The sequence below is a fragment of the Micromonospora sp. NPDC047762 genome (genome assembly GCF_043204655.1).
GTDB lineage: Bacteria > Actinomycetota > Actinomycetes > Mycobacteriales > Micromonosporaceae > Micromonospora.
On the sequence record NZ_JBIDCQ010000012.1, the window covers coordinates 166,958 to 222,414 of the forward strand.

Genomic DNA, 55,457 nt, shown 5'->3' on the forward strand with positions numbered 1-55,457 from the left:
GGAACCACCGACCGCGAACACCACCGCGCCGGCCAGACCGACGGGGTACCCCACCTTCTCGCACCGGCGCAGCAGGTCCTGATGGGCGGGCAGGGTGGCGAGGAGCCGCCGCTTGCCGGCGGCGAGGCCGACCAGGAACGCCGCGAACGCCAGCGGCCCCTGCACGGCGAGGCCGCCGATCATCGCCGGCATCGACCGAAGATGCTCCAGGACGACATCGTCGAAGCCGCCGCCCAGAGCCAGCGTGGAACGCGCACCGGCGCTGAGCGCGACGGCCTCGTCCGGAACCAGTGTGGCACCGAGGACCGCGGCGACCCCGACCACCACGGCGATGCCGCCGATGATGGTCGCCGCCGCGATCAGCGCGGTGCGGGGCTCGATCCGCCGGACCGCGAGCAGCACGAGACCGAGCAGCGCGTACGTGGTGAGGATGTCGCCGTGGAACAGCAGCACCGCGTGCAGCACGCCGAGAGCGAACAACCCGGAGAGCCGGCGCAGGAACGCCGGGCGGAACGCCGCTCCGCGTCGAGCCGCGGAGTCGAGTTGCAGGGTGAAGCTGTAACCGAACAGGAAGGCGAACAGCAGGTAGGCCTTCATCGCGAAGAACAGCTCCACCGCGCCGGCGATCAGCACGTCCACCGCGCCGCGCGTCGGGTCGTCGACCAGGTGGAAGTCGTAGCCGGAGCTGAAGAACGCGATGTTCACCAGCAGGATGAGCAGCAGCGCGCATCCGCGCAGTGCGTCCACGACGGTGATGCGGGCGCGGGTGTCCCCGGGCGAGGGCTGTGGGTGGCCGTCGCCCGGTGGGTCGAGCCGGGTCACATTCATGGTGTCCAGCGTCCGGAGCACGGCCCGCTGCCGGGAAGTGCTTTCGTCACACGCACTGTTGTGACGAAAAGGCGCCATCCCTACGGCGGGGGAGACGAGTCCCTCCGCGCGGCGACCCGCTCGCCGCGCCGTTCGGCGACGGTGATCTCGGATGTGCCAACGCCCGCCGCTGATGGAGACGACGCCGTGACTCGAACACCGCACACGAACGCCGTGCCCGCCCCGCCACGTCGGGTGCCGCAGTGGTTGCCGCTGACGCCAACGGTGCTGGGATCCGCCCTGATGATCGGCTACTCGGCGACCCCTGCCCTGGCAGTTCGCGGCGGACCTGAGGGAGCCCGGCGCGGAGGACATCTTCACCCCGACGGGAGTCCTGATCGGTCTCCCGCTCCTGTTGGCCTGGACGACCGCGTTGCCGCTGGCGGGCTGGTCCCACTACCGCCGTACCCGTCGGCCGCGACGCGACCGGCGGCGCTGGTCGGCGGCAGTGGATGACCGACCAGCGTCGCCGTCCGGGTGGCCCAGGATCGGGTGACGGTTTCAGGCGACCAGGGAAACCCACCCGTTGTCCAGGTCGTAGCGGGCGCCCACCACCCGCAGCGCGCCCTCGTGCACCTTCTCGGAGATGATCGTGCTGCGTGCGCTGAGCGCCTCCACCTGCGCGGCGATGTTGGCGCGCACCCCGTTCTCCACGGGGTCGCCGGGGTGGTTCAGCACCGGCTCGACGATCGGGCGCAGGGCGTCCACGATGGTGCCGATGTGCCCGGGCGCCGTACCGCCGGTGTGGATGGCGTCGATGGTGGCGGTGATCGCGCCGCAGCGTTCGTGACCGAGGACGACGATCAGCAGGCTGCCGAACTCCTCCACTGCGAACTCGACGCTGCCGAGCAGCAGGTCGTCGACGATGTTGCCGGCCACCCGGTTGTCGAACAGGTCACCCAGCCCCTGGTCGAAGAGCACCTCGGGGGCCACCCGGGAGTCCGCGCAGCCGACCGTGATGGCGAACGGGTGCTGGCCGGCGGCGAGCCGGTGCAGGTCGGACAGGCCCTGGTGCGGGTGCCGGCCGCGGCCGGAGGTGAACCGCCGGTTGCCGGCCTGTAGCCGACGCAGTGCCTCCGTCGGCGTGTCGATCGGGCTTTCCGCTGGCGCGGCGGAGGCGGCGGACGGGCTGGCTGCGGCCGCGCCGAGCGCCACGGCGGCGGCGCCACCGGCGGTCAGCAGCGAACGGCGGGACAGGTGCGAACGTGCCACGATCATCTCCCTGAGGTGAGGCAACTCGCCTCTTCCTACCAGCTTCCGTCCACATTGGTGGTTACCGTTCGGTGGCCAGTGGGCGACGGTGGATCGCTCCGGTTCCTTCGGCCACCGCGAGTAACAAGACGGGTTGACCTTGACACAGTGACAAGGCCTTGACTGGGGTCGAAGAGGTGATCTGATGACCAGGCCGGAACAGGACATGTACGCGACGAGGGTCTCCCGGGGGCTGGAGAGCAGCGAAGCTTCGGTGCGACTGCGCGCGGCGCTGGCGGTCGGCACGAACCCGGACTCGCAGCTCGTCGACACGCTCATCGAGCGATGCGCGGTCGAGCCCGAGTTCTCCGTACGCGAGATGCTCACCTGGGCGCTGCTGCGCCACCCACCCGCACTGACCGTCGCGAAGCTCACCGCCGAGCTCCACTCGGAGCGCGCCCAGGCCCGAAGTCAGGCTTTGCACACGCTGTCCAAGATCGGGGACCGGCGGGCCTGGCCGGCGATCACCCGGGCGTTGCTGACCGATGCCGACGGCGAGGTGGCACGCAGCGCCTGGCGCGCGGCGGTCGCGCTCGTACCCTTCGGTGCGGAGCCCGAGTTGGCCGCTGTGTTGTCGACGCAGCTCGGGCGGGGAGGGCGTGAGATGCAGTTGAGTCTCAGCCGGGCGCTGATCGCGCTCGGCGAGGTGGTCATGCCGATCCTGCGTGCCGCGATGGCGGATCTCGACCCACGCGTACGCACGCACGCGGTCGCCACCCAACGTCTCATGCAGGATCCGGATGCCGGGTTCGAGTTCGCGATCGAGGCGGCGAAGCGCGTCGTCGCCCTCGGCCCGACAGGCACGAAGGGATGACACCAGGTGTTGATCGGTGAGGTGGCGCGACGGTCCGGGGTCAGCGCCCGCATGCTCAGGCATTACGACGCGCTCGGGCTGATCCGGCCCACCGGTCGCACCGGTTCCGGCTATCGCGAGTACACCAGCGAGGACGTCCGGCTGATCTTCCACGTCGAGAGCCTGCGGTCGCTGGGCCTGTCGCTACGTGACGTCCGCCGCGCGCTCGACGATCCCGGCTTCACCCCCGCCGAACTCGTCAAGGACCTCATCCGGCGGACGCGACTGCGCATCGCGGACGAGATGGAGTTGCTCACCCGACTCGGTCGGATCGGTGATGCGAACCCCTCCCACTGGGAGGACGTCCTGCAGGTGGTGACACTCCTGCGGGCACTGGGGTCGGACAGCGCGGGTACCCGCCAGCGCGCCGCCCTGTCCTCGGTCGTTGAGGGGCCGGCGCCGGTGGAGGCACTTGTCGAGGCGGTGCTGAATGAGTCGGACCCGAACGTCGCCGGAGCCCTGCGCTGGGCGCTGGCGCAGTCCGGCGACAGCGGGTTGGCGCTGCTGACCGACGGCCTCGGCTCACCGGAGGCCGAGGTACGCAGGCGCGCCGTCCAGTCCGTGGCCGAGATCCCGCACCCCGCGGCGACCGACGTGCTGCGGGACGCCCTCGCGCACCCCGACATCGTGGTCCGCGGGTACGCGGCTCTGGCGCTCGGCGCGCGCGGTGTGGCGGACGCGCTTCCCACGTTGATCGACATGGTTGTCGAGGAGACCAAGGATGTCGACGCTGCCGACGCGTTGAGCCTGCTGGCGGCCGACCCCGCGCTGGCAGACCAGATTGCGACCCGGCTGGTTGCCTGCCTCGGGAAGAGCGGCGTCGCACCGTCCGCACGGCGACGGCTGACCGAGGCGATGGCGGACATCCCGGGAAGCACCGCCGTACGCGCCCTCACGGACCTGTCGCATGATCAGGACCGCGCCGTCGCACTGACGGCGACCTCCATCCTCGCGCTCCGCGACGTGGCCTCATCATGACCAGACACTGTGGAGCCGCCGAGGGGGCGCAACGCCGAGCGAATTGATCATCGTTTGGGCTTCGGCTATCGTCCGCGTCCGTGAAATCTTCCCGTCTTGCCTCCGCCATGTTGATCCTCGCCGTTTCGACGACCCTCGCCGCCTGTGGCGACGCCGACAAGGCGACGACCGCAGGATCCACCACGCCCGCTGCCACCTCCGCAGCCCCGTCCGCGGTGGCCACCTCCGCTGCCGCCACGCCGGCCTCGTCGCCCGCGGCGGGCGCCGCGAGCGACAAGGAACTCTGCGAGTCGGCGAAGAAGGTCAGCGACGAGATGAAGGCCGAGCTGGTGAAGGTCGCCATGACCGGCGAGGCGTCGGCGGCGGATTACCAGAAGATCCTGAACGACCTGGACAAGAAGATCGCCGTGGTCGCCTCGACCGGCGACGGCAAGGTGGCCACGGCCCTGCGGGCGTTCGGCGCGGAGGCGGCCAAGGCCGCGGCTGCGGCGGACCCGGCTACCGCCGCCGACAACCCGGCCTTCGAGAAGGCCGGCAAGGACATCTCCGCCGCGTGCAAGGCGGCGGGTTTCACGCTGGTCATCTGACCCTCGTGACCCGGTCGCACCGGGTGCGGTGACGGACGGCCCCCACGCCTGAGCGTGGGGGCCGTCGCATCGCAGGCGGTGGTCAGCCGCCGGCGAACGTCGTGTCGACGCCGCACTTGGCGTTCTGGTTGAGGCAGGACTTCACCAGGTCGCCGAGACGCTCCGGTTCCCAGGCGTTCATGAAGTCGCCGTGCATGGATGACGGCTTGCCGGAGGAGAGGCTGAGGCCGTCACCGCCCAGCGACTCGTAGTTGACCATGAAGGAGAGATCCGGAACGGCCACCGGGTACTTGCCGGTGCAGACGCCGTTCACCGGGTCGCCCATGTGCGACTTGTGATCGGGTGAGTCGATGTTCTTGCCGTCCCAGCAGTCCTTGAACACGAGCTGGAAGATCAGGTTGCCGCCGGGGGCGCACTTCGGCCAGTTACCGTCGGCGCTGCGGCCGATCTCGGCGCTACCCGCGCACCAGAACTGGTTACTACCGGCGTTCTTCGGGGTGTCCACCTGCCGCTTGGCGTCACCTTCGACCACCCTCAGGCCCGGCGGGAAGGGCTTGACGGTCGACGGGTCCTTGACCCGCGAGCCGTAGTAGATGCGCATGCTCTTGATCGGCACCGCCTTGCCGTCCTTGCGTAGCTCCGGGGTCCAGTAGGCGCTCTTGTCCCCGGGGGCGTTACAGGTGTTCGCCGCGTCGAACAACGTGTCCGTCGTGGTGAAGGCGTCGATCTTCGGGCCGAAGAAGGTGTGCATGTGCGAGGCGCCAGCGAGACCAGGCAGGACGATCGGATCGTCCGGGGCCGAGTTCGCGACACCGCAGTCGGTGTGGAATTCCGGCACCCGGGTGGTGCCCGGCGGCACCGCCTTCGGCTTCATGGCGTTGAAGGCGGCCAGTTCCCTGCTCCACTGTGCCTGGTCGACGGGCACCCAGCCGCCGGCCGGTGCGCTCGGCGGGACGGACGTCGACGGGGACGCGGACGCGGTGGAACTCGGCGTGGCCGAAGGGGCGGCCGATGTGCTCGGCGTGGCCGACGCGCTGGGCGACGTGCCCTTCGCGGGGCCGAACGTGAACCAGTTCAGGTTCACGAAGTCCGACGTCGAGGCGCTCTTCATGACCGCGAAGACGGTCTGCGCACCGGACGGCAGAGCTGACGCCTTCGCGGTGACGGTCGTCCACTTCTGCCAACCGCCGGTCTGCGCGATCGGGAACCCGGCCAGCAGTGGACCGTCCTGCGCGCCGAGGCGCAACTCGACGGTGCCGCCGGCGGCGTTGTGCGAGGCGACCCGGGCCGTCAGGTCGACGCCCGTCACCGACACATTGTCGAAGCGCAGCCAGTCGCCGCTGGCCAGCCAGCCAACGTTACGGCCGCCGTCGGCGTCGCCGGTGCCCTCGGTCTGCGCCCCGGACTGTGCCGCGAAGGCCTCTGCCTGCACCCGGCCAGGCACCGCGACCTCCTCGGCCTGGGCGCCGGCGATGTAGATGCCGCTGCCGGCCAGCGCGGCGGCAACCGCGGAGGCGAGCGTGATGCGAGTGAGGCGACGACGCTTTCGCGCCCGATCCGGCGGTGCGACGTGCGCGGGGGGAGTCCGCATTACCAGTGGTTTCCTTCGAGTCGACGGTGAAGCTCTGTCGGAAGGAGTATGTGCACGTCAGAGGCCTGCATCAACTCGCGGGAAAAGAATTAAGGAGGCCGGTCGACAAGCGCCCTGGCAGCCGGCGCGACGGCTCCGGATGACAATTTTTCGCTCGTGCAGCCTTAAGTTTCCTTTAAGTCCTGCCGCCCGGGTTATGGTGCGATGATTACGAATTTTGAGTAACGAATTGTGGGCGAATTCTCGGTCTCAGCCGCTGACCGGTTCGACGCGGATGGCCGGCGACAGCGCGCGCAGGAAGTCGGGCGCGTCGAACATCTCGCCGGCGGAGGCGACGCCGCTGGTCCTCGTCCGACCATCGAGGACGCGCCCGACCGCTTCCACGGCCAGGGGCGCGCTGACGGCGTAGATGTCCTTGCCACTGGCCATGACACGGCGGCGCGCGTCGCCGCGACGCACTATGACGTCGACCGTGAACGTCTGCGCGGACCGGCCCCGCCCGTCGACCGCGACCGGCGCCGCCGCGGCGGTCAGGTCGCTGGCGGCGTCGACGGTCATGTAGGTGCGGACCTCGGGGATGACCAGGTGACGGGGGATGGTGACGACGTCGGCCATGCTGAACTCCCCGAGGACGCTGCGGCGACCCAACGGCGCGGGGAAGTCCCAGTCCACCCTCGGCAGGTCCCCGCCGGAGTGGTACTCCAACCGGCCGCCGGTGTAGCGGACCCGGCGGCCGGCGCGGCGCTCGCGGGAGACGACGCCCGCGGCGACCGTCCCGGCCGTCGGGTGCCAGCTACTCAGTCCGTACGCGACGTGCGCCTCGTCGGCCGACGCCCAGTCACCCATCGCCGTCGTCGCGAGCAGGTCACCGAGCCCGCCGAAGAAGGCCATCGCCGGGACCACCGCGACACCGGCGGCGCGGGCGCGCTCGGTGAAGTGGGTGAACGTGTCGAGGTTGGCCTCGATCTCGGCCGCCACGTCCACGTACGGGATCCCGGCGCGCAGCGCGGCCTCGATCACACCGGCGGCGGTCGACGCGAACGGCCCCGCGCAGTTGATGACCGCGTCCACACCGGCCAGCGCCGCGTCGAGCGAGGCCGGATCGTCGACCGACGCCACCCGGTAGCCGGGCCCGAACGCCGCCAGCCGGCGCGGGTCACGGCCCACCGGCAGTGCACCGAACCCGCGCTCCCGCAGCTCCGCCATCACGAACCGTCCGGTGTGCCCGTACGCCCCGAACACCGCCACGCTGTAACCCATCGCTGCCCCCTCGAAAGATCGACTGGGTCCAGCCTCCCGCAGCGTCCGGCAACCGGCCAGTGTCGGGAACGCCAACCCCCGTACAGTTTCGGACATGGCCCTTGTCGCGATCGCCGCCACCGACGGGATGCTGCACTTCGAGCTGGCCCTTGCCTGCGAGGTCTTCGCCCACGACCCCTCCGGCCTGGCCGATCCCTGGTACGACGTGGCGATCTGCGGTCCCGGCCCGGTCCGGGTCGGTCGCTTCCTGCTGACGCCCGACGACGGGTTGGAACGCCTCGCCCGCGCCGACACCGTGATCATCCCGTCGGTCGAGGACGTCGACGGGGACGTACCCCCCGACCTGCTCGACGCGGTCCGCGCGGCCCACCTGGCGGGCGCCCGGATGGTCTCGCTGTGCACCGGCGCGTTCGTGCTGGCCGCCGCCGGAGTGCTCGACGGGCAGCGGGCCACCACCCACTGGGCCCACACCCAGGCGCTGGCCGCCCGCTATCCCCGGGTCCGCGTCGATCCGGACGTGCTCTACGTCGACAACGGCACCGTGCTCGCCTCCGCCGGGAAGGCCGCCGCGATCGACCTGTGCCTGCACCTGATCCGCCGCGACCACGGCTCGATCGTCGCCAATGCCGTCGCCCGCCGCCTGGTCGTGCCACCGCACCGCGCCGGTGGTCAGGCCCAGTACCTCACCACCCCGGTGCCCGCCCGTGACGACCACCCATTGGCCACCCTGTTGCCCTGGGCCCTGGCCCGCCTGGACCGGCCGCTGACCGTCGAGGACCTGGCCCGGCAGGCGAACATGAGCTCACGCAACCTGGCCCGCCACTTCCGGTCGGCCACCGGCACCACCCCACTGCTGTGGCTGTCGACGCAGCGGATCCGCCGTGCCCAGGAGCTGCTGGAGAACACCGACGACAGCATCGACGCCGTCGCCGAGGCGGCCGGCATGGGCACCGCCGCGACACTGCGTCGACACTTCCACCGCACCGTCGGTGTGCCGCCGGACGCGTACCGGCGCACCTTCCGGGCCACCAGGCCCGCCGACGGCTGAATCCTGACCGGGGTGCGCGCGGACGCCGTCGCTTCTCGGCGTCGGGCAGGATGCCAAGCACCTGCTCCGCCGGCGGGCGGGGGTCCCGATGGGCTTCAGCCTCGAGTACGTCAGCTGACCGTGTCGCTGCCGCTGTCCGGGCGTTGGCGGGCGAACGCGTCGCGCTTGCCCCAACGGCCGGGGATGTCCAGCAGCGCGATCCGCCCGAACGCGGACGGCAGCGCCGGATCCACGGCCAGGTGGTCGTCGTGCGGGTTGATCCCGAGCATGGTGCGGATCAGCAGCATGCAGGCCGCACTGGACCACGCCTGCGGGCTGCCCGCGGTCGGATACCGGATCGGGAACCGGGTGGTGTCCCGGTCGAACCCGCCGAACGCCTCGGGCAGACGACCCTCGAAGTAGGTGGCGGCGGAGAGGATACCCTCGGCGATGCGGGCCGCCTCGTTGCCGAACCCGTAACGGCGCAGACCCCAGGCGATGAACGAGTTGTCGAACGGCCAGACCGTGCCGTTGTGGTAGCCGAGCGGGTTGTAGCGGCGTTGCCCCTCGGCGAACGTCCGCACACCCCAACCGGAGAAGAGCGCCGGACCCATCAGGTGCTCGACCACCCGGGCAGCCCGCTCCGGTGGCACGATGCCGCTCCACAACAGGTGCCCGATGTTGGACGACAGCCCGTCCACGGGGGTGCCGTCGTGGTCGAGCGCGAGGGCGTAGAAGCCGCGGTCCTCAAGCCAGAAGTCCCGGTTGAACCGGTCGTACAGGGCCGCCGCCTCGCTTTCCAGCCGCTCGGCGTAGGCAGTGTCACCCCAGAAGGCGCGGGCCAGTCGTGCCCCCCGGATCTTCGCGTCGTAGGCGTACCCCTGGGTCTCGCAGGTGGCCCTCGGGAAGCCCGGCAGTCGGCCGTCGGCATAGGAGATGCTGTCCCAGGAGTCCTTCCAGCACTGGTTGTCCAGGCCGGTGACGCGGTTGCGTCGCTGGTACCAGACGTAGCCGGTGGAGGTGAGGTCCGCGTACAAATCGATCCAGGCCAGGGCCGCGCGGGCTTCCTGCTCCAGCTCCATCACCAGCGCGGTGTCGCCGCTCCACCGCTCGTACTCGTCGAGCAGCACCACGAACAGCGGCGTGGCGTCCACCGTGCCGTAGTAGGGCGAGTGCGGCTGTTCCTCGAACGCGGCCGACTCCCCGTAGCGCAGCTCGTGCAGGATCCGGCCCGGGTCCTCCTCCAGGACATCGTCGGTCCGGACGCCCTGCAACGACGCGAGGATGCGCAGCGTCGGTGGGGTCAGCGACGGGGTGACGGGCAGGGTCTGCAGGCAGGTCAACAGGCTGTCGCGGCCGAACAGGGTCATGAACCAGGGCAACCCGGCCGCGGGTACGCTCGCGCCGCTGAGCGAGAGCGGGGCGAAGCGCACCGCCGCCAGGTCCAGCAGGCTGCGGTGGTAGACCTGCTGGAGGCCGACGCTCTCGGTGTCCAGGGTCGGGGCCGCCGCGACCCAGGCTCGCACGCTGGCAGGCAGGGTGGATTCGTCCGGCCGTTGGGCGCGCAGGGCGGAGCGCAGGTCGACGCCGTCCGGACGCAACGCCAGCATGACAGCCTGCAACCGGGTCGACCACTGCTGCTCGGGGCGCAGCCGGACCGTGAACCGGAGGCCGCCCGGGTCGAACTCCGCGGGCTCACTCGCCGACACGACGACCTCACGGCGGTAGGTGCCGCGCCGGTAGCCCAGGCGCAACTCGTTCGGGCCGACGTGCGTGTAGTACGCGCCGCTCTTGGCGCCGGTGTCGAACTTGATCTCGAAGATGTCGGCGAAGTCGGCGGCCACCTCCAGACGCACGTCGAGCGTCATGTCCCGCTCGCCGTAATTGAAGATCGTCAGCGACTCGGTGAGGTCCGGGCCGATGCGCCTGCGACGAATGGCCGACACGTCGGCCTCCACGTAGTCCACCGCCGCGCCCGGCACCGCGAAGAACGTGACCTCGAAGTACTGGCTGTCGTCGACCGACAGCGCTGTCATGCACTCGCCGTTGACGGTGAGCCTCCAGCGGGACAGGAAGCGTGTGTCAGCGGCGAAGAGGCCGACCGGGGTGCTCGGGGACGACTGCACGTCGCCGCTGGCGTCGGACACCATGAAGGTGTTGCCGTCGATGCACGCCACGGTGCCCGCGATGTCCCTCATCGGTCACGTCCCACTGTCGGGATCCTCGCGCTGAAGCCGCCCGGGCTCTCGCGGAAACAGTCGCCCGAGGCGCAACGCCAGGGCGAGATCGCCGTCGACCATGATCTCGCCCCGGGTGAGCGCCGCCAGCCCGTTCACCTCGCCCCGCGCCATCGCGTCCGCGAGCTGCGCCGACACCCGGATCACAGTGGTGGCGGGGGCACCGCTTCGGGTCACCCGCATCCGGCCATGATCGATGTTCAGCATCCACTGCTCCAGGTTGCCGTCGTCGCCGATGTCGAATCGCACGCTGCCAGAGACCTTGCTGAACCGTGGATCCTGGCCAGCGACCGTCAACCGCTCGAAGAAGGCGCTGGTCTCCGACATCCCACCTCCCCGGACGCTGGTCAGAGCGAATGCCGGCTACCCGCTGCCGCGCACTCCTAACGCCGGTGGCGCCCTTGTTCAGGGTGCGAGCGAGAAGCGGGTCCAGGTGGTCGCGTCGGTGGTGACGAGGACGTGGTCCGGCTCGCCCGTCGACCCGTCGTCACGCCAGAAGAGCCAGGCGTAGCCGGGCGCGACACTGACCGAACCGACGACCCGGCCGTACTCCCGGGCGACAGTGAAGTTTCGTCCATCGTCCCGGCTGACCAGCAGCAGCGCGCGGCGGTCGGGTTCGGCGCCTTCCCCGGGAGTGATGGCCAGCAGGGAGCCGTCCGACCCCACAGTGAGGTCGTAGTGCAGATGCGCCGGCAACTCGGCGCCGGTGTCCGTCCAGGTCTTCGCACCGTCGGTGGTCCGCAGCAGCCGCACCCCGCCAGCCGGCTTCGTCGACTGGGTCAGCACGTACCCTTCCCGATCGTCGAGCCCGACCGCCGTGATCACCACCGCGTCGGCGCCCACCTTCCAGGTGGTCCAGGTCGCCCCTCGGTCGGCGCTACGGGCGACTGTCGCCCCCTGGGAGCCGCCTGTCTGGTACGTGGCCCAGATGCTGCCGTCCGCTGCCGGGTAGAGGCTGAACAGCGACAGCAACGTGGGCGCCGGGGTGGTGAGGCGGTACACCGTTCCGCTCGACGGGTCCACCGCCAGCGGCTCCGACACCGCCTCACAGCCGAATCCGCAGGAGACAGGTCGGGCCGTCGCCGGGAAGGTGGGCACGGCGACGATCGCGGAATCCGCATCCCGCCAGGTGCGGCCGTAGTCGGTGGAGAGGTGGGCCAGGCCGTAGTCGGTGACCAGGTACGACCGCTCACCGAGCACGGAGAAGTCCATGCTGCTGCTCGGCGTCGCTGAGGCGGTGTCGGCCGCACATCGGGTGCCCTCGAAGCGCGCCGCGTCCCAGTCCGACCAACTGCGGCCGTCGTCGCCGGTGTACGCGAAGCGCACAACGCAGCCGTCCTGCCGCACGTCGACCCCGGAGTCGGGCCCGGTCAGCGTGAATTCGCTGAACTGCGCACCTGACGGTCTCGGCGGGTCGGCCGGCGTGCCCCGGTCCGGCTCGACCACCAGCGGTACGACCGTCAGCCCGGCCAGGACGACCAGTGCGGTGGTCACCGTCGCGACCGACCGGCGCCGACGGGATCGGGCAGTGGTGCGCAGCTCGTCGAGGGGCGGCTGCGACACGGCCTCGGTGACGGTGTCGACGTCGAACCCGGAGAACTCACGACCGGACATCGATCCTCCCGGTTTCCGTGGCGTCAGTGTCGGCGAGCAACGCCGCCAGAGCGACCCGGCCCCGCGACAGCCGGGACTTCACCGTCCCCGACGACACGCCCAGCGTCGCGGCGACCTCGTCCACCGGCAGGTCGACGAGGTAGTGCAGGGCCAGCGCATGTCGCTGCCCCTCGGGCAGCACGCGCAGCGCGGACAGCAGGGCGAGGTGCTCCGGGGAGTGGTCGGCGACGGCCGGCGGTGGACCGATGCGGCGCAGCAGCCCGTCGAGCACCCGACGGCGGCGGTACCGGCTGCGGGCCCAGTTCACCGCGACGCGACGCAACCAGGCCTCCGGGTTCTCCAGCTCGGCGAACCGCCCTGGCGCCATCAGTGCTCGCGTGAACGCCTCCTGGACCGCCTCCTGCGCCTCGGTCAGGTCACCGGTCACCGCGTACAGCTGAACGACGAGGCGTCGGAAACAGCTGGCGTAGAGCTCGGAGATCGGATCGCCGTCGGACACCGTCACCCCCCTTCTCCACCACTCCCACCCACGGGCCCGGGAGAAGGTTCCGGCGGCCGGCCAGAATCCGGGTCAGTCGAGGTTGAAGTCCACCACGACGGGCGCCCGGCGGACCCGCACGGCAGTCGCGGCGTCGAAGCCGGCTGCGTCGCGGTGCCAGACCGGCGGGGCGTACGCGCAGTCGCAGCGCAGCTTCACCCGCTGCCCGGGGAGCAGGCGCAGGGCGTAACCGCTGCCCGCGTCCGCCACGCCGGCCAGGTCCCCGGTCGCCGCGTCGAACGCGATCACCTGGGCGTAGGTGGCCAGCTCGTCGACCACTACCGCTCCACCCAGCGGTACGCCGGCGGGCAGCGCCTGGTTCAGGGTCGCCGTCTGGTGCGCGCGGACCCGCACCGGCCGTGCCTGCTGCCGACCGCCCACCCCACCGGACCACACGGTCGCCAGCCCGGCGGCGGCGAACTGCACGGGCCAGTGGTACGGGCCGAGACCGGTGATCGTGTAGCGGCCGTCCTCGTCGGTGGTCGGGCCGTGGTCGTCGTACTTGGGATGCGGCACGTACGGCACGACCATGACCAGGGCGCGGTTGACCGGTGCGCCGGTCGCCGCGTCGGTCACCACTCCGACGATGGTGCCCGGCGGGTCGAGCCGGACGGTCGGCGCGTCGGTCACCGCGCCGCCCCGGACCTGGACCACCTGTGCCCGCTCACCGTCGCCGGTGCCGCCGTGCCGGCCCACCCACTGCCAGCCGTGCGTCGTCGTGTCGTAGGGGCGCACCAGCAGCCGGTACTTCCCCGGGGCGACGTCCCCGGTCACCAGGACGCCCTGCTCGTCGGCGCACCCCCCGTACCGTCCGAGCTGGTCCTCGCCGAGCGTGACCGCCGCCAACGCCGCGGCGTCCACCGGGACGAGCGCCGCGCAGGCCCGGGGGACCGGGACGCCGGTGGCCGCGTCGCGCACCACGGTGCGGACGCCGCCGGGCGCGGACGACCCGGGGGAACGCGCGGCGGCCGGCGCGGCGGCTTCGACGACGAGCAGGGCGACGGCGATGGTGGCGGTCAGGTGGCGTAGGAGTGTGCGGCTCACTGGCGTGGTCCTTCCGGTGTCGCGGCGACGGTGAGCAGACGGTAACGTTCGGTATTTGATCCATATCGGTCAATGTCGTGATGCTGACTGAGCGAGGCGCACAACTCGCCCGTGCGCCTCGAATGCCGCGATATGCCCGAATGTGGCGCAGAGGTCACGGGTACCGCATAGCGTCACGGGGGCGGAACCCCCGCCGCTCCCGCCAGCGGACCGGCGGCGCCGCCCACCGGAAGGAACCGGACATGAGTCGTGTCGACACTGTGCTCCTGCCGGAGCTGGACGGGCCGGTGCCGGCGACGCTGCCGAGCGCGCTCGGCCTGCTGAGCCTGGCCCTGGGGGTAGGCGCCCTTGTCGCTCCCGGACCCGTCGCGCGACTGACCGGGGTGGACGACTCCCCGGCCGCGCGGTCCGTGCTCCCGGCCATCGGTCTGCGGGAGTTGGGCAGCGCCGCCGGCCTGCTCAGCGGTCGCCGACCGGCCGGCTGGGCCTGGAGCCGAGTGGCCGGCGACGCGATGGACCTCACACTGCTCGGGCGGGCCCTCGCCGACCGTGGCGGTGAACGCCGCCGCCGGGTCGCGCTGACCACCCTCGCCATCGCCGGCATCACCGCCATCGATGCGCTCGCCGCCATCCGCATCGGCCAGGCGCGACGGGCCCGCGCGCGGGTGATCCGGATGGAGATCGCGGTGACGGTGAACCGGTCGCCCGCCGAGGCGTACCGGTTCTGGCGGGACATGGAGAACCTGCCCCGGTTCATGGCACACCTGGAGTCCGTCCGCGCCGACGACCTGCGCCGTTCGCACTGGATCGCCCGTGGTCCGGCCGGGCACCGCGTCGAGTGGGACGCCGAGATCATCGACGACCAGCCGAACAAGTCGATCACCTGGCGGTCGCTGCCAGGGACCCGGGTGCCCAACGCCGGCCGGGTCCGGTTCGTGCCCGCGCCCGGTGACCGGGGGACCGAGGTGCGGGTGGAGCTGCGCTACGCGCCACCGGCCGGCGCGCTCGGCCGAGCGGTGGCGAAGCTCTTCGGCGAGGAACCCGAGCAGCAGGTCCGCGACGACCTGCGCCGGTTCAAGCAGGTGCTGGAGACCGGCGAGGTCGTCCGCTCGGAGGGCAGCCCCAACGGCATCTCCGTACGCCAACAGGCCATGCAGCGACCCGCCCAGCCCCTGCCCGCGTCCCGCCGCTGACCGCCCGAGCTCTCCGAAAGGGACCGCTGATGAAGGCCACCGCCTGGATGGGCACCGACAGCGTCAAGGTCATCGACGTACCCGACCCGAAGATCATGAACGCTCGGGACGCGATCGTCCGGATCAGCACCACCGCGATCTGCGGCTCCGACCTGCACCTCTACCACGGCTACATCCCCGCGATGCGCAAGGGCGACATCCTCGGCCACGAGTTCATGGGCGAGGTGGTGGAGGTGGGCCCCCAGGTCCGCAACCTCGCCCCCGGCGACCGGGTGGTCGTGCCCTTCCCGATCGCCTGCGGGCACTGCTCGTCCTGCCAGCGCGGCCTCTACTCGGTCTGCGAGAACTCCAACCCGAACGCCGGCATCGCCGAGAAGATCATGGGGCACTCGCCGGCCGGCATCTTCGGCTACTCGCACCTGCTCGGCGGCTACGCCGGTGGCCAGGCCGAGTACGCCAGGGTGCCGTTCGCCGACGTCGGCCCGGTCAAGGTGCCCGACGAGATCAGCGACGACCAGGCGGTCATGCTGGCCGACGTGTTCCCGACCGGCTACATGGGCGCTGAGATGTGCGACATCAAACCCGGGCAGGTCATCGCCGTCTGGGGCGCCGGGCCGGTCGGGCTGCTCGCCGCGGCCAGCGCCCGGCTGCTCGGCGCGGAGCGGGTGATCGTCATCGACCGGTTCCCGTACCGGCTGCGGCGGGCCGAGGAGCACATCGACGCCGAGACGATCAACTACGAGGAAGTCGACGTCCTGGACACCCTCAACGAGATGACCGCCGGCCGGGGCCCCGACGCGTGCATCGACGCGGTGGGCCTGGAGGGCCACCACGGCAACGCCGCCCTGTACGCGTACGACCGGGCCAAGCAGGCCGCGCGTGTCGAGACGGAACGACCGTTCGCACTCCGGCAGGCGATCCTCGCCTGCCGCTCCGGCGGGGTGGTCTCGGTCGTCGGCGCGTACGGCGGTTTCGTCGACAAGTTCCCGATGGGCGCGTTCATGAACCGCTCGCTGATCATGCGGACCGGTCAGTGCCACGTCCAGCGCTACACCCGGCCGCTCCTGGAGCGCATCCAGCGCGGCGAGATCGACCCGAGCTTCATCGTCAGCCACCGGATGCCGCTGCGTGACGCACCGAAGGGCTACAAGATCTTCCAGAAGAAGCAGGACGACTGCACGAAGGTGCTGCTCAAGGTCTGACTGGCGGCCAGGTCTGCCGGCGGGGAAGTTCTTCGCGCGCTGTCCTTCGGAGCTGATGTCGTCAACGATTCAGCTCCAAAGGAGCCGACCAGAGCCTCGGCTGTCAACGCCGGTCGCTCTGCGCGCGCACGGCGCAGAACCCGCACTCGGCTCTGCGTGAGCTAGCGTGTCGCCATGGAAAGTGGCGATATGTCGATGTCTGTCTCGGCCGATCTCACTATCCGGCTACGGCCGGTTGCCGAGCCCGACCTGACGATCTTCCGCCGGCTCCGCACCGAGCCGGGCCTGATCGGTCTGGACTGGGCCGGCTTCAGCGACGCCGGGGCGCCGGCACGGCGGTTCGCCGTCGACGGCTACCTCGGCGAGGACGACGGACGGCTCGTCGTGGAGGTCGAGCAGGAGCAGGCCGCCGCCGGCATCGTCAGCTACACCGCCAGGCGTTACGCCGGACGGGCGTCGTACTGGGATATCGGCATCGTCCTGCTGCCGCAGTGGCGGGGGAGAGGCATCGGCTGGCGCGCCCAGGCGTTGCTCTGCGACTACCTCTTCCACCACACCCCGGCCCAGCGCATCCAGGCCGGCACGCACCCGGAGAACGTCGCCGAGCAACGAGCGTTGGAGAAGGCCGGCTTCCAGCTCGAGGGCGTCGTGCGGGCCAGCGAGTTTCGGGCCGGCCAGTGGCGCGACGGCTATCTGTACAGCCGGTTGCGCGACGACCCGTCCCCCTGGGACCAGAGCCGCAGGTCTGAACTCTAGGCCTGGCGCGGACGAACCCCCGGCTCCACAGTCAGGGTCCCTGCCGCGGCGTCGATCGTGGCGTGCGAGCCCAGCGGAACGGTGAGCTGCCCGTTGCCGTGCCCCAGCCGCAGCCCGCCCAGGACCGGCACGCCAAGGTCGTACAGGCGGTCCTTGAGCACCGCTGCCGCATCCCACTCGCCCGGCTCGGCGACACTGTCGGTGATCTGGCCGATGACCACACCGGCGACCCTGCGCAGCACGCCGACCCGGCGCAGCTCGGTCAGCATGCTGTCGATGCTGTACGGAGCCTCGTCCACGTCCTCGAAGAAGAGGATCGCGCCGTCGAACTTCGGAGAGTCCTCCGCACCGAGCGAGGTGGAGATCAGCGTCAGGCAACCGCCGAGCAGCGGGCCTGACGCCCGCCCCGGCACCACGACGGAAGCGGCTGTCTCGGCCGGGTCCCGGGAGATGGTGACCGGTGCGGTGGTCATCACCGCCCTGCGGAGGGCCTCGGCCGACTCGGGGCCGGTGCGGGCGTCACTCCAGTTGACCATGGGGCCGTAGAAGGTGACCAGGCCCGTCTCCCGCCAGAGCTTGCCGTGGATGCTGGTGATGTCGCTGAAACCGACGACCACCCGAGGGTCGCGGCGCAGAACGGACACGTCGATCTGGTCGACGATCCGCTGCGTGCCGTAACCACCCCGCGCGGCGAACACGGCCCGGATGCCCGGGTCGGTGAGCGCGGCGTTCAGGTCGGCCAGCCGCTGCGCGTCGGTGCCGGCCAGATAGCCGTACTTGGTGAATACGTGCTTGCCCAGCTCGACCTCCAGGCCCCAGCTCCGCAGAATCTCGATGCCGCGCGCCATGTTCGTGGGGTCGGGCGTGCTGCCGGGCGAGACCACCCGGACCCGGTCACCGAGTGCCAGCGCCGGCGCCCGCACGACGCGCTTCGCACCGACCGGCGCGGCCTGCGCGGACGCGGCCTGCGCCGAGCCGACGAGCACCGCGCCACCGGCCGCCGCCGCTCCCATCCGCAGCATGTGCCGACGGGACAGGGGCACTCCGGGCCCTTCGATCGTGGCTGGGTCTGTTCCAGAAGTGGCCACCGGCGTCCCCTCATCGTGATCAGACGATGTGTGCGAGCTGCCACAGCCTATGACAGCCATCGATCGGCGTGGGGGTCCACAAGGGACAATGCGCGTTCAAGCGAACTCGCGGTGCCACTGCACCACCGGGCGGGTCTCCGACACGGCCCGGCCCTGGCTCAGCTGCAACGCGGAGTGGCGTGACTGGCATGTTTTGTGAGGCCCCGCCCGCCGATGGCGGGGAGTCCGGATCCGCCGGTGACCCCGTTTGTCGCCGGGGAGTCTGGGAACTCGACCCGTTCGTCAACAGGCACGCCTGACGGCATGCCGACGAGACCGAAGGAGCGGGGCATGGAGTACGAGCAGATGATCGCCACGGTACGACAGCGCGCGGGCCTCGGTGAGAACGAGGCCGTACGGTCCATACAGGCCGTTCTGTCGGTGCTCGGTGAACGGCTCGCCGGACAGGAGGCGGACAACCTGGCGGCACAGCTACCGGAACGGCTGAACGGGTCCGTCACCCGCAACCCGCAGGGCCGCCGGTGGGACGTCGGCGAGTTCCTCAAGAACGTCGGGGATCGCGAGCAGGTCGCGAACGCGGACCAGGTGCGTCAGCACGCCCAGGCGGTGCTGCGTACCGTCGCCGAGGCGCTCAACGACGACGAGCGACACGACCTGCTCGCCCAGCTTCCCGGCGGCATCATCGACCTCTTCGGTGTGCCCACCCCGCGAGGCTGAGCCCCGCGCCGATCGGGCCACCCGTCCGGTGTGCTCACGGGATCGGCCACTCGTGCACCGGTCGGTTGCTGTGCATCAGGTCGACGTAGTGCCTGACCACCTCGCGCAGCGCCTCCGGCCGGTCCAGGTGGTCGGTCGACTCCAACCGGTGCAGCGTCTCCACCTGCCAGGTCGCGCCGTTGCGGCCAGTCAGGCAGCGCTGCTCGATGACGCCGAGCAACCGGTCACGCTCGGCCGGGTCGAGGCCCCACCGGTCCAGACCGTGGTGCGCCATCGGCAGCAACCGGCGCAACACCAACTCGCTGACGGGCAGGTAACCGAGACCGGGCCAGAAGACCTGCGCGTCGATGCCGTGCCGGGCGCAGCTGGTGAAGTTCTCCTCGGCGGCGCTGAACGACATCTGCGACCACAGTGGCCGGTCCGACTCGGCCAGGGCGCGCACCAACCCGAAGTAGAAGGCGCCGTTGGCGATGGTGTCCAGCACGGTCGGGCCGGCGGGCAGCACCCGATTCTCCACCCGCAGGTGCGGCCGGCCCCGCGACACGTCGTACACCGGGCGGTTCCACCGGTACACGGTGCCGTTGTGCAGGCGCAGCTCGGCCAGATTGGGCACCTCACCGGCCGCGAGGGCCTGCGCCGGGTCCTCCGGGTCGCAGACCGGCAGGAGCGCCGGGAAGTAGCGCACGTTCTCCTCGAACAGGTCGAACACGCTGGTGATCCAGCGCTCGCCGAACCAGACCCGGGGGCGTACCCCCTGGGCTTTGATCTCCTCCGACCGGGTGTCGGTGGCCTGCTGGAACAGCGGGATGCGGGTCTCGCGCCACAGCTCCCGGCCGAAGAACAGCGGCGAGTTCGCGCCGACCGCGACCTGGATGCCAGCCACCGCCTGGGCGGCGTTCCAGTAGTCGGCGAACTGGGCGGGACTGACCTGGAGATGGAACTGGGTGCTGGTGCAGGCCGCCTCCGGGGTGATCGTGTCGGCGGTGACCGCCAACCGTTCCACCCCGCTGATGGCGATCGGCAGATCCTCACCGCGGGCCGCGAAGATCTGCTCGTTGAGCAACTTGTAGCGGGGGTTGGCCGACAGCGTCTCGGCGGTCAGGTGCTCGGGGCGCAGCGTCGGCAGAATGCCGATCATGACCATGTGCGCGCCGATCGCCCGGGCCTTCACCTCGGCGGCGTTGAGGCTGGCCCGCACGTACTCCTCGAAGTCGGCGGTGCCGGTGCCGGTCAGCCGGCGCGGCGGCACGTTGATCTCGACGTTGAACTGGCCCAGCTCGGTCTGGAAGCTCTCGTCGGCGATGGCCGCCAGCACGTCGGCGTTGCGCATCGTCGGATCCGACGTCTCGTCGACCAGGTTCAGCTCGATCTCCACGCCGGTCATCGGCCGGTCGAGGTCGAAGCGCGACTCGCGCAGCATCTCGGCGAAGACATCCAGGCAGCGGCGGACCTTGTCGCGGTATCGGGCTCGATCCTCTCGACTGAAGGTTCGTACGCCGACGTCCTCGCCCATGGTCACCACCCCGTCACCGCTGGTCCCCCTAACCTCGCACGTTGTCGGCGGGCGGGGGAAGACCCGAGGACCCTTTCCTACCCAACTGCCAGCCCTGTTAGCCCAGCCAGAGCGGACCGATAGCATTGCGCCCCGAGAGGTGGTGGCGTGCGGATGCGCGAGAAGGTGACCCGGCTGTTCGTCGCGGCGGCGATCGCCGAGGCCTGCTCCTGGCTGGCCCTGCTGGTCGGCATGCTGGTCAAGTACGGTCCGCCGGACAACGAGCTGGGCGTCAAGATCTTTGGGCCGATCCACGGCGGCCTGTTCGTCGCGTACGTCCTGCTGGTGCTGGCAGTGGCCCGACTGCACCGGTGGAGCCTGCTGGCCACGGCGGTGGCCCTGGCCAGCGCGGTGCCGCCGTTCGCCACACTGGTCTTCGAGCGCTGGGCCCGCCGCCGGGGCATGCTCGGCGTCGACCGGCAACCGGCCCGCGAGCCCGCCCCGGTCGGCTGAGCCGCCGAACCGCCCGCGCACCCCGCTGACCTGACCCGCCGACCTGCCGACCTGCCGACCCGCCGACCTGCCGACCCGCCGATCCGCCGACCTGTCGACCCGCCGGGGGTCGGTCAGGTCAGCGCGGAGCAGGCCGCCATGCCGGCCAGCAGCAGCGTGCCCAGGAACGCCTGCAACAGCAGTGGCGGCCCGAGATGCGACCAGAGCGTCGCCGTACGCGGGGTCAGTAACTGCCCGGTGGTGAGGTTGACGATCCGCTCGATCCGGGGCGGCAACTCCGGGTCGCGTTGCGGGCGCAGGGTGAGCTGCACCTGGTCGGCCGGGTGCAGGGCGCTCTGCGGCAGGTGCCCGTGCAGCTCCACCTCGCAGAGCTGACCGGCGGTGTTGCGGAGCCGCACCGGCGTGACCAGGTATTCCGGGCCCTGCTTCAGCTCCTTCCAGCGACGACGGGTGCCACCACCGCCGAACGAGAAGAGCGAGCGCAGCAGCAGCGCGGGCAGCCGGGCGAAGGCCGCCGCGGCGAGCACCGCCACCAGTACCGGCTGACCGACGCGTACCTCACGGGTGTAGCCGTCGAGCAGGCGGATCAACCGCCCGGTGACGATTCGTTCCGTCGGGTGCACGATCCGTCGCGTGTCGAGTCCGCTGTCCATTTCCACCACCGAGAGTCCGCATGTGTTCACAGATCGTATCGACGTCCTCGGTTGAACGACGTGAATGAAACCTGGTCACGGGCTCACGGCCGCGAGGTGACATCCCCCGCGACCCGGGTAAGCGGGGGGCCGAGCTGGAAAGGGGTCGAGCATGCAGCTGTCCTTCCTGCGCCCGCTCTACGACCGTCCCGGGCCGTGGTGCTCGGTGTATCTGGACGCCTCCGCGGACACGGAGGACGCCAAACCCGCACTGGATCTGCGCTGGCGTGCCCTGGAACGCAGCCTGGCCGAACAGGGGGCGGACGAGGCGAACATCGCCGCGCTGGACCGGGTGGTCCGAGGTCACGATCCGATGGTCGGGGACTACGGCCTGGCGGTCTTCGCCAGTCACGGCCAGGTGGTGCTCTCCGAGTACCTGTCCGCGCCGCCACTGCGGGACCTGGCCCACGTCGGCCCGTTGCCGCACGTGATGCCGCTGCTCGCGCAACGCGGCGAGCAGGTGGCCTGGGTACGTGTGGTCGCCGACCGGCTCGGCGCCGACGCGATGGCGGTCAGCGCCGGCGGGGTGCCCCGACGAGCGCACGTCGCCGGCCGGGACGAGTATCCGCTGCGGCGGGCGAAGCCCGGCGGCTGGTCCCAGTCGCGCTACCAGCGGGCGGCCATGGAGGCGTGGCACCAGAACGCCGGCGACGTCACCGCGGCCACCGTGCAGCTGGCCGACCGGGTCGGCGCGGACGTGGTGGTGGTCGCCGGTGACGTCCGGGCCACCGGAATGATCGCCGCCCAGATGCCGGAACGCTGGCAGGACCTGGTGGTCCGCACCGATGCCGGTTCGCGGGCCGGCGGCGCCGACCAGACGATGCTGGACGACCTCACGGTGCAGACCATCGCGGAGATCGCCGACCAGCGGATCAGCGCCGCGCTGGACAAGTTCGGCGTGCAGGAGGACGTGGGCGGCGGGCTCGACGCGGTCGTCTCGGCCCTGCAACGCAACCAGGTCGACATGATGATCATCGTGGACGACCCGTCGGCCAACGGTGAGTTGTGGATCGGCGCGGAACCCACCGAGATCGCCGTCGACCCGGGGCAGCTGGCCGCCATGTCGGTGGCCGACCCGCAGCGGGTACGCGCCGACGCGGCGCTGGTCCGGGCGCTCGTCGGCACCGACGCGGCTCTGACCGTGCTCGGCGCCGACGAGGCGCCCGACCTCACCGACGGCGTCGGCGCGGTACTGCGCTACGTCGACCCCAGCACACCGGGGCGCGGCAATGGTTGACCGAACGGTTGCGGACGTCGTGGTGGAGCGACTGCTGGCCTGGCGGGTACCCCGCGCCTTCGGATACCCGGGCGAGGCGATCGCTCCACTGGTCGACGCGCTGGACCGCACCGGCGGCGAGCCGGCATTCATCCCGGCCCGGCACGAGGAGACCGCCTCGTTCATGGCCACCGGCCACGCCAAGTTCACCGGCGGCATCGGGGTCTGCCTCGCCACTCAGGGCCCCAGCGCCGTCCAGCTGCTCAACGGCCTCTACGACGCCAAGCTGGACAGCAAACCGGTGGTGGCCATCGTCGGGGAGGACATCTCCGGGCCGCTCGGCGGCGCGCACCAGGAGATCGGGCTGAGCCGGCTCTTCGGTGACGTGTGCAACCAGTTCGTCCGGTACGGCCGCAGCCCCGACGAGGTGGGGGCGCTGCTGGACCAGGCGTTCCGGACGGCGGCGGCGACCCGCAGCCCGACGTGCGTGGTGCTGCCCCGACAGTTGCAGGAGGCGCTGGTACCCGACCTCCAGTCGTACAGCGCCGGGGTGATCACGGCGACCCCCGGCGAGCCGCTGGCCCGGGTCCTGCCGCACGAGGCGGACCTGGACGCCGCCGCGCAGCTGCTCGGCGGCGGTCAGCGGACCGCGATCCTGGTGGGCCAGGGTGGTCGGGACGCCGCTGCCGAGATCATCGAGATCGCCGACCGGCTGGGCGCCGGGGTGGCCACCTCGCTGCTCGGCAAGCCGGTGCTCGACGAGCGGTTGCCGTTCCACACCGGGGTGCTCGGCGAGGTCGGCACCCCGGCGGCGGCCGAGCTGATGGGTGGTTGTGACACCCTGCTGATGGTCGGCACCAACGACCCGTGGACCGACTACTTCCCGATGCCCGAGCAGGCGCGTACGGTGCAGATCGACATCGACGGCCGCCGGATCGGCACCCGGTACCCGGCCGACGTTCCGCTGGTCGGCGATGCCGCCGAGACGCTCCGGGCGCTGCTGAGCCGGTTGCGTGGCCGGTCCGAACAGCAGTGGCGCGCCACAGTGGAAAGTTCGGTGGACCGCTGGCGGGAGGTCGCGACCGAGCGGGCCGCCGCCGCCGCGGACCCGGTCAATCCGCAGCTCGTCCTGCAGGAGTTGTCCGCCCGGATGCCCGGCACCGCCGCGGTCGCCGTCGACGTGGGCTCGGTCCTCTACTGGTACGCCCGCCACCTCACCCTGCCACCGGGGGTCAACGCGCAGCTGTGCGGAACCCTCGGCTCGATGGGCTGCGCGCTGCCGTACGCGGTGGCGGCCAAGCTCGCCGCGCCCGACCAACCGGTGGTCGCGCTGGTGGGTGACGGGGCGATGCAGCTCAACGGGCTCGCCGAACTGATCACCGTCTCGCACCTCTGGCAGCAGTGGCGCGACCCGCGACTGGTCGTGCTGGTGCTCAACAACCGGGACCAGAACGGCATGGGTGGCGGGCGACAACCGTCGTCCGACCCCACCCACCGCCGCCCCGACGTGCCGTACGCCGGGTGGGCCCGGCTGCTGGGGCTGCACGGGGTGCGGGTGGACCGCCCGGAGCTGGTCGGCGCGGCCTGGGACGAGGCCCTCGCCGCGGACCGACCCTGCGTACTGGAGGCGGTCGTCGACCCGGCGGTGTCACTGGCACCGCCGGAGCCCGCCTTCGCCGACCTGCGCGGCCTGTACGCCGAGGGCGCTCCGGCCCGGAAGGTCCGTGAGCAGGTCGAGGTCACCGCGAGTGCGGACGATCTCGTTTAGCCACCCCGGACCAGGGCATGAGTAGCGGCCCGATGACGCTGGAGGTCCCATGTCCGAGCCCGCCGACCGCCGCTACGGTCCCGCGACAGTGCCGAGGGCACGTGGCCCGCTCTCCGCAGCGGTAGTGGAGGCTCTGCGGCACCCGCCGCACGACCTGCCGGCCGATCTCGGCGTCGACCTCCACCCGGCGGACCCCATCACCGACGAGGATCTGCAGCTGACGCTGTTCCTCTGCTACGAGCTGCACTACCGGGGCTGGCTCGGGGTGGACGAGTCGTGGGAGTGGCAGCCGACGCTGCTGGCGCTGCGTGGCCGCTGCGAACGGGTCTTCGAGGCGGCGCTGCGTCGGCTTGTCGGCACGCCGTCGGTGCCCGCCGCCGGGGTGGCGGCCGGCCTGGCCGAGGTGGTCGCCGCCGACGACGGTCCGGCGTTGGCCGCGACGCTGCAACGTCGCGCCGACCTCACCCAGTTCCGCGAGTTCGTCGCCCACCGCTCTGTCTACCACCTACGCGAGGCGGACCCGCACAGCTGGGCGCTGCCCCGCCTCGGTGGCCCGGCCAAGGCCGCGCTCGTGGAGATCCAGACCGACGAGTACGGCAACGGGCGGCTGGACCGGATGCACGCCGAGCTGTTCCGGAGCACCCTCGACCGGCTGGGCCTGGACACGGCCTACGGCGCGCACATCGACGTGGCGCCGGCGGTGACGTTGGCGACCAACAACCTGATGTCGCTGTTCGGGCTGCACCGGCGGTTGCGCGGCGCGCTGCTCGGGCACCTGGCCGCGTTCGAGATGACCTCCTCGCTGCCCAACCGTCGCTACGGCAACGGGTTGCGCCGGCTCGGCTTCGACGAGGTGGCCACCCGCTTCTACGACGAGCACGTCGAGGCCGACGCGGTGCACGAGCAGATCGCCGCGCACGACATGTGCGGCGGACTGGTCCGCGTCGAGCCGGCCCTCGCCCGCGACGTGCTGTTCGGCGCGGCGGCCGGGCTCGCTGTGGACCGGCTGTTCGCCGGGCACCTGCTGGACAGCTGGGCCGCGGGCCGCAGCTCGCTGCGCGCACCGGCCCCGCCGGCCGTGCCGCCCACTGTCTCGCTCGTCGCGTCGCCCGAGGTGGCCCCGCCCGCGTTCGTCTGATCCGAGCGGGCTTGTCGCCGGGTGGGGGGGCGTGCCGCCCCGGGTGGGACCTGTCGCCCCGGGTGGGACCTGCCGCCGGGTGGGGGACGTGCCGCCCCGGGTCCGCCCTTTGCTCTGCACCCGCCCATGCACCGCACACGGTCCGTAACTGGCGCGTGGGCGGGTGCAGAGCAAAGGGGACGTGCCTCTGGTGCGGTCCCTCCGCGCCCTGTCGCGGCCGCGTGACTCGGGGATGTGGCGTCAGCCCTCGCGGGTGGTGCCGGCGCGGAAGTTGATCGCCTTGTGGGTGCCGTCGCAGAACGGCTTGAGCGCCGACTTGCCGCACCGGCACAACGCCACAGTGCCCCGCCGCGCGTCGATGCGCTCGCCGTTCGGGGTGACCAACGCGAAGTCGCCGCGGACCAGCAGCGGTCCGTCCTCGTACGGGGTGATCGTGGCGGCGGCTGGCTCGCTGGTGTCGTCGGTGCGCATGGCCCCGGAAGTGCCCGTCCTGGCCCTGGCGAAACCCGAGCCGCCGAACGCCGGTGATGACCGGGGCACCCCGCTGACCAGCGGAATGTGCCGCCGGGTGGGTGATGCCCCGTTTGAACCCCATCGGGACGGGAAGCCGGGCCGCGTGGTGAGCGAACGAGGCAAGGTGGGGCCGGTGCACAAGGTGCACAAGGGGCTCACGGCTGATGGCGCCGGTCTCGCCGGCGACCGGGTCGTGGCCGCGGGCAGCTCCGCCCGGGTGCTGGTCGCCGCCACCGCCCGAGCACTGCGCGGGGTCGACTGCGCCGACCTCGGGCACACCGGGCCGACGTCGCGGTTCCCCGGCGCCCCCGAACCGGTACGCCGTGCCGCGGTCACCCGCGCCGCCGGCCGGGTCGCGCTCACCGTGGCCCAGATCGACGAGGTGGACGGCGCGAGGGTGGCCCGCTGGTTCGTCGACCAGTACCCCCGCCGCCGCTACCCGGGGGTGCTCATCGGCTCTCCGCACGGCGCTGCCGCGCACCTCGCGGTGGCCCTCGGGGTGCCGTGGCTGCCGGCGGGCTTCGAGATGACCGTGCACTGGTCCGACGGCGCGGTGGACCGCCCGGGGGACGCCGCGGAGCATGGCGCGGCACTCTCCGCCCGGTTGCTCGTCGGCAACGCCGACCTGCACCTGCGCCAGGTGCACTGCCCGGCCAGCCGTGGCGCGCTGACCGGGGCGACCGTCTCGCTGACCGCCACGTGGAGGGCCCTACCGGCCGCGTACGCGCGGTTCCTGGCCGACCGGCTGGTGCCGGGTGCCCCCGTGCTGCTGGTCCGCGACGCACGCACCTGGCCGGTGCTGGAGCGCGGACCGGGGCACAGCTTCCAGGTCGGCTGCCCGGGCAGTGGGCTGGACCCGGTGGACTTCCACCCGGACAGCCACGCGTTGCGGCAGGTGCTGCGCTCCGTCGGGGGCGACGCGACGCGGTGGGAGCCGCCGGAGGTGTCCGTGCCGTCGGCGTACGCCGAGCACGGCGTCGACTCGGGTTTCGAGCTGGCCGCGCGGGACTGGTCCACCCGGCACCAGCATCCGCTGCACCGGGTGTTGGTGCCCCGGCCGGCGGCACTGAGCGCGGGCGTGGCCGACCTCTACCGGCGGTGGCTGCGGCGCGCCGGCAAGACCGGTGACCGGTTGGTGGTGGAGTGCGGTCGACTGCTCGACCCGTGGCAGGTGGTGCGGGCGGGGCTGGTGCCGTACTGGTGTGAGAACGCCACCCGCCGCAGCGTCGACGAGGCCGAGTGGTGGCTGGCCGGCAGCGAGCCCTTCAGCTCGGTGGACGTGTTGCCCGAGCCGCCCGGGGTGCGCTCACCCGCGCTGGCCGGGCTGCCGCAGTGGCTGGCCGTCGCCGGGTTCGGCCGGCGGCGTCGGGCGCTGGACCGCACCACCGCCCGCGGGTACCCGGTCACCTCGGTGCCCACCCGCCGGGCCACCGAGGTGCTGCGCGCCCAGCCGTACGACCTGCCGGCGCCGCCCCCGCTGGGGGTCGCCGAGGCCCTCGCGGTGCTCCGCGACAGCGGCGGCCACCAGGGGTTGTTGGTCTCCTGAGACGGAGGACGCCGAAACTTCCTCGCGAACCCGGGGTCCCGTGATTGAGTACCTACGGAGCGGGAACATCGCTGGCTGCGACGGCCTGATTGCGCTGCGTAGAGGTGTTGTCGCCCGCTGGCATCCCAGTCACTGACCCACTTTCCGGCCCGGTGCGTGGCTCGACCACGCGCACGACCGGTTTCCCGATCCGGGCGGGGGACCTTCCTGAGGGAGGCGCGGATGTTCGGACAGACGAGCACGACCACGACCACGACCCCACCACCGCCCAACGATCGGGGTCTGGAGGATCTCGACGCGGCGGCGATGGCGTACGCGGCCCGGATCGCCGGGCTGCCGCCGGAGCGGCGGGGGGAGGCCCGGGACGACCTGGTGCGCTTCGCGCTGCCGTTCGCCGGCCGGCTGGCCCGCCGGTACCGGGGGCGGGGGGAGCCGCTGGAGGACCTGGAGCAGGTGGCCCGCCTGGGGCTGGTCAACGCCGTCGACCGCTATGACCCGGAACGGGGCTCCTTCACCGCCTACGCCGCCATCACCATCGTGGGCGAGATCAAACGGCACTTTCGGGACCGTACCTGGGGCGTGCACGTGCCCCGCCGGCTGCGGGACCTGATCCTCGAAGTGGGGCAGGCGACTGCCGCGCTCACCAGCGAGCTGTCCCGGGCCCCGTCCGTGGCCGAGCTGTCGGCCCGGTTGGAAACCCCGGAGGAGGAGATCCTCGCCGCCCTGGAGTCGGCGGCCGGCTACAGCCCGGCCTCGCTGAACGCCCCGGTGGGCGGGGAGAGCTCCGCCGAGTTCGGAGACCTGGTCGGAGAGTCCGACAACGCGTTGGAGTCGGTCGACGACCGGGTGACGGTGAGCGGTCTGCTGCACCGACTGCCCTGGCGTGAGCGACGGATCCTCGCGATGCGCTTCTACGGCAACCAGACCCAGGCCGAGATCGCCGCCCGGTTCGGCATCTCGCAGATGCACGTGTCCCGGTTGCTGTCGCGGGCGCTCACCTGGCTGCGTCAGGCGATGCTCGCCGACGCGCCGCCGCCGTGGCAGAACGGCGCCGCCGAACCCGACCCGGGCAAGACCCGGATCTCGGTCAAGCAGAACGGCGACTCGGTGGTGGTCGAGGTCGGCGGCGAGATCGACCGCGACGGCGCGGACCAGCTGCGCCGGGCCATGCTGGAGGCGGTCACCGGCCAGCCCAGCGAGGTGGTCGTCGACCTCGTCGGCGCGGGTGGCTTCGACGCCGGTGGGATCGCCGCGCTGATGGCCGGTCGGGACGCGGCGGAGCGCACCGGGGTGCCGCTGCGGCTGACCCGGGTCCAGCCCGCGGTACGCCGATCACTCACCGCCGCCGGCCTGGCGCCGGCCCGGGACTGACACACACGGACAGGCGAAGGGCCGACACCCCGCTGGGTGTCGGCCCTTTCGCGCGTACCCCTGGTCAGCGCTCTTCGGTGTTGCCGTCGCTGTGCGGATGGCGCCAGCGCTCGTGCGGCTTCGGCGCGTCCTCGGCGTCCTGCGGCGGGTCGGACTGCTCGAAGCTCGGCCGGCGGACGCCCTCGGGCTCCGGCACGTCCACCGGCCGGGCCCCGGAGCGCGGCGCGGGCTGGTAGTCGACCGCGTCGCGCGCGCCGTGCGCGCCCTCGGCGGCCGGCGACTCCGGGGCGTGGTGCTCCAGCCGGAACTCCTCGGCGAACTGCTGCGGCGGCTTGGTGGTGCGCTGCGGCAGGTCGCGTCCCAGATCGGCGACGAGCGGACCGTACTTCAGGTCGAAGGCGGGGCGCTCGGAACGGATCCGGGGCATCCGGTCGAAGTTGCGCAGCGGCGGCGGGCAACTCGTGGCCCACTCGAGGGAGTTGCCGAAGCCCCACGGGTCGTCCACCGTCACCACCGCCCCGTACCGCCAGGACTTCCAGGCGTTGTAGATGAAGAAGAGGGTGGACAGGCCGAGGATGAACGCGAAGATGCTGGAGATCGTGTTCAGGACGGTGAAGCCGTCGGTGGGCAGGTAGTCGGCGTACCGGCGCGGCATGCCCTCGGCGCCCAGCCAGTGGTGCACCAGGAAGGTGCCGTGGAAGCCGATGAACATGGTCCAGAAGTGCGCCTTGCCGAGCCGCTCGTCGAGCAGTCGTCCGGTCATCTTCGGCCACCAGAAGTAGTAGCCGCCGAACAGGGCGAAGACCACGGTGCCGAACACCACGTAGTGGAAGTGCGCCACCACGAAGTAGCTGTCGTGGGTGTGCCAGTCGACCGGCGGGCTGGCCAGCAGGACGCCGGTGAGGCCGCCGAGCAGGAAGGTGACCAGGAAGCCGATGGCGAACAGCATCGGCGTCTCGAAGGTGAGCTGGCCCTTCCACATGGTGCCGATCCAGTTGAAGAACTTCACACCGGTGGGCACCGCGATCAGGTAGCTCAGGATGCTGAAGAACGGCAGCAGCACCTGACCGGTGGCGAACATGTGGTGCGCCCAGACCGTCATCGACAGCACGGTGATGGCGATGGTGGCCAGCACGATCCCCGTGTAACCGAAGAGCGGCTTGCGAGAGAAGACCGGAATGATCTCGGTGATGATGCCGAAGAACGGCAACGCGATGATGTAGACCTCGGGATGGCCGAAGAACCAGAACAGGTGCTGCCAGAGCATCGGGCCGCCGGTGGCGGGGTCGTACACGTGCGCGTTGAGCAACCGGTCGGCCGAGAGCGCGAGCAGCGCGGCGGCCAGCAGCGGGAAGACGAGGATCACCAGCACGCTGGTGAACAGCATGTTCCAGGTGAAGATCGGCATCCGGAACATGGTCATGCCGGGCGCGCGCAGGGTGAGGATCGTGGTGATCAGGTTGACCGCGCCGAGGATGGTGCCGAGCCCGGAGACGACCAGGCCGAGCACCCACATGTTCGCCCCTACGCCGGGGCTGTGGTCCACGTCGCTGAGCGGGCTGTACGCGGTCCAGCCGAAGTCCGCCGAACCCCCCGGGGTGATGAACCCTCCGATCACCATGAGGCCGCCGAAGAGGTACAGCCAGTAGGCGAGCGCGTTGAGGCGGGGGAACGACACGTCCGGCGCGCCGATCTGGATCGGCACGATGTAGTTCGCGAACCCGAACGCCGCGGGTGTGGCGAACAGCAGCAGCATCACCGCGCCGTGCGAGGTGAAGAGCTGGTTGTACTGCTCGGAGGAGAGGAACTGCATCCCGGGGCGGGCCAACTCGGCCCGCATCACCATGGCCTGAAGCCCCGCCACCAGGAAGAACCCGAAGGAGGTCAGCAGATACAGCAGGCCGATCTGCTTGTGGTCGGTCGTGGCGAGGAACTTGATCAGGGAGTTTCCGGGGACCGGTGCCCGTACCGCTCCAGGAAACCCCCCGAAACGGGCCGGTGCCAGGATCGCCGGGCCCCGATCGCGACCGGGTTCCGTGGTTACCCGCTTGGGCATGGCTGCTCACCCCGTCGTGACGGCAGAAAGGACGGGCGTGCCTACCCGACCCTCGCACCATGTAACCAGGCCAGAGCGGTAAATTCGGTCAGAACGCTGGTACCGGGCGCAAGCGCCTCGAACGCTCAGGTTGCCGGCAGCATCGCCCAGACGGCCTTGCCCTGACCAGCCGGCACGCTGCCCCACCGCTGGGTCAGCTCCCGGACCAGCATCAACCCACGCCCACCCTCGGCGTGCAGGTCCGTCCCACCCGCACGGGCCTCGGCGCTGCTGCCGTCCACCACCGCCAGGTGCAGATACGGCCGGCGCAGGGTCACCGTCACCTGCATCGGCGTGCCGGCGTGACGCACCACGTTGCCGACCAGCTCGCTGAGCACCAACGCGGCCGGGCCGGACGCGTCGGGCAGGTTCCACCGCGCGCACGCCTCGGTGACCAGCTCCCGGGCCCGCCGGCAGGCCCCGGCCACCGGCTCCAGCCGGGCCCGCATCCGCAGCGTGGACGTCGTTCCGGCCAACCGGGTCGCCTCCGCGCAGTCCGCGGAGACCGGAAGCACCCGGCAGGCGGTCGACTCGGCCAGCCATCGGGCGGCGATCGGCGACGGGGAGCAGAGCAGCACCGGCACCGCCGGCCACTCCTCGGCCCGGCGGGCTGTCGCGGCGAACACCGACAGCGCCAACCGGTCCTCCACGCGCACCCCGGCCATGTCGACCACCAGCGCCTCCGGCTGGTCGACCAACGCGTCGCTGAGCGCCCGGTGCACCGAGCGCATCGTGCCCAGGTGCAGGGGGCCGGTGAGCCGGACGACCGCCACCGGCGCGGTGGTACGCACCTCGCAGGTGATCCCGCTCGACATCGGCGCCTCAATTCGCTGCTCTGGGTCGGGATCTGCCAACTACCCGAGGCCGGTCCCGATCAAACCGGACCGACAGCGGGGCGAGGCAGGTCACGTCGCCGCGACCCCAGGTCAGCGACGAGGCCGGCCGGTCAGGACGCCCAGGGTGATCATGCCGACGCCGAGCCCCAGATGCAGCCAGCCGTCGGCGTCGTTGACCGGCAGCACGTTCGCCCCGGTGTCGTGGTCCACCGCCAGCCCGTAGAGCCAGAGCACCAGATAGACCGCGCCGCCGCCGATCAGGAACGCCCGAGCACCGGTGACCGTCCGGGCCAGCAGCAGACCCACCACCCCGTACGCCAGGTGCACCAGGTTGTGCAGCACCGACACCTGGAAGACGCCGAACAGGTACGCGCCCGAGTCGTGGCCGGCGAAGCGCAGCGCGTCCATGCCGGTGGTGATCCCCGGCACGAAGCCGAGCACGCCGACCAGCAGGAACAGCACGCCCACCGTCGCCGCCGCGCGACGGACCGGCGGTTTGCCGTCGGCCGGGTTGGGTCGGGCCCGGGAGTGCGCCATCGGTCCGACCATTCCCGGCTCCTCGTCGCGCGGCGGGCATGAGCGCTGCCGGCTACCCGCCGGCGCGGCCGGCAAACCGGCTGGCACCGCCACCGGTCAGGCCGGCAGCAACCTCGGGGCGCTCGCCGACTGCCGGACCCGCTCGTACAGCTCGACGTAACGCTGCGCCATCACCGCAGGCGTGAAGCGCTGCGCGGCCACCCGCCGGCACTCGTCGGGGTCGAGCAACTCCGCGGCGAGGACGAGGTCAGCCAACTCCTCCTCGTCGGCGGTGAGCAGCCCGGTACGACCGTGCTCGATCAGCTCCGGCAGGCAACCCCGAGCGGTGGCCACCACCGGCGTACCCAGGGCGAGCGACTCGACGACAGCAGTGCCGCCCGGCTCCTCCCACCGCAGCGGGAACAGCGACGCGCGGGCGCTGGCGAGCAGGTCGTCGCGCTCCTGGCCGGCCACGGTGCCGACCCAGCGGACCAGGTCACCGTCGACGTGCGGTGCCACCTCGTCGAGGAAGAACCGTACGTCCGGGTTCTGCCGGGCCTCGTCGCCGGCAGCGGCCAGGTCGGCTGGCCGGTGATACGGGCCGACGGGGCCGGCCAGCACCAGCGGAATACCGACCCGGTGCGCGAGGCGGGCACCCACGTCCTGCCCCTTGCCCGGGTTGATCCGGCCCAGGATGAGCAGGTGCTCGCCCTTGTCCGGTCGGGGCCGCCGGTCGGCGTCGACGGCGAGCGGCGTGGACAGGTGCACGTGCCCCACCGAGTGCTCCCGCAGCGCCAGCGGGGCGCGGGCCAGCTGCGACGCGGAGACGCCGTTGACCCGGACCCGGTCGCCGCCGTCCAGGCTGCCGTAGAGCGCCGGGTGCTTGGCCAGGTCCCAGTGCAGGGTGTGCAGGGTCGGCGGCCCGGACGGCCCCATCGCAGCGAGGGTGGCCAGCCCGACCGCCTCGACGTGGTCGTGCACCAGGTCGATGTCGTCGCGGGAGTGCAGCTCCCGTACCACCCCGGCCAGGTGCGCCTGGGCGATTCCGCAGACCTGGTTGTACGGCCGCTGCAACGCGGCGAACTGGCCGTCGGCGAAGACCGAGACCTGCTCGTCCACCGGCAGGGTGCTGCTGCCCACCGAGGCGAGCACCACCCGTACGCCCAGTCGCCGCAGCTCCGGCACCAGCGTGGCGATGACGTTCTCGATGCCGCCGTAACCGGGTGGCGGCACCGACAGCCACGGCCCGGCGTTCATCAGCACGGTGAGGCTGCTGGCGCTCACGCGGCGGCCACCCGTCGGCGGGGCACCCGGTGGCGCAGTTCGGCCAACGGCGGGCGTTCCTCGATCGACACGTCGCTGACCACGATCTCGCGGTCCAGGTTCGGCAGGGTGTCGGAACCACCGCGACGGAACTGCGTCAGCAACGACTCCGGCGCGAACCCGGGGGTCGCCCAGCCGCGCCGTTGCAGCCGGGACCAGGCCGTCAGCATGATCTGCGCGGACATCCGGCCCAGGGCGGCGGTGTCCTGGTGGCGGTGCTTGCGCTCACCGAGGTCGACCTGCGCGAGCGCGTCCAGGCCGACCAGGTCGAGCAGGTCGATCATCATGGCCGTCTCCACTCCGTACCCGGAGACGAACGGCACCTGGGCCAGCACGTCCCGGCGGCCCGCGTACTCGCCGGCGAGCGGCTGCACGAAGCCGGCCAGCTCGGGCCAGAACAGATTGAGCAGCGGTCGGGCCATCAACTCGGTCACCCGGCCCCCGCCGTCCTGCTCCACGCTGGCGGTGCCCACCAGAGGGCGGTGGTAGAAGCCCTTCACGAAGTCGACAGACGGGTCGGTCAACAGCGGCCCGAGCAGTCCGCTCACGAAGTGCGGCCGGAACTCCCGCAGGTCGGCGTCAATGAACGCCACCACGTCTCCCTCGGCGGCGGCCAGCCCTGCCCAGAGTGCGTCGCCCTTGCCGGTCAGCCGGGGCAACCCCCTGGTCATCGCGTCCTGGCTGACCACCTCCGCGCCGGCGGCACGGGCCACCTGCGCGGTCCGGTCCGTCGAGCGGGAATCCACCACGATCAGCTCGTCGACCAGTGCGACCCGATCCATCAGGTGCTCCCGGATCGTCGACACGATCGCGCCGACGGTGGCCTCCTCGTTGCGCGCCGGCAGCACCACGCTGACCCGGGTCTCACCCTTGGCACGCATCAGCCGACGGGTCGGCCAGTCGGCCGCCGACGTCGTCCGGTACGTAGCCCACGCCTCGACCACCGGCGACACAGTCGATGTCATATCCCGCACGGGCACCCCTCCGTTCGTGCGTGGAAAAACCGAATTTGGTTGTTCCCATTCCTCATCACCCGCTAACCGCATTCTCGGCAACAGCTTGATCACAGAGGTGACGACAATTCGTTCCCGGGGGATGAACGTTTGATTGCGCACAGCTCAGGGGACTGCTCCCATCGCAGATGAAAAGTCTTCGAAGGGGTGTGGGGATGCGGAACTGTCGGGTGGGGCTGGTCGGAGCCGGCGGCGTGGCACAGCGTCACGCGCGGGTGCTGGCCGGGTTCGACGACGTCGAGCTGGTCGGGGTCACCGACGTGGCGCCGGAGGCGGCGTCCGCGCTGGCCGAACAGCACGGCGGGCGGGCCTTCGCCGACGTCGCCGCGCTGCTGGCCGCCGATCTGGACGCCGTGTACGTCTGCGTGCCACCGTTCGCGCACGGCCCCGCCGAGGAGGCGGTGATCGAGGCCGGGGTGCCGATGTTCGTGGAGAAGCCCGTCGCGGTCGACCTGCGCACCGCCGAGCGGATCGCCGACCTGGTCGCGCGGCGGGGGCTGCGCACCGCCGTCGGCCACCACTGGCGCTACCTGAGCGTGCTCGACCAGGCCCGCGACCTGCTCGCCGACCGTCCGGTGCGAATGGTCAGCGGCGCCTGGCTGGACAAGGTGCCCCCGGTGGCGTGGTGGTCGCGGCGGGACCGCTCCGGCGGGCCGGTGGTCGAGCAGGCCGCCCACGTGCTCGACCTGATCCGCGTGCTGGCCGGCGAGGTCACCGAGGTCACCGCGTACGGCAACGGCACCCCACCGCCGGTCGACGGCGCCGACATCGACTCGGTGACCACCGCCGCGCTGCGCTTCGCCGACGGCGCGGTCGGCACGCTCAGCGCCGCCTGCGTCCTCGGCTGGAAGCACCGCGCCGGCCTGGAGATCCTCGCCGACGGGGTGGCCCTCGCGATCACCGAGGAGGGGTTGTCGATCCGCGACGCCGACGGCGAACGACACGTCCCCGCCGACCCGGAAGCCGCCCGGGTGGCGGTGGACCGCGCCTTCGTCGACGCCGTCCGCGGCATCGGCGACGACGTGCGCGTGCCGTACGCCGAGGCCCTCGCCACCCAACGCCTGGCCCTCGCGGTCGCCGACTCGGCCCGTACCGGCACCACGGTGCGGCTCGCCACCGCGACCGCGCCGGCAGTGCTCACCAGCGGGGTGGCAGTCGATGCGTGACAAGGTCGTGGTGGTCACCGGCCCCGGCCGGGTCGACCTGGTCGAGCAGGACGCCGCCCCGCTGCGCCCCGGCACGTTCCGGGTCGAGACGCTGTTCAGCGGTGTCTCCGCCGGCACCGAGCTGAGCTACGTCAAGGGCACGAACCCCTACCTGAACGTCACCTGGAACCCCGACCTGGGCCTGTTCCAGCCGGGCGCGGCCAGCACCCCCTACCCGGTGACCCGACTCGGCTACATGCAGGTCGGCCGGGTGGTGGAGAGCGAGACCCCGGCCGTCGCGGTGGGCACGGTCGGCGCGATGACGTACGGGCACCGCACCGGCTGGCTGGCCGACCCGGTCGCCGAACGGTTCGTGGCGCTGCCCGACGACCTGGACCCTCTGCTCGGCGTCTACGTCGCGCACATGGGCCCGATCTGCGCCAACGGTCTGCTGCACGCCGCCGCCGACCTGCACGGCACCGACGTCCGCGCGCTCGGCGACGGGGTACGCGGCCGACGGGTCGCCGTCGTCGGCGCCGGTGTCGTGGCGCTGCTGACGGCGTTGTTCGCCCGACGCAACGGCGCCGCGTCGGTGGTGGTGCTCGACCCCACCCCGCACCGCCGCCAGGTCGCCGAGGCGCTCGGTCTGGAAACCCTCGACCCCGACGCGGACGACCCGGCGGTGGTGCTCAAGACCCGTTGGGCGCACACCGCCGGCGACCGGGGTGCCGATGTGGTGTTCCAGTGCCGGGGGCAGGCGTGGGCGCTGCACCTCGCCCTGCGGCTGCTGCGGCCCCAGGGCACCGTCATCGACCTCGCCTTCTACCAGGGCGGCGCGGACGCGGTCCGCCTCGGTGAGGAGTTCCACCACAACGGGCTGTCGCTGCGCTGCGCCCAGATCGGCCGGGTGCCTCGCGGGCTCGCGCCCACCTGGGACCGCGAACGGCTCTCCGCCGAGACCGTCGACCTGCTCCGGACGTACGGCGACGCGATCCGTAAGCATCTCGTCTCGGCGGTGGTGCCGTTCGACGAGGCGCCCGCCCTCCTCGCCGACCTGGCCGAGCGTCGTCGCCAGGAGCTTCAGGTGGTGCTCGCCACCTGAGCCGCCTTCGCCGCGTGCCGAGGGCGGCTACCGTTCGCGGCATGAGCACCGTGCAGGAACGGCCGGTTCCCGGCGACACCTCGACCGACCGGCCGGCCGGCGGCAACCCTGGGGGCCGGCCGGTCGGCCTGGCCGCGTTGCTGCCGTACCTGCGGGAGCACCGCGGCACCCTGGTCGTGGTGGGCGCGCTGTCGCTGATCGGCTCGGCGGCGTCGCTGGCACAGCCGCTGCTCACCCGGTCGGTGCTCGAGCGGATCGGCGCCGAGCAGGGCGTGTCCCAGCTGGTGGCGGTGCTGGTGGCCCTCGTGGTGCTCGGCGCGGCGATCGGTGGGCTGCGGGACTACCTGCTGCAACGCACCGCCGAAGGAGTGGTGCTGGGCACCCGGCGCCGGCTCGCCGGCCACCTGCTGCGGCTGCCCATCGCCGAGTACGACCGCCGCCGCACGGGCGACCTGCTCTCCCGGGTCGGCTCGGACACCACACTGCTGCGCGCCGTCGTCACCTCCGGGCTGTTCGAGACGGTCACCGGGGCGGTGACGGTGGTCGGCGCCGGCACGGCCATGGTGCTGCTCGACCCGCTGCTGTTCGGCGTCACCCTGCTCGGGGTGGCGCTGGGGCTGATCTTCGCCGCCACCTTCGCCCGCCGGGTCCGGGCGCTTGCCCGGGTCGCCCAGGAGCGCATCGGCGAGATGACCTCGGCGGTGGAGCGGGCCATCTCGGCGGCCCGGACCATCCGGGCCAGCCGCGCCGAGACCCGGGAGACGCAGACCGTCACCGGCAGCGCGCGCGAGGCGTACGCGGCGGGGCTGCGGGTGGCCCGGGTGCAGGCGTTGGTCGGCCCGATCGGCTCGGTCACCGTGCAGGGCGCGTTCCTGCTGGTGCTCGGCATCGGCGGGGCGCGGGTCGCGGCCGGGGCGATCTCGGTCGGTGACCTGGTCGCGTTCGTCATGTACCTGTTCCTGCTGGCGCTGCCGTTGGGGCAGGTGCTGCGGGCGTACACCCAGTTGCAGTCCGGCCTGGGCGCTCTCCAGCGGATCGAGGAGATCCTGGCCGTCCCCGCGGAGGGCGCGGACGACCGGCCGGCGCCCGGCAGCGCGACGGCGACCCCGCGCCGCCCGACCCCGATGATCGAGTTCGACCGGGTCGGCTTCGGCTACCCGGGCGGCGAGCCGGTGCTGCACGAGGTCAGCTTCGCGGTCGCCGCCGGCACCCGGACCGCCCTGGTCGGTCCGTCCGGCGCCGGCAAGTCCACACTGCTGGCCCTGGTCGAGCGCTTCTACGAGGTGAGCGCCGGCGCGGTCCGCCTCGACGGCACCGACGTACGGGACCTGCCCCGCGACGCGCTGCGGGCCCGGCTCGGCTACGTCGAGCAGGAGGCTCCCGTGCTGGCCGGCACGCTGCGGGAGAACCTGCTGATCACCACCCCGGACGCCAGCGACGACCGGTTGCGCGACGTCCTGGACGAGGTCAACCTGGGCCACCTGACGCAGCGCACCCCGCTCGGCCTCGACGTGCAGGTGGGCGAGGGCGGAGTGCTGCTCTCCGGAGGTGAGCGGCAGCGGCTGGCCATCGCCCGCGCGCTGCTCGCCGGCCCGCCGGTGCTGCTGCTCGACGAGCCGACCAGCAACCTCGACTCCCGCAACGAGGTCGCGCTGCGCCGCGCCATCGACGCCGTGGCCGTCCGCCGGACCCTGTTGATCGTGGCGCACCGGCTCGCCACCGTTGTCGACGCCGACCAGATCGTCGTCCTTGACGGCGGCCGGGTGGTGGCAGTGGGTACCCACGCCGAACTGACCGCCACCGACCCGCTGTACCGGGAACTCGCCAGTCACCAACTGCTGGTCGGGTGACCGACGCCCGGTCGCGGCGAACTTGCCGGGCGACCGGGCCGCGCACGCCGGCCAGAATCGCGTACCGTTGCCGCTCATGGGTGTGTCGCAACGGTTCAAGAGCAAGTTCCGGCGGTTCCTCCAGCGCCCCGGCTCGACCGTGGATCTTGCTCCGCTGGAGAAACTGCTCCCGGCGATCGAGGCGCGCGAGGCTGAGCTCACCGCGCTCGACGACGCCGAGCTGACCGCGGCCGCGGGTGCCGCCGCCGGTTACGAGGAGATCTGCGCCGTCGGCCGTGAGGCCGCCCGCCGCGGCCTCGACCAGCGGCCGTACGACGTGCAGCTGCTCGGCGCGATGTCGCTGCTCTCCGGCAAGGTCGCCGAGATGGCCACCGGTGAGGGCAAGACACTGACCGCGACGATCGCCGCGTACGGGCACGTCCGGCTCGGCAACGGCCCGGTGCACGTGCTCACCATCAACGACTATCTGGCCCGCCGCGACGCCCAGTGGATGGAGCCGGTCTACACCCTGCTCGGCCTCACCGTCGGCTGGGTCAACGAAGCCTCCACCCCGCAGGAGCGGCGCGACGCGTACGCCTGCGACGTCACCTACGTCTCGGTCAGCGAGGCGGGCTTCGACTACCTGCGCGACCAGCTGGTCACCGACGTGGAAGACCGGGTGCAGCCCGCGCTGACCACCGCCATCGTCGACGAAGCCGACTCGATCATGATCGACGAGGCCCGGGTGCCGATGGTCCTGGCCGGCGCGGTGCCGGGCGAGCAGGACCCGGTGCACGCCGCCGCCGCGCTCGTTCGTGGCCTGCGCAAGGGCAAGCACTACACGGTCGCCGAGGACGGGCGCAGCGTGGCGTTCACCTCCGCCGGCCTGGCCGCCATGGAGGCCAAGCTCGGCATCGACCTGTACGACGAGGAGCACGTCGAGCAGCTCTCCGCTGTCAACGTGGCGCTGCACGCGCACGCCCTGCTGCACCGTGACGTGGACTACATCGTCCGGGACGGCTCCGTCGAGCTGGTCGACGAGATGCGCGGCCGGGTGGCCCAGCGCCGCCGCTGGCCGGACGGTCTCCAGGCCGCTGTCGAGGCCAAGGAGGGGCTGGACGCCACCGCCGAGGGCGAGGTGCTCGGCACCATCGCCATGCAGGCGTACATCGCGCTCTACCCGAAGGTGTGCGGGATGACCGCCACCGCGGTGCTCGTCGGCGACCAACTGCGGGAGTTCTTCAACCTCGAGGTCGCGGTGATCCCGCCGAACACCCCGTGCATCCGCGAGGACGAGCCGGACCGCATCTACGCCACCCGGGCGGAGAAGGACGAGGCGCTCGTCGACGAGATCCAGCGCGCGCACGCCAAGGGGCGGCCGGTGCTGATCGGCACCCTGGACGTCAAGGAGTCCGAAGGGCTCGCCGCCGGGCTGAACGCCGCCGGGGTGCCGTGCGTCGTGCTGAACGCCAAGAACGACGACGAAGAGGCCACGATCATCGCCGAGGCCGGCGCGTACGGCGCGGTCACCGTCTCCACCCAGATGGCCGGCCGTGGCGTCGACATCCGCCTCGGCGGCAGCGACCAGACCGACCAGGAGCGGGTCGCCGAGCTGGGCGGGCTCTACGTGATCGGCAGCGGCCGGCACGACAGCCGCCGGGTGGACGACCAGTTGCGTGGTCGGGCCGGCCGGCAGGGCGACCCGGGCGGCTCGGTCTTCTTCGTCAGCCTGGAGGACGACCTCGTCGTCCGGCACGCCGCCGACTCGGTGCCGGCGTCGCCGCGGATGAACGCCGACGGTCTGGTGACCGACGAGCAGGTCGACTACGCGGTGGAGCACGCCCAGCGGGTCGCCGAGGGCGTCAACCACGAGATCCACCGCAACACCTGGCGCTACAGCGTGGTCATCGAGCAGCAGCGCAAGGCCCTTGCCGCGCGCCGGGAGCGACTGCTGACCAGCGACGTGGCCGCGGTGATGCTGCTGGAGAAGGAGCCCGAGAAGGCCGGCGAGATGGACGAGGACCTGCTCGCCCGTGCCGCCCGGTCGATCGCGCTCTTCCACCTGGACCGGCTCTGGGCCGAGCACCTGGCCGAGCTGTCCGAGGTCCGCGAGGGCGTGCACCTGCGCGCGCTGGGCCGGCTCGACCCGCTGGACGAGTTCCACCGGGCTGCGGTGCCGGCGTTCAACGACCTGATCCCGGAGATCGAGGCCCGCACCATCGCCACCTTCACCGAGACCGAATTCGATGAGGACTGGCAGCCCGACGACGGCACCCTGGTCCGGCCCACCGCCACCTGGACGTACCTGGTGCACGACAACCCGTTCGGGTCCGAGCTCGACCGTCTGATCGCGTCGATCGGGCGGCGGCTCGGCGGCGGCTCGCGCTGACGCATCGACCGCGTCGGGGCCCCGACCGCGCCTCCGCGCGCGACCGGGGCCCCGATTTACGCCGTTTCGACCCAGGTTTCCCAGGGTAGTAGGGCTGGTCGGTCGAGTCGGGAGAGAGCAGACGATGACACAGGTGACGAAGCGTACCGGGCAGGCGCGGGACGGCACGGAGGCTGCGAACCGGTGAACCTCGACACGCGGGAACCGGTGGTGCACACCCTTGGTGTGCTGGAAGCAGCCGCACTGTTGCGGGAGCTGACTGCCGGGCTGATCGCCCTGACCGACTTTGATGAGGCGCTGCTGGCCCTGGTCCGCGTCACGCGGGACGCCGTCGCCGGAGTGCGCTGGTGCGGGTTCACCGCCCTGCGGGCCGGCGAGCCGGCCGGGGTGGCCGCCTCCGACGAAGGGCTGGCCGGACTGGACGACCTGCGACACGGGCCGGACACGCCGGCGATGAGCGCGATCCACCTCCGCGAGATGATCCTCGCCGCCGACCTGACCGGTGAGCCCCGCTGGCCGGCCTGGACGGCGCACGCCCGCGACCTCGGCGTACGCGGGGTGATCTCCGCACCGGTCGACATCGACGACCAGGTCATCGGGGCGATCAACCTGTACGCCGCCGCGCCGGACCTGCTGACCCCGCAACACCAGTTGACCGCCATGCTGCTCGCCGAACACGCCGGTCTGCTGCTCGCCGCCGTCCGTGACCGCAACCGACAGCTCACCCTTGCCGGTGAACGGGACGCCTCACTCCTGCACGACGGGGTGGTGGGCCAGGCCGTCGGCGTCATCATGACGCAGCGTGGGTGCCCTCCGGCCGAGGCCCTCGACGTGCTGCGGACCGCCGCCTCGTCGCTGGACATCCCGCTGCGCGAGGTGGCCGAGCGCCTGGTCCGGACGGTCTCCCGCCAACGCGACAACTGACCCCGGGCGGCATCTCCACCGTGGCGCCGCCCGTGAGTCCTTGAACCCGGGTGTCGCAGTCGCGCGGACGCCCCGACTTCCGGGAACCCGAGTTGATCAGCGCTGGTCCGGCGGCGGCTCCGGTGCCCGTTCTTTCTGCTGCCGGCGAGTCGGGCGGCATCGTTTCGTCGCGACCGCCCTCGGGTAGCACTCTGGTCAGGCGAGCTGCGCCGACCCGGGGGAGGACCGATGCAGAGCCGGCTGCGGGTGCAGGGGCACCCGATCCAACCAATGCTCGTGACGTTCCCGCTCGGGCTTTTCGTCAGCGCCACCGTCTTCGACCTCACCGACGTCGTCGGCGGGCCCGCGTTCCTCGGCGAGGTCGGCTACTGGACGGGCGTCGCCGCGCTCGTCGCCGCCGCCCTGACCGCCGTGGCCGGCATGATCGACCTGTGGGACGTGCCGGGCGACCGTACCCGCCGCACCGCTGTCGCCTTCAACCTGGTGAACGCGCTGATGGCAGCCATGTTCCTGCTCACCTGCCTGGTCCGGTCACAATCCCCGCAGCACGGCGCGTCGGTCCCGATCCTGGCCACCGAGCTGGTCGCGTTGGCCGTCGGCGCGGTCGGCGTGCACCTGGGCGCACGGCTGATGCGTCAGTTCGACAGCGGACGTACCGAGACCGGCGGCCTGGACGCGCTCGCCGGCATCCGTACGGCTGGTCGGCCCACGATCCGCTGACACCTTCGCTCCCGAAGATCTCGCGCCTGCCACCTGGGCCGGTGCGTACCGACTGGGTTCAGACGGCACGGGTGCTGCGACCCGGCGGGACGTTCCTGTCCCAGCAGATCGGGGCCGGCACCATGCGGGAGCTGAGTCAGGCGATCCTCGGACCGTTGCCACCACCGACCCAGCGGCACCCCGAACACGCGGTCGCCGCTGCCGAGGCCGCTGGCCTGCGGGTGGTCGACCTGCGTCGGCCACGCTGCGGGGGACGTTCGCCGACATCGGCGCGGTGGTCTGGTTCCTGCGCAAGGTCATCTGGACCGTGCCCGGGTTCACTGTCGAGCGCTACCGCGCACCTCCGCGCGACCTCCACCACCGCATCGCCGAAGAGGGCCCTTTCGTCGCCCACGCCCAACGCTTCCTCATCGAGGCCACCCACCCCTGAACCACCCCACCCCCGTCCCGCCCCCGCCGAACCCCGGTCCCCGGTCCCCGGTCCCCCGCACGCGTCGATCTTGCACTTTCTGTCCCGGCAAAACCCATCCAGAAGGGCAATCCGACCACCGAAACTGCAAGATCGGCGGGGCGGGGCGGGGCGGGGCGGGGCGGGGCGAGGGCGGGGCGAGGGCGGGGCGAGGGCGGGGCGAGGGCGGGGTGAGGGCGGTGAGGGGGCGGGGTGGGGTGGGGTTAGTGGGGGTGGGTTTGGTGGTGGGTTGCCAGGACGTCGGCACCGAAGTCGCTGGCGGGGCGGCGCAGCACGGTGTGCGCGTGGTTGCCGTCCGCTGTGGTGTTGTCGTACTCGATCAGTAGGTCGTCGCCCTGTACCCGGTAGTAGTGCCGCCGCCCGGGGTGGGTCGGGCCGGCCCAGGCGAAGTGCAACGGGCCGGAGTCCAGTCGGGTCGCTTCCCGGATGGCCAGCTCGGGCGGCAACCGGTCGAGGTAGAGGGCGACCACCTGGTCGAGCAGGGCACGGCCGGTCGGTGCCAGCCGCTGTGCCGGTACGCCGAGGGGCTCCAGCGGCGCGTCGACCCGCCCACGGGTGGCGCTGATGATGTCCGCCGGCGCCTCGTCGGCGATGATCGCGGCGGCCCGCTCGGCGGGACCCAGCGCGTCGAGCAGGGCGCGGGCCAGGTCCTCTTCGACACCGAGTGGGCGGGAGACCGGCCGGCCGGCGTAGCGGACGGCGGCCGGGTTGGCCCCGAAGAAGATCGGCGCGGGGGAGACCTGACCGTCCACCACTGTCATGTTCACCGACAGGTGGTGCCCTTCGAGTCGCCACGCCCAACGGTCGTCGCGCGCGGGGTCACCGAACACGGCCACCCAGTAGTCGGCGCTGTGCCGCCCGCGCTGCCAGCCCTCGGCCCGGTCCAGCACCTCCTCCAGCGAGATGATCGCCATCGCCTGTGCGTACGCCGAGGGGCTGAGCGCGGTGGCCAGCAACCGGTGCGCGGCCTTGCGGGCGGTGACGTCGAGTTCGGCGAGGCAGACGCCCGGTCGGGGCCTGGGCCGGTATTCCAGCCAGCGTCGGGCCGCCTCGTCGTCGAACGAGTGCACGGCGCTCTCGCGGGCGGCGGGGTCGAGCGCGGTCAGCAGCGCGGTCGCGGCCGTCCGCATCTGCTCCGGCAGGGGATCTTCCACCGACCCTGTATACCGGCCGGCCGTGCCGGTGTCAGCCGACGCGCAGCAGCTCTGTCATCTCCGGCAGGTCGAAGAAGCGCGCCGTCTCGATGGCCGACGGGTTGCCGTGTGCCGGATCCGCGCCGGCGGCGAGGAGTGCGCGGACCGCTTCGGCGCTGCTGCGGAAGACCGCGGCTGCCAACGCGGTCTGACCTCGGTCGTTGGCTCGGGTGTGGTCGGCGCCGCGGCTGAGCAGGGCGACCACCGTGTCCGGGTGGGAGTGGTACGCGGCCAGGATGAGCAGCGTGTCGCCCTTGTCGTTGGTGAGGTTGACCGGCAGGCCGGCGTCGATCTGCGCCGCCAGTTCGTCGGTGACGCCGGCGCGGGCCAGGTCGAACATTCGGTGCGCGAACGCCAGCGTCTCGGCGTCGAGGTTCTCGGTCACCGGTCCAGGATAGGGCGTGTTAGCCGGATCCTCGCCGGCCCACGACGGACCCGGACGACGCCCGGCGGCGTTGGCTGGACGTCCGGATACAACACCGGTATCCGGACGTCCAGCCGCCGTGCCGGATCGCCGTCTGGGCCTCGTCCCGGCTCGTCGAGGATCCGGGAGACAACCCCAGCCACACCGGTCCTGATAGGTTGCTCGGCCGGCGCGCAGGGTGAGGGGTCCGATGGGTGAGACGGTGTACGTGGGCAACGCGGGCGTCGACGGCGCCACCAACGCTGGTTGGTTGCTCGGGCACTTCGCGCCGCCGGAGGAGATCCGGCACAGCACCGACGTCGAGGTGAAGTGGGGCGTGCATCCGCCCGGGCAGGCCCGGTCGCGGTGGGCGACCGGCGAGGTGCGCACCACTCTGCTCGTACTCGTCGAGGGGTGTTTCCGGGTGGAGTTGCCGGACCGGACGGTACGGCTGGCCGCTCCGGGCGACTACGTGGTGTGGGCGCGTGGGGTGGACCATTCCTGGTTCGCCGAGCGCGCGTCGGTGGTGTTGACAGTGCGCTGGCCCTCGTTGCCGGGCTATCGCACGGACCCGCCGGTGCTGCGCTGATTCACCCGAGCGGATGACCGGCGTCCCATCAGACGGAATTACCTACTAAACCTATAGGCTTTGCCGTCTAGAGTACGAGAGCACCCCGCCGAACGACCCGCGAGGAACCGCCATGACGCACCACCGTCCGGAGCCCGACCTGCTCACCGTTGCCGCCGGGTGGGCCGACCCGGCCGGCTGGCCGGTCGCGCTGCGCTTCGATCCAGCCGAGCGCTGGTACGCCCGCCTCGCCGTCGGCGACGAACACGAGGTGTGGGCGCTGAGCTGGCTGCCCGGGCAGGGCACCGACCTGCACGACCACGGTGGCTCCTCCGGAGCGTTCCGAGTGGTCAGCGGCGTGCTCACCGAGGAGACGGTCAGCGCCGGCCGACTGCGCCCCCGACTGTTGCCGGCCGGTGCGGGCCGTCGCTTCGGCCCCCGGCACGTGCACCAGGTGACCAACCGAGGCGTCGACCCGGCGGTCAGCGTGCACGTCTACCGCCCGGCGCTGCTGCGGATGACCCGTTATCACCTCCTCGACGGGCGGCTGCGGGTCGCCGAGGTCGCCGAGGCCGGTCGGTCCTGGTAGTCGCGCCCCCCGAGAACCCCCTGTCACCGGAAGGAATCCGAGAATGCAGACAACCGCCGAGCACTGTCCCGCCCCCGTGCCGCCACCGGGCTCCCGGGGCATCGACGAGATCCTGGCCGCCGCGCGGGCCCGGCTGCGCCGGCTGGACCCGGAGCGCGCGCACCTCGCGTACCGGAGCGGAGCGCTGCTCGTCGACATCCGCCCGGCGGCACAGCGGGCCGCGCACGGCGTGGTGCCGGGCTCTCTCATCGTCGAACGCAACGTGCTGGAGTGGCGCTTCGACCCACGCTGCGCGGCCCGGCTGCCGCAGGCCGTCGACTACGACGTGCCGGTGGTGATCCTCTGTCAGGAGGGCTACACCTCGTCGCTGGCCGCCGCCGCGTTGCAGGACGTCGGCCTGCACCGGGCCACCGATGTGGTCGGTGGGTTCGCGGCCTGGCGCATCGCCGGCCTACCGGCCCTCGGCCCGACCCCACTGCACCACCCTTCACCCCTCGCGTCCCCGGTCAACGCCGGGTGGGCGCGCCGCTGACCGTCACGCCACACCCGGCGTGGCGCGCGTACCGCCACTCAGGAGGCACCATGTCCGTCGTCGCCATCCCCACGCGCCGTCACCCCGGCGTGCGCCCGTCGGCCCGCCCGCGCACCAGCCCGACCCTGACCATCACCCTCGACCTCGTCCCCGGGCCGCTGAGCCCTCGACTGGCCCGGCTCGTGCAGCTGCTCGGCGAGCTGGCCGAATCCGGGGAGGGTCAACTGCGTGCCGTGGAGGAGCCCGCGTCGGGCCCGCGACCGGCCCCGCGCCCCGCCGCACCGGACCACGTCCGCATTCTGGCCGGCTCGCGAATGGTCCGCCAGGGCGACCGGGTCATCGCGCTGACCCGCATCGAGTACGAGCTGCTGCTGTTCCTGGCCGAGCGGCCCCGCCGGGTCTTCACCCGACTGCAACTGCTCTCCAGCGTCTGGGGCTACGAGCATGCGGTGGCCCGGACGGTGGACGTGCACGTCCGCCGGCTGCGCGCCAAGCTGGCCGGCTCGGAGGTGGTCACCACCGTCTACGGCGTCGGCTACCGGCTGGCCGACGAGGCCCTGATCAGCGTGGATCACAGCAGCTGAGCCCTGGTCCGGAGGCGATGTGACCGCCTGGTGAACCGGTCGGGGACCCCCGTAACGGGGCATGTCGACGACTCTGCTGTAATCATCAGCACTCGTACGCAGAGCGAGCATCCGGCTCCGATGCGTTCGTCAATTGTCACATTCATGCAACGCAGCCGCCTCTTGACCCTCGCCCAGGCGCCGGGAAGCATCGATGAAGCGGCGTCCCGGGCCGTGGGGAGATACCCGGACCAGCCCAAGGAGGACCATGTCGGTCAGCCCCGCCTCGTCGCGTGCCGGATGGCATACGTCCCAACCCGCGGTGCCCGGTCGACCTCCCGGCGGCCAGCGTCGCCCGGCGAACACCGCCGCGCCCGTGCTCACTGTGACGCTGTCCATCCCGCTGGCCTGTGAGGAGTCGCTGACCCCGGCGGCACGCCGGCTGTTGGAGGCCGCTCGCGAGATGCTGGAGCGGGGCGAAGGCGTGATCATCGGCTCGGTCCCGACCGAACGCCGCCCCGACCAGGCACCCGCCAACCGGTCGCCGGCCCGCCCGATCAGCCCGACCATCCCCGCCCTGCACATCCTCGCCTCGTCGCGCTCGGTGCTGCGCGACGAGGAGCCGCTGCCGCTGACCCGGCTGGAGTTCGACCTGCTGCTGCACCTGGTCGCCCACCCGCGCCGGGTGTTCACCCGCCTGCAACTGCTCAACGCCGTCTGGGGCTACGAGCACGCCGGCGTGCGCACCGTCGACGTGCACGTGCGTCGGCTCCGCGGCAAGGTCGGCGTCGACGTCCCACTGGTCACCACCGTCTATGGCGTGGGCTACCGGCTGGCCGACGACGCCCGGGTCACCATCGACCGCAGCGGCTGACCGGCGACACCCACGTACCCGGCGCGGGGCAGGATGGTCCGGTGCGCATCCGCCCCATCTCGCCCGACCTGCTCGTCACCGAACTGACCGGCCGGCTGGCCGACGCGGCGACCCGTGCCGCGAGCACCGCCGCCGGGCCCGCGCGGCTGCGGGTGGCAGTGGACGGCGCCCCTGCCGCCGGCGCCGACGAACTGGCCGCGGCGCTGGTCGACCCGCTGCGGGCGCAGGGCCACCCGGTGCTGCACGTCCGCGCCACCGACTTCCTGCGCCCCGCGTCGCTGCGCTTCGAGCTGGGGCGCACCAACCCGGACTCCTTGTACGAGGCCTGGGTCGACGAGGCCGGGCTGCGCCGGGAGGTGCTCGACCCGGCCGCTACGGGCGGCAGCGGCCGGCTGCTCCCGTCGCTCTGGGACGCCGACGCCGACCGGGCCAGCCGTGCCCGCTACGTCGACCTGGCACCCGGCGGTGTCGTCCTGGTCAGCGGCTCACTGCTGCTCGGCGGCGGCCTGCCCTTCGACGTGACCGTCCACCTGGAGTTGTCCCCGGCGGCGCTTCGCCGACGCACCGAAGCGGCCCAGCAGTGGGCGCTGCCGGCCTTCGACCGGTACGCCGAAGAGGTCGTACCGGCGAGCTTCGCCGACGTCGTGGTACGCGCCGACGACCCCCGCCGACCGGCGCTCGTGGAGCCCGGCGACAACGACTGACAACAACCGAGAATTTGTCGGTTTGCCCGGCTGGTCCGGCGGGTACTCGCCCGGCTCACAGAGCACGGGTGATCGCCCGCGCACCGAACGCGACCGTGACCGGGGCCCCGCGCCGCGGCACCCGGTTCACCTTGTGCCACAGGCCCAGGAAAGGCAGGCAGCGATGCTCGTCCACGACACGGTCGGTACGGCCCGGTCCCAGACGGAGATCGACCAGATCCGACAGTCGCTCCAGGCACGCTACGACGAGCTGACCGCGGAGTACGACCAGGCGGTGCTCCAGAGCCAGGTGCTGCGGCTGGTGGAGGTCGGCGACACCGCCGGCGACGACCAGGCCGACAGCGGCACCAAGACCGCCGAGCGGGACACCGCCCAGTCCCTGTTGCGCACCATCCTCGACCGCCGCGCCCAGTACGAGCACGCCCTCGGCCGGCTCGAGGAGGGCACCTACGGCTGGTGCGAGGGCTGCTCGGCGGCGATCCCGGTGGAGCGGCTGGAGATCTTCCCGTCCGCCACCACCTGTGTGACGTGCAAGCAGACTCGCGAGCGGCGGGCGGCCTGAGCCACCTCAGCGGTTGCCGGTCGGTCCGGGACGCGATGGACTTCAGCCATGGGTGACATCCTCGTGGGCACCGCGTCCTGGACCGACCGCACACTGCTGGACTCGGGGTGGTATCCGCAGACCGCCGACACCCCGGAGAAGCGGCTGGCCTACTACGCCAAGCAGTTCCCGCTGGTCGAAGTGGACGCCACCTACTACTCGCCGCCCGCCGAGGCGACCGCGCGGCTGTGGGCCGAACGCACACCGGCCGGCTTCACCTTCAACGTCAAGGCGTTCAGCCTGCTGACCGGGCACCCCACCCGGGTCAGCGCGCTCTACAAGGACCTGCGCCCGGAGACCGACAAGAAGAACGTCTACCCCGACGACCTGCCCGCGCAGTCGTACGAGGAGGTGTGGACGCGTTTCCTGTCCGCGCTGGACCCGCTGGTCCAGGCCGACAAGCTGGGCGCGCTGCTGTTCCAGTTCCCACCCTGGTTCACCATCAAGCGGGCCAACAAGCAGTACCTGCTGGAGGTGGCGAAGCGCTGCGCGCCGCTGCGCCCGGTGTACGAGTTCCGGCACGCCTCCTGGTTCGACGGCGACAACGCCGACGAGACCCTGGCCTTTCTGCGCGAGCACAAACTCCCGTACGTCTGCGTGGACATGCCGCAGGGCCACCGTTCGTCGCTGCCCCCGGTGCTGGCCGCCACCGCGGACCTCGCGGTCATGCGGTTCCATGGGCACAGCGACAAGTGGACCAGCAAGGACATCCACGAGAAGTTCGGCTACCACTACTCCAAGCGGGAGTTGGCCGACTGGGCCCCGAAGCTGCGCGAGCTGGCCGACCAGGCCGGGCAGACCCACGTCCTCATGAACAACTGCTACCGCGACTACGCGCAGACCAACGCGAAGACCCTCGCGGGTCTCCTCGACGCCGACTGACCTCACCCGATCCGGGTGGGGCCGCCTCACCCCACCGGCGGGCAGTGTGGGACGCGGTGGGTACGGCCGCCCGCGGACGGCCGACGCCGGAGACGACACGGAGGTGACGGGGATGACGGTTCGAGTGGTGACGGATCGACGGCGAGGTGCCGTCCTGCACGTGGTCGGCACGGCCGACAACGCCCGGCGCGCACCACAGGGCAGCCCGGTTCGGGCCCGCCGTGGCCCGGTGGGGCCGCCGCGCCGCGCCGACGACCGACGGTGGGACACCACGGAACGGGGGTCGACCGATGGCTGACTCGATGATCTCGGCGTTCGAGTCCTCGCTGGACAAGACGAACCTCATTCTCAAGGACATCGAGAACGCCTACGGCTGGCCGAAGGAACGGCGCAACCAGTCGTACGCGGCCCTGCGCACGGTGCTGCACCTGCTGCGCGACCGGCTGCCGGTGGACGAGAGCGTGGAGTTCGCCCAGCAGTTGCCGGTGCTGGTACGGGGCATCTACTTCGATGGCTGGGTGCCGTCCGACGTGCCGATCAAGCTCAACCGTGACGACTTCCTCTACGAGGTTCGGCAGGGCTTCCCGTACGACGCGGAGGGTGGCCCGGAGCGGGTGACGCAGGTGGTGCTGGACACACTGCGCCGCCACGTCACCCAGGGCGAGTGGCAGGACGTGAAGGACACCATGCCCAAGGATCTCGCCACGATGATGCCGTGACGGTCTGACACACCGCGAGCCCGCCCGACCGCTGTCGGGCGGGCTCAGTCGTCCTCGGCGGGCACCCGCGACACCGGGTGCCCGGCCCGGCGGGCGAGCGCGGCGAACGCCACGGCGTCCACGATCGCGGCGCCGCCCGGATCGTTGTTGAAGTAGACGTACGCCGGTTCGCCGGCGCCGAAGGCGTCGGTCAGCCGACCCACCCAGGACCGCAGCGCGGCCCGACCGTAACGCGGCCACGGCCGTGCGCGCCCCTCGTGCAGCCGCAGGTAGCCGAAGTCGGTGGTGCGCCAGCGGGGGGCGACCGGGCGCCCCAGCCGATCCGCCCAGACCAGCGCTGCCCGACGCCGTTCGAGGACCGCACGGGTGGCGTCGGTCCACCAGGAGGGGTGCCGGGGCTCGACCGCTACCCGCACCTGCGTCGGGAACAGTCGCAACGTCGCGTCCAGCGCCTCGACGTCCGCCCGCAGGTTCGGTGGCAGTTGCAGCAGCACCGGGCCGAGCCGGTCACCGAGCGCGGTGGCGCGGCCGAGGAACCGGGCCACCGGCTCCTCCGGGTCACGCAGTCGCTTGATGTGGGTGAGGTAGCGGCTCATTTTCACCGCCACGCAGAAATCAGCCGGGGTGCGCGCCCGCCAGGCGGCGAAGGTGTCCCGCTCGGGCAACCGGTAGAAGGCGTTGTTGACCTCGACCGTGGCGAACCCGGCTGCGAAGTGCTCCAACCAGAGCCGCTGCGGCAGCCCCTGCGGATAGAAGCGCCCGCGCCAGTCCCGGTACTGCCAGCCGGACGTGCCCACCAGGATCACCCACCCATCCTGGCACTCTCCGCCGCCGCTCGCGAACTGCCCGTGTCGCCCCGGTTCGGCGTCTACGGTGAGGGTTAGAGAAGATCGCGCGTGGGGTACCACCCGCAGCACGACGGACCCCGGCGTACGGCGGGGCGGCACACCCGAGGGAGTACCGATGGCACTCAACGATGACGACATGCAGACCACCGGCGGCGGCGGCGCGGAGGGTCCCGCCGACGGCGGCGCGACCCCCGGTCAGCACGACGGTGGCGCCGACGGCGGCGCGGAGGGTCCCGCCGACGGTGGTGCCACCCCGGGTCAGCACGACGGTGGCGCCGATGGCAGCGCGGAGGGTCCCGCCGACGGTGGTGCCACCCCGGGTCAGCACGACGGTGGCGCCGACGGCGGCGCGGAGGGTCCCGCCGACGGCGGTGCCACCCCGGGCCAGCAGGACGGTGGCGCTGACGGCAGCGCCCGGTAGCGGCTCGCCATGACCTACCTCGACCCGCCGGGCGGCCACCACGGTCGCCCGGCGGTTGCGTCCGCCGGGGCCACCGCGGCGCTGGCCCGATGCGTCTCGGTCGAACCGGCCAAGTTCGCCGCCGCGCACTGGGGGCGCAACCCGCTGCTGTCCCGAGCCGCCGAACTGCCCGACCCGGCCGGCTTCACCGACCTGCTCAGCCCCGCCGACGCCGACGAGTTGCTGAGCCGGCGCGGTCTGCGTACCCCGTTCCTGCGCGTCGCCAAGGACGGCCAGCTGGTCGCGGCTTCGCGCTGGACCGGCGGTGGCGGCGCGGGCGCCGAGATCGGCGACCAGGTGCTCGACGAGCGGGTCCTGGAGCAGTACGCGTCCGGGGCCACCCTGGTGTTGCAGGGGTTGCACCGGATCTGGCCGCCGCTCATCGACTTCGCCCGCGACCTGGGCCTCGCGCTCAACCAGCCGTTGCAGATCAACGCGTACCTGACACCGGCCGGCAGCCAGGGCTTCGCCACCCACTACGACACCCACGACGTGTTCGTGCTCCAGGTCGATGGCCGCAAGCACTGGCGGATCCACCCGCCGGTCCTGCCCGACCCGTTGGAGAAGCAGCCGTGGGGTGGACGCGCCGACGAGGTCGGCGCCACCGCGCAGGGTCCGGCCGCGCTGGACGTGGTGCTCGCCCCCGGTGACGCCCTCTACCTGCCCCGGGGGTGGCTGCACAGCGCGCAGGCGCAGGACGCCAGTTCGTTGCACCTGACCGTGGGCATTCGCGCGCTCACCCGCTACGCCCTGGTCGAGGAGTTGCTGGCGCTGTCCGCCGAGGACCAGCGACTGCGGGCCAGCCTGCCGTTCGGCACCGACGTCGCCGACCCGGACGCCATCGAGCCGGAGCTGACCGAGACCGTGGAGGCGCTGCGGGACTGGCTGCTGCGCGCCGACCCGAGCGCCGTCGCCGCGCGGTTGCGCCAGCGCGCCTGGCCGGCCGCCCGCCCAGCGCCGATCCGACCGCTCGCCCAGGCCGACGCTCTGGCCACACTGGACGCCGACTCCCGGCTCACCCTGCGACCGGGCCTGCGTTGGCAGCTCGTGCCGCACGGATCCGACACTGTGGCGCTGCGGCTCTTCGACCGCACCATCACCCTTCCGGCGAACTGCGAGCCGGCCGCACGCGCCCTGCTCAGCGGACTGGTCACCCGGGTCGGCGACCTGCCCGGCCTGCCCGACGACGCCGACCGGGTCACCCTGGCCCGCCGCCTGCTCCGCGAGGCCGTCCTGATCCCGGCCTGACCGGTCGCATCGAGGGCGGGCGCAGCGTCCTGGGCACACCCTGCCCAGGGCGCTTCACGTCCCGAGGACCTGGTGAACGGTCAGTGACACCAGACGCGACGTCCTGTTGGATGTGGGGGACGGTGCCGCGAAGGGATTCGTCCATGGGTTCTGATGGTCGTCGCTCGGCCGGATGGGTCGTGGCCGGTGTGCCGATATTGGCTGCGCTGGGAGGTCTTGCCGCCAACGCGGCTTCCGACCAGCAGCGTTGGCCCAGGGTCCTTGAGCTGGTGCGACAGAATCCGTGGTTGACCTTGGGCGTCATAACTCTGATGTGTGTGGGGTCCGAGGTGGTGTTGCTGTGGCCGCGCCGGAGATCCACGAGCGTTGTCCCCGCCGTGACTGAGCAGCCGGGCCCGCGTCGTATGCCGAATCGGAATCCGTTGTTCACCGGCCGGGAACAGGTACTGGACGAACTTCACCTGCGACTCGCATCATCTGTCGTCTGTCTGCACGGCATAGGTGGTTCCGGTAAGACAAGTCTGGCAGTCGAATATTCGCACAGATTCAAAGAGCGTTTTTCCGTGATTTGGTGGATCGCTGCCGAACAGCCTCCGCTCGTAACCGAACAATTGGCGGCGTTGGCTGTCGAAGTGGGTGAAGCAACCGAAGGAACACCGGTCAAGGATGCTGCCGAGAAGGCTCGGGGCTGGCTGCGCGGCCACCGGGGCTGGTTGGTGGTGTTGGACAACATGCCGGGAACCGAGCTCGTCTCGCCGGCAATTCCCGATGGTGCTGGTCAAGTGCTGATCACCTCGCGAGCCAACTACTGGAATCAGCTAGGAGCGTTGATTCAAGTGGATGTATTCTCCCGGACAGAGTCGGTGTCCTTATTGACAGCGCAGCTGAGCGGGATCAGCCCGTCGGACGCGGACAGGGTCGCGAACGCGGTGGGCGATCTGCCCCTGGCGGTAGCGCAAGCAGCGGGTTTCATGGTGGCAACGGGCATGCGGCCCAGTGAGTACGTCGATGCGATCGAAGCACATGCGATCGAGATTCTGGACCGCGGCAGGCCGGTCGGATATCAACTGTCGTTGGCCGCGGTGGTCGCGCTCTCCGTCGAACGGCTCAGTGTTGAGGACCCCGTCGGGGTCAGCATCCTGAATCTGTGTTCGTTCCTGGGACCAGAGCCGATTCCCTTCACCTGGCTCACCCGTATGCCGCAGGAGGGAAGTCGAAGCGCCCTCGCCAAGGCCTCACCCGTCACACTGAGGTCATCGGTGGGGCGGCTGGTGGAATTCGGCCTTGCGCGGCTCGACTCGGACGGGGGGTCGCTCGTGGTGCACCGCACGACGGCGGCAGTCGTGCGCGATCTGCTCAGCGTACGGACGCGAAGCAGGCAGTGGCAGTTGGCCGGTGAGTTGCTCGCCGCGAACCGATCCGACGACCCCTCTGAGTTGACCCTCTGGCCGCTGTGGTCCATCCTGACGGCTCACGTTGGCCCGCATCTACGGCTGGCCCCCGGACCCGCTGACGCGGGCAGCCAGAATTATCGAAGTGTCGTTCTCGATGCCGCCCGATATCTGGAGCTGTCCGGACAGGCCGCATCAGCGAATGAGCTCGCCCGGACCGCTCGCGAGAGATGGACTCAATCGCTGGGCAGCGACGATCTGGATGTCCTGCGGGCAGCTCGGCGTCAGTCGGCGACGCTTCCCCCGGCGCATCCCGACGCGTTGGGCATCGAGACGGACACACTTGCCCGCTTGCAGCGCCTGCTCGGTCCGGACGATCCGGAGACCCTGTCTTCGGCTGGCAACTGCGCCAGGGCCATGGCCGACCTCGGGAGATTCGAGGACGCACGGCAGTTGAACCGCGACACTC

At 71.8% G+C, this 55,457-nt stretch carries 55 protein-coding genes (2 of these 55 running past the window's edge); 34 read left to right on the plus strand and 21 right to left on the minus strand.

Going from position 1 to position 55,457, the window contains the following annotated elements:
- Positions 1–828, minus strand: partial view of a DUF418 domain-containing protein gene (locus ACGF3C_RS30210; RefSeq protein ID WP_393227122.1) — the 5' portion only. It extends 360 nt beyond the left edge of the window; the window shows 828 of its 1,188 coding nt (coding positions 1–828); the start codon lies at positions 826–828; its stop codon lies beyond the left edge, outside the window.
- 540 nt (positions 829–1,368) lie between these two features.
- The gene (locus ACGF3C_RS30215) at positions 1,369–2,079 is read right to left on the minus strand and encodes a carbonic anhydrase (protein ID WP_393227123.1); all 711 of its coding nucleotides are present in this window, start codon (positions 2,077–2,079) and stop codon (positions 1,369–1,371) included.
- Between the two features lie 184 nt (positions 2,080–2,263).
- Here ACGF3C_RS30215 and ACGF3C_RS30220 point away from each other — a divergent pair, with 184 nt between their 5' ends.
- From ACGF3C_RS30220 to ACGF3C_RS30230, 3 genes are all read left to right on the plus strand, one after another.
- Positions 2,264–2,932, plus strand: coding sequence for a HEAT repeat domain-containing protein (locus ACGF3C_RS30220; RefSeq protein ID WP_393227125.1), 669 nt, complete (start codon positions 2,264–2,266; stop codon positions 2,930–2,932).
- A gap of 6 nt (positions 2,933–2,938) precedes the next feature.
- Positions 2,939–3,949: a HEAT repeat domain-containing protein gene (locus ACGF3C_RS30225; protein WP_357227266.1), complete on the plus strand. Its 1,011-nt coding sequence runs from the start codon at positions 2,939–2,941 to the stop codon at positions 3,947–3,949.
- Between the two features lie 80 nt (positions 3,950–4,029).
- Positions 4,030–4,536 (plus strand): hypothetical protein, encoded by a 507-nt coding sequence (locus tag ACGF3C_RS30230; RefSeq protein WP_357234029.1) that lies wholly within the window; start codon positions 4,030–4,032, stop codon positions 4,534–4,536.
- 82 nt (positions 4,537–4,618) lie between these two features.
- Here the strand turns inward: ACGF3C_RS30230 and ACGF3C_RS30235 are convergent, their stop codons facing one another.
- Positions 4,619–6,127, minus strand: coding sequence for a DUF1996 domain-containing protein (locus ACGF3C_RS30235; protein ID WP_393227127.1), 1,509 nt, complete (start codon positions 6,125–6,127; stop codon positions 4,619–4,621).
- 249 nt (positions 6,128–6,376) lie between these two features.
- Positions 6,377–7,387, minus strand: a complete 1,011-nt coding sequence (locus ACGF3C_RS30240; RefSeq protein ID WP_357234023.1) for an NAD(P)H-binding protein — start codon at positions 7,385–7,387, stop codon at positions 6,377–6,379.
- Between the two features lie 94 nt (positions 7,388–7,481).
- On the opposite strand from ACGF3C_RS30240, the gene ACGF3C_RS30245 reads away from it, so the two are divergent.
- Entirely contained in the window at positions 7,482–8,435 is a 954-nt protein-coding gene (locus tag ACGF3C_RS30245) for a helix-turn-helix domain-containing protein (RefSeq protein WP_393227129.1), read from the plus strand.
- A gap of 110 nt (positions 8,436–8,545) precedes the next feature.
- Here the strand turns inward: ACGF3C_RS30245 and ACGF3C_RS30250 are convergent, their stop codons facing one another.
- From ACGF3C_RS30250 to ACGF3C_RS30270, 5 genes are all read right to left on the minus strand, one after another.
- Positions 8,546–10,612 carry a glycogen debranching N-terminal domain-containing protein gene (locus tag ACGF3C_RS30250; RefSeq protein WP_393227131.1) on the minus strand — a complete coding sequence of 689 codons (2,067 nt, stop codon included), beginning with the start codon at positions 10,610–10,612 and terminating at the stop codon, positions 8,546–8,548.
- Between the two features lie 3 nt (positions 10,613–10,615).
- Positions 10,616–10,978: an SCP2 sterol-binding domain-containing protein gene (locus tag ACGF3C_RS30255; RefSeq protein WP_357234210.1), complete on the minus strand. Its 363-nt coding sequence runs from the start codon at positions 10,976–10,978 to the stop codon at positions 10,616–10,618.
- Positions 10,979–11,056: 78 nt separating this feature from the next.
- On the minus strand, positions 11,057–12,265 hold the full coding sequence (locus ACGF3C_RS30260; RefSeq protein WP_393227133.1) for a WD40/YVTN/BNR-like repeat-containing protein: 1,209 nt from the start codon (positions 12,263–12,265) through the stop codon (positions 11,057–11,059).
- Positions 12,252–12,770: a sigma-70 family RNA polymerase sigma factor gene (locus ACGF3C_RS30265; protein WP_357202183.1), complete on the minus strand. Its 519-nt coding sequence runs from the start codon at positions 12,768–12,770 to the stop codon at positions 12,252–12,254. The genes ACGF3C_RS30260 and ACGF3C_RS30265 overlap by 14 nt, the downstream gene beginning before the upstream one ends.
- Before the next feature lie 66 nt (positions 12,771–12,836).
- Entirely contained in the window at positions 12,837–13,847 is a 1,011-nt protein-coding gene (locus tag ACGF3C_RS30270; RefSeq protein ID WP_393227135.1) for a carboxypeptidase regulatory-like domain-containing protein, read from the minus strand.
- Positions 13,848–14,089: 242 nt separating this feature from the next.
- Here ACGF3C_RS30270 and ACGF3C_RS30275 point away from each other — a divergent pair, with 242 nt between their 5' ends.
- From ACGF3C_RS30275 to ACGF3C_RS30285, 3 genes are all read left to right on the plus strand, one after another.
- Positions 14,090–15,040, plus strand: a complete 951-nt coding sequence (locus tag ACGF3C_RS30275) for an SRPBCC family protein (protein WP_357232751.1) — start codon at positions 14,090–14,092, stop codon at positions 15,038–15,040.
- 29 nt (positions 15,041–15,069) lie between these two features.
- On the plus strand, positions 15,070–16,242 hold the full coding sequence (locus tag ACGF3C_RS30280; RefSeq protein ID WP_357232749.1) for a zinc-dependent alcohol dehydrogenase: 1,173 nt from the start codon (positions 15,070–15,072) through the stop codon (positions 16,240–16,242).
- Between the two features lie 174 nt (positions 16,243–16,416).
- Positions 16,417–16,998, plus strand: coding sequence for a GNAT family protein (locus ACGF3C_RS30285; RefSeq protein ID WP_357232746.1), 582 nt, complete (start codon positions 16,417–16,419; stop codon positions 16,996–16,998).
- Here the strand turns inward: ACGF3C_RS30285 and ACGF3C_RS30290 are convergent.
- Positions 16,995–18,041 (minus strand): LD-carboxypeptidase, encoded by a 1,047-nt coding sequence (locus tag ACGF3C_RS30290; protein ID WP_393227138.1) that lies wholly within the window; start codon positions 18,039–18,041, stop codon positions 16,995–16,997. The genes ACGF3C_RS30285 and ACGF3C_RS30290 overlap by 4 nt on opposite strands.
- Before the next feature lie 375 nt (positions 18,042–18,416).
- On the opposite strand from ACGF3C_RS30290, the gene ACGF3C_RS30295 reads away from it, so the two are divergent.
- Positions 18,417–18,803, plus strand: a complete 387-nt coding sequence (locus ACGF3C_RS30295) for a DUF2267 domain-containing protein (RefSeq protein ID WP_350863431.1) — start codon at positions 18,417–18,419, stop codon at positions 18,801–18,803.
- Between the two features lie 34 nt (positions 18,804–18,837).
- Here ACGF3C_RS30295 and ACGF3C_RS30300 read toward each other — a convergent pair whose 3' ends face one another.
- Entirely contained in the window at positions 18,838–20,316 is a 1,479-nt protein-coding gene (locus tag ACGF3C_RS30300; RefSeq protein ID WP_393227140.1) for a glutamate--cysteine ligase, read from the minus strand.
- A 153-nt stretch (positions 20,317–20,469) separates the two neighbouring features.
- On the opposite strand from ACGF3C_RS30300, the gene ACGF3C_RS30305 reads away from it, so the two are divergent.
- The gene (locus ACGF3C_RS30305) at positions 20,470–20,808 is read left to right on the plus strand and encodes a DUF3817 domain-containing protein (protein WP_355008027.1); all 339 of its coding nucleotides are present in this window, start codon (positions 20,470–20,472) and stop codon (positions 20,806–20,808) included.
- Between the two features lie 113 nt (positions 20,809–20,921).
- Here the strand turns inward: ACGF3C_RS30305 and ACGF3C_RS30310 are convergent, their stop codons facing one another.
- Positions 20,922–21,470 carry a hypothetical protein gene (locus ACGF3C_RS30310; protein ID WP_357230880.1) on the minus strand — a complete coding sequence of 183 codons (549 nt, stop codon included), beginning with the start codon at positions 21,468–21,470 and terminating at the stop codon, positions 20,922–20,924.
- 142 nt (positions 21,471–21,612) lie between these two features.
- Here ACGF3C_RS30310 and ACGF3C_RS30315 point away from each other — a divergent pair, with 142 nt between their 5' ends.
- The 3 genes from ACGF3C_RS30315 to ACGF3C_RS30325 are packed head-to-tail and all read left to right on the plus strand — an operon-like array spanning position 21,613 to position 25,622.
- Complete coding sequence (locus ACGF3C_RS30315) at positions 21,613–22,737, plus strand: Vms1/Ankzf1 family peptidyl-tRNA hydrolase (RefSeq protein WP_357230877.1); 1,125 nt, start codon at positions 21,613–21,615, stop codon at positions 22,735–22,737.
- Positions 22,730–24,484 carry a thiamine pyrophosphate-binding protein gene (locus ACGF3C_RS30320; protein WP_357230874.1) on the plus strand — a complete coding sequence of 585 codons (1,755 nt, stop codon included), beginning with the start codon at positions 22,730–22,732 and terminating at the stop codon, positions 24,482–24,484. Before ACGF3C_RS30315 ends, ACGF3C_RS30320 begins: the two co-directional genes overlap by 8 nt.
- A gap of 49 nt (positions 24,485–24,533) precedes the next feature.
- Entirely contained in the window at positions 24,534–25,622 is a 1,089-nt protein-coding gene (locus ACGF3C_RS30325; protein WP_357230870.1) for an iron-containing redox enzyme family protein, read from the plus strand.
- A 240-nt stretch (positions 25,623–25,862) separates the two neighbouring features.
- Here the strand turns inward: ACGF3C_RS30325 and ACGF3C_RS30330 are convergent, their stop codons facing one another.
- Positions 25,863–26,093, minus strand: a complete 231-nt coding sequence (locus ACGF3C_RS30330; protein ID WP_355007868.1) for a CDGSH iron-sulfur domain-containing protein — start codon at positions 26,091–26,093, stop codon at positions 25,863–25,865.
- Between the two features lie 145 nt (positions 26,094–26,238).
- Between ACGF3C_RS30330 and ACGF3C_RS30335 the strand changes: the two genes are divergently transcribed.
- Both ACGF3C_RS30335 and ACGF3C_RS30340 read left to right on the plus strand, forming a co-directional pair.
- Positions 26,239–27,681 carry a hypothetical protein gene (locus ACGF3C_RS30335; RefSeq protein WP_393227143.1) on the plus strand — a complete coding sequence of 481 codons (1,443 nt, stop codon included), beginning with the start codon at positions 26,239–26,241 and terminating at the stop codon, positions 27,679–27,681.
- Between the two features lie 222 nt (positions 27,682–27,903).
- On the plus strand, positions 27,904–29,052 hold the full coding sequence (locus ACGF3C_RS30340) for a SigB/SigF/SigG family RNA polymerase sigma factor (protein WP_091408326.1): 1,149 nt from the start codon (positions 27,904–27,906) through the stop codon (positions 29,050–29,052).
- Positions 29,053–29,116: 64 nt separating this feature from the next.
- Here the strand turns inward: ACGF3C_RS30340 and ctaD are convergent, their stop codons facing one another.
- From ctaD to ACGF3C_RS30365, 5 genes are all read right to left on the minus strand, one after another.
- Positions 29,117–31,108, minus strand: a complete 1,992-nt coding sequence (ctaD, locus tag ACGF3C_RS30345; RefSeq protein WP_393227145.1) for a cytochrome c oxidase subunit I — start codon at positions 31,106–31,108, stop codon at positions 29,117–29,119.
- Between the two features lie 125 nt (positions 31,109–31,233).
- Positions 31,234–31,962: an ATP-binding protein gene (locus tag ACGF3C_RS30350; protein WP_357222335.1), complete on the minus strand. Its 729-nt coding sequence runs from the start codon at positions 31,960–31,962 to the stop codon at positions 31,234–31,236.
- A 111-nt stretch (positions 31,963–32,073) separates the two neighbouring features.
- The gene (locus tag ACGF3C_RS30355) at positions 32,074–32,532 is read right to left on the minus strand and encodes a DUF4383 domain-containing protein (protein WP_393227147.1); all 459 of its coding nucleotides are present in this window, start codon (positions 32,530–32,532) and stop codon (positions 32,074–32,076) included.
- An 84-nt stretch (positions 32,533–32,616) separates the two neighbouring features.
- Positions 32,617–33,756 carry a glycosyltransferase gene (locus tag ACGF3C_RS30360; RefSeq protein ID WP_393227177.1) on the minus strand — a complete coding sequence of 380 codons (1,140 nt, stop codon included), beginning with the start codon at positions 33,754–33,756 and terminating at the stop codon, positions 32,617–32,619.
- A gap of 23 nt (positions 33,757–33,779) precedes the next feature.
- Positions 33,780–34,787 carry a glucosyl-3-phosphoglycerate synthase gene (locus tag ACGF3C_RS30365; RefSeq protein ID WP_393227179.1) on the minus strand — a complete coding sequence of 336 codons (1,008 nt, stop codon included), beginning with the start codon at positions 34,785–34,787 and terminating at the stop codon, positions 33,780–33,782.
- Positions 34,788–34,990: 203 nt separating this feature from the next.
- On the opposite strand from ACGF3C_RS30365, the gene ACGF3C_RS30370 reads away from it, so the two are divergent.
- The 7 genes from ACGF3C_RS30370 (at position 34,991) to ACGF3C_RS30400 (ending at position 43,374) form a co-directional block, all read left to right on the plus strand.
- Entirely contained in the window at positions 34,991–36,001 is a 1,011-nt protein-coding gene (locus tag ACGF3C_RS30370; RefSeq protein WP_393227149.1) for a Gfo/Idh/MocA family protein, read from the plus strand.
- Entirely contained in the window at positions 35,994–37,082 is a 1,089-nt protein-coding gene (locus tag ACGF3C_RS30375) for a zinc-binding alcohol dehydrogenase (protein ID WP_393227151.1), read from the plus strand. The genes ACGF3C_RS30370 and ACGF3C_RS30375 overlap by 8 nt, the downstream gene beginning before the upstream one ends.
- Before the next feature lie 41 nt (positions 37,083–37,123).
- The gene (locus tag ACGF3C_RS30380) at positions 37,124–38,932 is read left to right on the plus strand and encodes an ABC transporter ATP-binding protein (protein WP_393227153.1); all 1,809 of its coding nucleotides are present in this window, start codon (positions 37,124–37,126) and stop codon (positions 38,930–38,932) included.
- Positions 38,933–39,008: 76 nt separating this feature from the next.
- Positions 39,009–41,300, plus strand: a complete 2,292-nt coding sequence (secA2, locus tag ACGF3C_RS30385; protein WP_357204195.1) for an accessory Sec system translocase SecA2 — start codon at positions 39,009–39,011, stop codon at positions 41,298–41,300.
- A 183-nt stretch (positions 41,301–41,483) separates the two neighbouring features.
- Positions 41,484–42,224 (plus strand): GAF and ANTAR domain-containing protein, encoded by a 741-nt coding sequence (locus ACGF3C_RS30390; protein WP_393227155.1) that lies wholly within the window; start codon positions 41,484–41,486, stop codon positions 42,222–42,224.
- Between the two features lie 228 nt (positions 42,225–42,452).
- Positions 42,453–42,944 (plus strand): DUF2231 domain-containing protein, encoded by a 492-nt coding sequence (locus ACGF3C_RS30395; protein WP_357204199.1) that lies wholly within the window; start codon positions 42,453–42,455, stop codon positions 42,942–42,944.
- A 274-nt stretch (positions 42,945–43,218) separates the two neighbouring features.
- The gene (locus ACGF3C_RS30400; protein WP_357222351.1) at positions 43,219–43,374 is read left to right on the plus strand and encodes a hypothetical protein; all 156 of its coding nucleotides are present in this window, start codon (positions 43,219–43,221) and stop codon (positions 43,372–43,374) included.
- Positions 43,375–43,616: 242 nt separating this feature from the next.
- On the opposite strand, the gene ACGF3C_RS30405 is transcribed toward ACGF3C_RS30400, so the two are convergent.
- Positions 43,617–44,567 (minus strand): DUF3500 domain-containing protein, encoded by a 951-nt coding sequence (locus ACGF3C_RS30405; protein WP_357222353.1) that lies wholly within the window; start codon positions 44,565–44,567, stop codon positions 43,617–43,619.
- Between the two features lie 31 nt (positions 44,568–44,598).
- Positions 44,599–44,946 carry an ankyrin repeat domain-containing protein gene (locus ACGF3C_RS30410; protein ID WP_393227181.1) on the minus strand — a complete coding sequence of 116 codons (348 nt, stop codon included), beginning with the start codon at positions 44,944–44,946 and terminating at the stop codon, positions 44,599–44,601.
- 274 nt (positions 44,947–45,220) lie between these two features.
- On the opposite strand from ACGF3C_RS30410, the gene ACGF3C_RS30415 reads away from it, so the two are divergent.
- The 10 genes from ACGF3C_RS30415 to ACGF3C_RS30460 all read left to right on the plus strand — a co-directional run bounded on the left by ACGF3C_RS30415 (position 45,221) and on the right by ACGF3C_RS30460 (position 51,041).
- The gene (locus ACGF3C_RS30415) at positions 45,221–45,598 is read left to right on the plus strand and encodes a signal peptidase I (protein ID WP_393227157.1); all 378 of its coding nucleotides are present in this window, start codon (positions 45,221–45,223) and stop codon (positions 45,596–45,598) included.
- 112 nt (positions 45,599–45,710) lie between these two features.
- The gene (locus tag ACGF3C_RS30420) at positions 45,711–46,166 is read left to right on the plus strand and encodes a cysteine dioxygenase family protein (protein WP_357204208.1); all 456 of its coding nucleotides are present in this window, start codon (positions 45,711–45,713) and stop codon (positions 46,164–46,166) included.
- Between the two features lie 43 nt (positions 46,167–46,209).
- On the plus strand, positions 46,210–46,698 hold the full coding sequence (locus tag ACGF3C_RS30425; protein ID WP_357204210.1) for a rhodanese-like domain-containing protein: 489 nt from the start codon (positions 46,210–46,212) through the stop codon (positions 46,696–46,698).
- 50 nt (positions 46,699–46,748) lie between these two features.
- Positions 46,749–47,282, plus strand: coding sequence for a winged helix-turn-helix domain-containing protein (locus ACGF3C_RS30430; protein ID WP_357204212.1), 534 nt, complete (start codon positions 46,749–46,751; stop codon positions 47,280–47,282).
- A gap of 247 nt (positions 47,283–47,529) precedes the next feature.
- Positions 47,530–48,135 carry a winged helix-turn-helix domain-containing protein gene (locus ACGF3C_RS30435; protein WP_355007887.1) on the plus strand — a complete coding sequence of 202 codons (606 nt, stop codon included), beginning with the start codon at positions 47,530–47,532 and terminating at the stop codon, positions 48,133–48,135.
- A gap of 41 nt (positions 48,136–48,176) precedes the next feature.
- A complete protein-coding gene (locus tag ACGF3C_RS30440) occupies positions 48,177–48,839 on the plus strand; it encodes a uridine kinase (RefSeq protein WP_393227160.1) in 663 nt (220 codons plus the stop codon).
- 163 nt (positions 48,840–49,002) lie between these two features.
- Positions 49,003–49,401 (plus strand): TraR/DksA C4-type zinc finger protein, encoded by a 399-nt coding sequence (locus ACGF3C_RS30445; RefSeq protein ID WP_124823205.1) that lies wholly within the window; start codon positions 49,003–49,005, stop codon positions 49,399–49,401.
- Between the two features lie 48 nt (positions 49,402–49,449).
- Positions 49,450–50,322, plus strand: a complete 873-nt coding sequence (locus ACGF3C_RS30450; protein ID WP_393227162.1) for a DUF72 domain-containing protein — start codon at positions 49,450–49,452, stop codon at positions 50,320–50,322.
- Positions 50,323–50,434: 112 nt separating this feature from the next.
- Positions 50,435–50,620, plus strand: coding sequence for a hypothetical protein (locus ACGF3C_RS30455; protein ID WP_112676583.1), 186 nt, complete (start codon positions 50,435–50,437; stop codon positions 50,618–50,620).
- On the plus strand, positions 50,613–51,041 hold the full coding sequence (locus tag ACGF3C_RS30460) for a DUF2267 domain-containing protein (protein WP_347661067.1): 429 nt from the start codon (positions 50,613–50,615) through the stop codon (positions 51,039–51,041). The genes ACGF3C_RS30455 and ACGF3C_RS30460 overlap by 8 nt, the downstream gene beginning before the upstream one ends.
- Before the next feature lie 44 nt (positions 51,042–51,085).
- Here the strand turns inward: ACGF3C_RS30460 and ACGF3C_RS30465 are convergent, their stop codons facing one another.
- The gene (locus ACGF3C_RS30465) at positions 51,086–51,847 is read right to left on the minus strand and encodes a DUF72 domain-containing protein (RefSeq protein WP_357235388.1); all 762 of its coding nucleotides are present in this window, start codon (positions 51,845–51,847) and stop codon (positions 51,086–51,088) included.
- Between the two features lie 157 nt (positions 51,848–52,004).
- Here ACGF3C_RS30465 and ACGF3C_RS30470 point away from each other — a divergent pair, with 157 nt between their 5' ends.
- The 3 genes from ACGF3C_RS30470 to fxsT form a co-directional block, all read left to right on the plus strand.
- Complete coding sequence (locus ACGF3C_RS30470) at positions 52,005–52,310, plus strand: hypothetical protein (RefSeq protein ID WP_091408405.1); 306 nt, start codon at positions 52,005–52,007, stop codon at positions 52,308–52,310.
- Between the two features lie 9 nt (positions 52,311–52,319).
- Positions 52,320–53,597, plus strand: coding sequence for a cupin domain-containing protein (locus ACGF3C_RS30475; protein ID WP_393227165.1), 1,278 nt, complete (start codon positions 52,320–52,322; stop codon positions 53,595–53,597).
- Positions 53,598–53,740: 143 nt separating this feature from the next.
- Positions 53,741–55,457: the 5' portion of an FxSxx-COOH system tetratricopeptide repeat protein gene (gene fxsT / locus ACGF3C_RS30480; protein WP_393227167.1), read on the plus strand. It continues 470 nt past the right edge of the window; only the first 1,717 of its 2,187 coding nucleotides appear in the window; it begins with the start codon at positions 53,741–53,743; the stop codon falls past the right edge of the window.

What these genes read in the sequence shown, in the direction of transcription:
- ACGF3C_RS30220 (WP_393227125.1), top strand. Translation starts at nt 2,264, where the DNA reads ATGACCAGGCCGGAACAGGACATGTACGCGACGAGGGTCTCCCGGGGG.
- ACGF3C_RS30235 (WP_393227127.1), bottom strand. Translation starts at nt 6,127, where the DNA reads ATGCGGACTCCCCCCGCGCACGTCGCACCGCCGGATCGGGCGCGAAAG.
- ACGF3C_RS30240 (WP_357234023.1), bottom strand. Translation starts at nt 7,387, where the DNA reads ATGGGTTACAGCGTGGCGGTGTTCGGGGCGTACGGGCACACCGGACGG.
- ACGF3C_RS30245 (WP_393227129.1), top strand. Translation starts at nt 7,482, where the DNA reads ATGGCCCTTGTCGCGATCGCCGCCACCGACGGGATGCTGCACTTCGAG.
- ACGF3C_RS30250 (WP_393227131.1), bottom strand. Translation starts at nt 10,612, where the DNA reads ATGAGGGACATCGCGGGCACCGTGGCGTGCATCGACGGCAACACCTTC.
- ACGF3C_RS30255 (WP_357234210.1), bottom strand. Translation starts at nt 10,978, where the DNA reads ATGTCGGAGACCAGCGCCTTCTTCGAGCGGTTGACGGTCGCTGGCCAG.
- ACGF3C_RS30260 (WP_393227133.1), bottom strand. Translation starts at nt 12,265, where the DNA reads ATGTCCGGTCGTGAGTTCTCCGGGTTCGACGTCGACACCGTCACCGAG.
- ACGF3C_RS30275 (WP_357232751.1), top strand. Translation starts at nt 14,090, where the DNA reads ATGAGTCGTGTCGACACTGTGCTCCTGCCGGAGCTGGACGGGCCGGTG.
- ACGF3C_RS30280 (WP_357232749.1), top strand. Translation starts at nt 15,070, where the DNA reads ATGAAGGCCACCGCCTGGATGGGCACCGACAGCGTCAAGGTCATCGAC.
- ACGF3C_RS30285 (WP_357232746.1), top strand. Translation starts at nt 16,417, where the DNA reads ATGGAAAGTGGCGATATGTCGATGTCTGTCTCGGCCGATCTCACTATC.
- ACGF3C_RS30295 (WP_350863431.1), top strand. Translation starts at nt 18,417, where the DNA reads ATGGAGTACGAGCAGATGATCGCCACGGTACGACAGCGCGCGGGCCTC.
- ACGF3C_RS30300 (WP_393227140.1), bottom strand. Translation starts at nt 20,316, where the DNA reads ATGGGCGAGGACGTCGGCGTACGAACCTTCAGTCGAGAGGATCGAGCC.
- ACGF3C_RS30305 (WP_355008027.1), top strand. Translation starts at nt 20,470, where the DNA reads ATGCGCGAGAAGGTGACCCGGCTGTTCGTCGCGGCGGCGATCGCCGAG.
- ACGF3C_RS30315 (WP_357230877.1), top strand. Translation starts at nt 21,613, where the DNA reads ATGCAGCTGTCCTTCCTGCGCCCGCTCTACGACCGTCCCGGGCCGTGG.
- ACGF3C_RS30320 (WP_357230874.1), top strand. Translation starts at nt 22,730, where the DNA reads ATGGTTGACCGAACGGTTGCGGACGTCGTGGTGGAGCGACTGCTGGCC.
- ACGF3C_RS30325 (WP_357230870.1), top strand. Translation starts at nt 24,534, where the DNA reads ATGTCCGAGCCCGCCGACCGCCGCTACGGTCCCGCGACAGTGCCGAGG.
- ACGF3C_RS30330 (WP_355007868.1), bottom strand. Translation starts at nt 26,093, where the DNA reads ATGCGCACCGACGACACCAGCGAGCCAGCCGCCGCCACGATCACCCCG.
- ACGF3C_RS30340 (WP_091408326.1), top strand. Translation starts at nt 27,904, where the DNA reads ATGTTCGGACAGACGAGCACGACCACGACCACGACCCCACCACCGCCC.
- ctaD (WP_393227145.1), bottom strand. Translation starts at nt 31,108, where the DNA reads ATGCCCAAGCGGGTAACCACGGAACCCGGTCGCGATCGGGGCCCGGCG.
- ACGF3C_RS30350 (WP_357222335.1), bottom strand. Translation starts at nt 31,962, where the DNA reads ATGTCGAGCGGGATCACCTGCGAGGTGCGTACCACCGCGCCGGTGGCG.
- ACGF3C_RS30355 (WP_393227147.1), bottom strand. Translation starts at nt 32,532, where the DNA reads ATGGTCGGACCGATGGCGCACTCCCGGGCCCGACCCAACCCGGCCGAC.
- ACGF3C_RS30360 (WP_393227177.1), bottom strand. Translation starts at nt 33,756, where the DNA reads ATGAACGCCGGGCCGTGGCTGTCGGTGCCGCCACCCGGTTACGGCGGC.
- ACGF3C_RS30365 (WP_393227179.1), bottom strand. Translation starts at nt 34,787, where the DNA reads ATGACATCGACTGTGTCGCCGGTGGTCGAGGCGTGGGCTACGTACCGG.
- ACGF3C_RS30370 (WP_393227149.1), top strand. Translation starts at nt 34,991, where the DNA reads ATGCGGAACTGTCGGGTGGGGCTGGTCGGAGCCGGCGGCGTGGCACAG.
- ACGF3C_RS30375 (WP_393227151.1), top strand. Translation starts at nt 35,994, where the DNA reads ATGCGTGACAAGGTCGTGGTGGTCACCGGCCCCGGCCGGGTCGACCTG.
- ACGF3C_RS30380 (WP_393227153.1), top strand. Translation starts at nt 37,124, where the DNA reads ATGAGCACCGTGCAGGAACGGCCGGTTCCCGGCGACACCTCGACCGAC.
- secA2 (WP_357204195.1), top strand. Translation starts at nt 39,009, where the DNA reads ATGGGTGTGTCGCAACGGTTCAAGAGCAAGTTCCGGCGGTTCCTCCAG.
- ACGF3C_RS30395 (WP_357204199.1), top strand. Translation starts at nt 42,453, where the DNA reads ATGCAGAGCCGGCTGCGGGTGCAGGGGCACCCGATCCAACCAATGCTC.
- ACGF3C_RS30410 (WP_393227181.1), bottom strand. Translation starts at nt 44,946, where the DNA reads ATGTTCGACCTGGCCCGCGCCGGCGTCACCGACGAACTGGCGGCGCAG.
- ACGF3C_RS30415 (WP_393227157.1), top strand. Translation starts at nt 45,221, where the DNA reads ATGGGTGAGACGGTGTACGTGGGCAACGCGGGCGTCGACGGCGCCACC.
- ACGF3C_RS30420 (WP_357204208.1), top strand. Translation starts at nt 45,711, where the DNA reads ATGACGCACCACCGTCCGGAGCCCGACCTGCTCACCGTTGCCGCCGGG.
- ACGF3C_RS30425 (WP_357204210.1), top strand. Translation starts at nt 46,210, where the DNA reads ATGCAGACAACCGCCGAGCACTGTCCCGCCCCCGTGCCGCCACCGGGC.
- ACGF3C_RS30430 (WP_357204212.1), top strand. Translation starts at nt 46,749, where the DNA reads ATGTCCGTCGTCGCCATCCCCACGCGCCGTCACCCCGGCGTGCGCCCG.
- ACGF3C_RS30435 (WP_355007887.1), top strand. Translation starts at nt 47,530, where the DNA reads ATGTCGGTCAGCCCCGCCTCGTCGCGTGCCGGATGGCATACGTCCCAA.
- ACGF3C_RS30445 (WP_124823205.1), top strand. Translation starts at nt 49,003, where the DNA reads ATGCTCGTCCACGACACGGTCGGTACGGCCCGGTCCCAGACGGAGATC.
- ACGF3C_RS30450 (WP_393227162.1), top strand. Translation starts at nt 49,450, where the DNA reads ATGGGTGACATCCTCGTGGGCACCGCGTCCTGGACCGACCGCACACTG.
- ACGF3C_RS30455 (WP_112676583.1), top strand. Translation starts at nt 50,435, where the DNA reads ATGACGGTTCGAGTGGTGACGGATCGACGGCGAGGTGCCGTCCTGCAC.
- ACGF3C_RS30460 (WP_347661067.1), top strand. Translation starts at nt 50,613, where the DNA reads ATGGCTGACTCGATGATCTCGGCGTTCGAGTCCTCGCTGGACAAGACG.
- ACGF3C_RS30470 (WP_091408405.1), top strand. Translation starts at nt 52,005, where the DNA reads ATGGCACTCAACGATGACGACATGCAGACCACCGGCGGCGGCGGCGCG.
- ACGF3C_RS30475 (WP_393227165.1), top strand. Translation starts at nt 52,320, where the DNA reads ATGACCTACCTCGACCCGCCGGGCGGCCACCACGGTCGCCCGGCGGTT.